The sequence below is a fragment of the Psychroflexus aestuariivivens genome (assembly GCF_004010055.1).
GTDB classification, from domain to species: domain Bacteria; phylum Bacteroidota; class Bacteroidia; order Flavobacteriales; family Flavobacteriaceae; genus Psychroflexus; species Psychroflexus aestuariivivens.
This window is the reverse complement of record NZ_RQVT01000023.1, coordinates 1-55,263: the sequence shown is the minus strand read 5'-3', so window position 1 is coordinate 55,263 and position 55,263 is coordinate 1. Positions and strand designations below refer to the sequence as shown.

The window sequence follows — 55,263 nt, the reverse complement described above, 5'->3', positions numbered from 1 at the left end:
CCAAAACCTCCACTATATCCATAAATGAATATCCCTTCGATCTCAATAAAATTAAATAATGAAATAGTAAATCCGCACTTTCGTTTAGGAATAATTTGTCATTATCATCTTTTGCTTCAATTATTAATTCAACAGCCTCCTCGCCTACCTTTTGGGCAATTTTATTAATTCCGTCCTGAAATAAGCTGGCAATATAACTTTGCTCAATATTTCCTGATTTTTGGCGGTCCAGAATTATATCTTCTAATTTGGAAATAAAACCATAATTAGTCAGGTTTTCATTCCCAAAGCAGGTATCAGTTCCTTTATGACAAGTTGGACCTTTTGGTTTAACCAAAATTAATAAAGTATCTTGATCACAATCTAATTTTAAATCTATCAATTCAAGATTATTTCCACTTTCCTCCCCTTTCGTCCAAAGTCGCTGTTTACTTCTACTAAAAAAAGTAACTTTTTTCTCTTTAATCGTTTTTTGGTAGGCTTCTTCATTCATATAACCTAACATTAAAACCTGTTTTGTTTTCACATCTTGAATAACTGCAGGTACTAATCCATCTTTATTTTTATTGAAATTAATTTCCATTTTTTGTATAATTTAAATTCTTACTGAAATGCCTTTATTTTTTAATACTCTCTTTAAATGTTTAATATCTATTTCTTTAAAATGAAAAACACTCGCTGCCAATGCTGCATCAGCTTTTCCTTCAACAAAAACATCTTTGAAATCTTTTATAGATCCAGCGCCTCCAGAAGCGATAACTGGAATCTCTAAAATGCCTGACAATTTTGCCAAAGCTGAATTTGCAAATCCAGTTTTTGTTCCATCGTGATTCATCGAAGTGAACAAAATCTCACCAGCTCCGTATCGTTCAACCGTTTTTGCCCACTCAAATAAATCTAAGTTTGTTGGTTCTTTTCCACCAACAAGATGCACTTTCCAGTTATTATCAATCAATTTTGCATCTATTGCCACAACTACACACTGGTTGCCATATTGTTTTGAGATTTCAGAAATCAATTCTGGGTTTTTGACTGCTGCTGAATTTATTGACACCTTATCAGCACCGGATTTCAAAATTAAATCTACATCTTTCAAATTGGAAATTCCTCCACCAACAGTAAAAGGAATATTGATAGTTTTAGCTATTTTTTCAACCAGTTTCACCATCGTTTTTCTAGCTTCTTCTGTTGCGGAGATATCAAGAAAAACCAATTCATCAGCCATATTTTCAGCATAGAATTTTGCTAATTCTACAGGGTCGCCAGCATCTTTCAAATCTAAAAAATTGACACCTTTGACGGTTCGACCGTTTTTGATATCTAAACAAGGAATTATTCTTTTTGCTAACACTTTAATCTATTTTAATGATTAATAATGAACATTTGTAAATCTTGTAACGAAATTCGATTTTCATAAATCGCTTTGCCTATAATCACGCCTTCACAACCAATATGTTTGACTTTTTCTAAATCTGCAAGTTCTGAAACTCCACCAGAAGCTATTAAATTCAAGCTTGGTTTCGATTTCAAAATGGATTTGTAAAGTTCTAAAGACAAACCACCTAGCATCCCGTCTTTAGAAATATCGGTCGAAATCACGTATTTAACGCCTTTTTCTACAAAATCTGAAATGAAGTCTAAGATGTCTAAATCAGTTGAATTTTGCCATCCTGAAGTTGCAATCTTACCATCTTTGGCATCGGCGCCCAGAATAATTTGTTTTGAACCGAACTTCCTTAACCAAGATAAAAACAAATCTGGATTTGTAACAGCTAGACTTCCTGCTGTAACTTGTTTTGCGCCAGATTCAAATGCAATATTTAAATCTTTATCTGATTTAATTCCGCCTCCAAAATCAATTTTTAGTTGGGTTTTGCTTGCTAAATTTTCCAAAATCCTATAATTGACGATTTGTTTGGATTTTGCACCATCCAAATCTACCAGGTGCAAATATTCAACGCCATTATCTTCAAAAGCTTTAGCGACTTCAAGTGGATTTTCATTGTAAATTTTCTTTGTACTGTAATCGCCTTTCGACAATCTAACACACTTTCCGTCTATAATATCTATGGCTGGTATTATTCTCATTCCTTCAATTTTAATTAGTGTTTTCAATAAAATTTTTCAGTAATTGTTCTCCCAAAACTCCACTTTTTTCTGGGTGAAATTGAACACCAAAAAAATTATTTTTCTGAACAGCTACTGAATATTCTATTCCGTAATCTGAAGTTGCAATACAAAAAGAATTAGAAGGTACAAAATAACTGTGAACCAAATACATATAAGTATTTTCGGGTATATTTTCAAAAAGTATAGATTTCAAATTGAAAATTGTATTCCATCCGATTTGTGGCACTTTAAGTGTATTTTGAAATCGTTTGACCTTCAAATCGAAAATTCCTAAGGCGTCCGTTTCACCTTCTTCCGAAGTTTGACACATGAGTTGCATTCCGAGACAAATACCCAAAACAGGTTGCTTTAAAGTAGGAATAAGATGATTCAACTTTGACTTTTTAAGCATATTCATAGCGTAAGAAGCCTCACCAACACCTGGGAAAATAACACGATCTGCATTTTTGATGGTATTTGCATCTTTGGTTAAAACAGAAGAATACCCAATTCTTTCCAAAGCAAATTCTATACTTTTCACATTTCCAGCACCATAATCTATGATTGTAATTTTCATAATATATAGGTTATAATTGTCCTTTTGTGCTTGGTAAAATCATTTTTTCAGGATTGCGCTGAATTGCCATTTTCAGAGCTTTCGCAAATGCTTTAAAAATAGCTTCGATTTTATGGTGTTCATTTTCACCTTCAGCTTTAATGTTCAAATTACATTTGGCGCCATCTGAAAATGATTTGAAAAAATGCTTAAACATTTCTGTAGGCATTTCTCCTATTTTTTCTCTTTTGAATTCAGCATCCCAAACCAGCCAATTTCTTCCGCCAAAGTCAAGTGCAACTTGTGCCAAACTATCATCCATCGGCAAGCAAAATCCGTAGCGTTCGATGCCGATTTTATCACCTAAAGTTTGGGCAAAAACTTCACCCAAAACAATTGCAACGTCTTCAATCGTGTGGTGCTCGTCAACTTCCAAATCACCTTTGGCATCAAGGTGAATATCTAGTTGTCCATGTCTTGCAATTTGATCTAGCATGTGGTCGAAAAACGAAATCCCTGTGGAAATGTTACTTTCACCACTCCCATCCAGATTTATTTCAACTGAAATTTTAGTTTCCTTGGTGTTTCTTTGAAGTTTTGCAGTACGTGTCTTAAGTTTTAAAAACTCATAAATAAATTGCCAATTATCAGTTTTCAAAGCTACAAATGACGTTAATTCCTCATCTGAAGCTTCGGTTTCCCCTTGACCTAGATTAGTTTTATTATCGATAAAAATTGCTTTGGATTTCAAGTTCTTTGCTAATTCAACATCGGTGAGTCGGTCCCCAATAACATAAGAGTTTTTTAAATCATAAGATTTACTGAAGTAATTTTTTAAAAGTCCAGTTTTGGGTTTCCGTGTTGATGCATTTTCCTCTGGAAATGTTTTATCAATCACAATTTCATTAAAAACAACACCCTCATTTTTGAATGCGTTGATAATGAAATCTTGCACAGGCCAAAATGTGTCTTCGGGATATTGAGGTGTTCCCAAACCATCCTGATTTGTAATCATAACAATTTCAAAATCAAATTCTCTTACTATTTTTCTTAAATAATAAAACACTTCTGGATAAAATTCTAATTTGCTAAAACTATCGATTTGTTCATCTTTGGGTTCTTTGATTAAAGTACCGTCACGATCTATAAAAAGTAATTTTTTCATTGTTATATGTCGTTTAAAACTTGTATTAATTTTTGATTTTCAGCTGGCGTTCCTACACTTATTCTTAAACAATTGTGGCACAACACAACGTTCGATCGATTTCTTACCACAATTTTCTCTTCTAATAGTTGTTGGTATCTTCGGTTGGCATCATCAACTCGGCAAAGCAAAAAATTGGCTTCCGATGGAAAAACATTTTCAATCCAATTGATAGTTTTAAGTTTTTCAGTTAGAATTTCTCTTTCAGATTTTAAAATTTGAATCTGAAGCTGATAATTTTCGAAATTATTCAACACTTCAATGGCCTTATTTTGTGTAAGTTGGTTTACGTTATAAGGCGGTTTTATTTTATTTAAAACCTCAATAATACGCTCTGAAGCAAAACACATCCCTAGCCTAATACCAGCATGAGCCAGTGCTTTGGAAAAAGTTTGAGTAACAATTAAATTAGGGAAATTATTCAATTCTGAAATGAATGAACTCCTGTCTGAAAAATCGATATAAGCCTCGTCCAATACAACCAAACCAGAAAACGTTTTGAGAATAGTTTTGATGTCGTTAATTTGAAACAAATTGCCCGAAGGATTATTTGGAGAACAAATGAAAATCAATTTAGTGTTTGGTGAAATTGATTTTAAAATTAAATCAACATTAATTTGAAACTCAGGAGTTAGATTAATTCTTTTTATAGCAATATTATTCAGGTTTGCCAAGACTTCATACATTCCGTAAGTTGGTGTTAAAGTAATAATTTCATCTACTTGTGGCTCACAAAAAGTTCTGAAAATCAAATCCAAAATTTCATCACTTCCATTCCCTAATAACATGTTATTTTCAGGAACTTGTTTGACTTCTTTGATTTTCGATTTCAATTGTTTTTGATATGGATCCGGATAACGATTGAAACCACTATCGAAAGGATTTTCATTTGCATCTAAAAATAAAAAGTCTGAATCTTTGGCGTCAAATTCATCTCTAGCTGAACTATACGCTGACATTTGCTTGACATTCTCTCGAATTAAACTGTTTAAATCCATTTTATTATTTATTAAATTTCAAAGCATTTTTTCGCAAAGTCATTGCTCGTTTGTGTGCTTGCAAACCTTCTGCTTCTGCCATTAATTCTACAGTTTCGCCAATAGAAGCAATTCCGTTTTCGTCTATTTTTTGAAAAGTTATCGACTTCTGAAAACTATCTAGATTCACGCCGCTATACTGTTTGGCAAAGCCATTAGTTGGTAAAGTATGATTGGTTCCTGAAGCATAATCTCCCGCACTCTCTGGAGTATATTTTCCTATAAAAACGGAACCCGCATTATTGATATTTTCGACAAAAAAATCATCGTTTTTGGTTGAAATAATAAAATGTTCTGGCGCATAAAAATCTATCAATTCCAAAGCAGTTTCAAAATCCTTCATCAATATAAATTTTGAATTTTGAATCGCTTTTTCTGCGATATTTTTTCTCGGTAATTCTTTAATTTGCTTTGAGATTTCAGCTTGAACTGATTCAATAAACTTCTCGTCCGTAGATACCAAAATCACCTGAGAATCTTCTCCATGTTCGGCTTGACTTAATAAGTCAGAAGCCACAAATTCAGAATTGGCTGTTTGGTCTGCCATGACTAGTAATTCAGAAGGTCCAGCAGGCATGTCAATAGCTATATTATATCTTGTCGCAACTTGTTTTGCTACGGTAACATATTGGTTTCCTGGACCAAATATTTTATAAACTTTCGGTACTGATTTCGTGCCAAAAGTCATGGCAGCAATCGCCTGAATTCCGCCAAGTTTGAAAATTTTAGTCACGCCGCAAAGTTCTGCCGTGTACAAAATTGCTGGATCAATTTCTCCATTTTTGTCTGGTGGCGTACACAATACGATATCTTTGCAACCAGCAATTTTTGCTGGCTCAGCAAGCATCAAAACCGTTGAAAATAAGGGCGCAGTGCCACCGGGGATATATAATCCAACTTTTTGAATTGCTTTTTTGGTTTGCCAACAATTTACACCAGGTTGTGTTTCTACTTTTACTACCGCCGTTTTTTGAGCTTTGTGAAAATTATGAATATTTTGTTGCGCTTGCTGAATTGCCTTTTTAAGATTTTCATAAACCAATTTTGAAGCATTTTGAATTTCAGCTTCTGAAACTTCAAATTTAGAAAGCTGAACGCCGTCAAACATTTTGGTATATTTTATTAAAGCATCATCACCATTTTTATAGATGTCTTTGAATACAGAATTAACAGTATTTTCAATATCTTCGAATGTCCTAGTTGGACGTTTCAAAAGTGCTTCCCAACTTCCTTCACTTGGGTATTTAATTGTTTTCATAAAATCATTTTTTCTATTGGACTGACTAAAATACTTTCTGCACCTACGCTTTTCAATTCATCTATAATTTCCCAAAATTTTTCTTGATAAATTACCGTATGAACAGAACTCCAACCAGATTCAGCTAAAGGCATCACCGTTGGACTTTTCATTCCAGGTAGAATTTTTATAATTTCATTCAATTTTTCATTTGGTGCATTTAGTAAAACATATTTAGCATTTTCAGCTCTCAAAACCGAATCTATCCTAAACAAAAGTTTATCTAAAATTTGTTTTTTTTCAGTATTCAAATTTGGTGAACTTGCCAAAACTGCTTCACTTTTTAAAATAACATCCATTTCTTTCAGGTTGTTTTTGAAAAGTGTGCTTCCACTGGAAACAATGTCACAAATGGCATCTGCCAAACCAATATTTGGAGCGATTTCAACTGAACCAGTGATCAAATGAATTTCAGCTGAGACATTATTTTGATCCAAATATTTTTGTAATGTATTTGGGTAAGATGTGGCGATTTGTTTTCCACTTAGCTCCGCTACACTTTTGAAATCACACTGCTTAGGAATAGCTAAAGATACTTTACATTTTGAAAATCCTAGTCGCTTTTGAATTTGCAAATCTTCTCCTTTTTCGTAAAGTAAATTTTCTCCTACAATAGCCAAATCTGCCACGCCATCTCTCAAATATTGTGGAATATCACCATTTCTAAGATAAAATATTTCCAAAGGGAAATTTGCCGCTTCAACTTTCAATTGGTCGCGACCATTATTGATAGAAATTCCACAATCTCTGAGTATTTTTAAAGATTCATCGTGAAGCCTGCCAGATTTTTGAATAGCAATTTTTAGTGTTTCCATAGTTCATTTTTAAGCATGAAAAAACCCGTTTGAAAGTTGGCTCAAACGGGTTTTTAATATGATTCAAGTTATTTACATATCAAATACAAACCGCATTGAGCGAGTTAAATAAATGATGATGTAAAGTTATATTTTTCATTATGATGCAAATGTAAAATAAATCGGTTAATATTTATCTTGCATAAAAAACATTAAGATAAAATTAGTTATTGCCTAATATAATTGGTAAACCTTCGTCTCCAGAACCAATAACAATAACTTTAGAATTTTCAGATTTTGACAATTCTATAGTAGCTTGAATTCCTTTTTCTTTTAGAATATTTTTGGTTAAAGACGCATTCAAAATTTCGTTGGCACGAGCTTTACCTTCAGCTTCAATTTCTTGACGACGTTTTTCTTTAGTCGCTTTTTCTAAACGGAATTCATACTCTAAAGATTCCTGTTCTTGCTTCAATTTTCTCTCAATCGCTTGCTTAATCGTAGGAGGTAAAGACACATCTCTCACCAAAATTCTGTTGACTTGGACGTATTGATTTTTCAACAATTGCTGAGTTTCGTCATACATTTCATTTTGAATAGATTCACGCTTTTGTGCATAAAGCTCTTCTGGTTTGTAACGTCCCACAACTGTTCTTGTAGCCGATCTTACTGCTGGTTGAATCAATCTAGAAATATATTTTTCACCACGTTCTTTGTGCAAAAGCCCAAGTTGATCGTAAGTAGGCTCAAACCAAATAGTTGCATCTAATTTGATATCCAAACCGTTAGAAGATAAAACCTGCATTGATTCGTCTATAGTTTGTTGTCTGACTTCATAAATAAAAACCGTATTCCATGGCGCTACAATGTGAAAACCTTCTTTCAAAGGTGCTTCATCTGTGACAACACCTCCATCGAATCTTTTAAACAAAACTCCGGCTTCACCAGAATTGATATTGACTGTGGAATTAGCGATAAAAATGATTCCAATTACGACCACAATGATTATTGGGACGATTGATTTAGGTAATTTTTCCATATGTATTTTAGTTTATATTAGTCCTTTATATTTTCTATAAAACCACTCAATTCCCAAAGTTAAGGCTAATAAAATGATAAGCCATTCAAAATCGATTAAACTCTCGGTTTTTTTGATAGATTTTTGTTTTTGTTTCAGTGAATTAGAGTTTAAAGTCTGAATCAAATTTTTATAATTTGATAAAAGAAAATTTTGCCCTGAATTAGTGATTTTTGACAACTTTTCGTAGTAGGCATTTACAAATTGTAATTCTGGTGAAAACTCCAAAACTTCAAATTTACTAGATTTAGTGAGCGACTCTCCTTTTACACTTACTTTGTATTCGTATGAGCCTGGCGACAAATTGTTCAATTGTGAAATATATGATTGGTTATTAAAAACCAATTGATTTTCTATAATTTCTTCAGTGTCTATATTTTTTAATTCTAAATTTATTTCTGCTCTTGGATCGATTTTGAAGTTTTCATCAAAAAATTCAGCTTCAATAGTGTTTATTTCTCCAGTTTTGTAAAAAGATTTGGCTTCAACAACCAATCGTTCTTGTTTGAAATCTTGTGATAAGTATTGAATAGTTTTCAAAATAAAATCGTCAAACTCTTGAAAATCAGAATTCAACAGGTAGGATTTACTTCGCCACTTCCATAAATTCTCTCCAAATAAAAAGGCCGATTTTTGATCTGAATCCTGCATAAACAACCATAACGGCGACTCAACCTCAACACCATTTACATTTTTTTCTAATAAAACTTGATGAGATTTTGAGATATATGTTTCACCAAAAATGTCTACTAATGGTGGGAAATCTTCGAAATTCAGATTTTGAACTTGAAATGGTGAAAAATCTGGATTTAGTTCACCGAAATAATCTTCAGTAGAATTGGTGATTTGCTTTTTGAAACCGAGATTCATTCGGTTCAGAAAATCGTAATCTGTTTTGGTGCCACCGATTAGGAAATAATTGAGATTCTGCTTTTGAACCAACTCGAAAATTTCTTTCGAAACGGCTTGAGGCTGATAGAAAATCACCAAATTATAATTTGATAAATCAATATTATCTGAAGATTTTTTTAAGTCAACTTGAATCTGTTTGTTATTAGAAATTGATTTTTGGATAGTACCCAAGTCTGGATGCAAAATGTCAGCAAGCATCAAGACTTTTGATCTAGAATCAATAACTTCAATAGAAATATTTTGAGTATTGTTTTGAATATTTTTCTCACCCGATAAAGCTTCTAATTCAATTGAGTAGGTCTTTGGCCCTAAGGAATTGGCATTCAAAAGGAAGTTAATTTTAGAAGAAGATTCTGGTTTAAGTGTTATTGATTTTTCTGCTAAAACACGATTATTTGAAATTATTTTTACAGATTTTATAGTTTCAGTTTTCCCGGTATAACTTGTAAAAACTTCAACAGGAAATTTGTTATTCAAAAATGCATATGCATTGATGTTGACCAAATCAATTTTAAAATCTTTGTAAGTCGTGGTATCTCCAGCTACTAAATTGTAGAAATTATTTTTATTCTGAATTTGTTTGTAACTGAAATCTTCACCAAAAGTTTGGTTGCCATCTGTTAGCAAAACAAAAGCGGCGTTATCCTCATTTTGATTGTTCCAAAAATCAATGCTCGTTGCAATATTTGAAGACTGTGCAGAAAATGATAAGCTATCCAAAATTGAAACATCTTGATCGAATTTCAAATAATTGATATCATATTTGGTGTTTAAATCCTTATCAGATTCAGATTCATCTAGAAACTGTCTGATTTGATCAGTATTAGCAAGTTCATTTATAGATTCAGAATTATCTACTGCAATAAAAAGTTTTGGTTTTTCGATTTCATATGTTGTACGATCAATTTCAGGATTGATCAGCAAAATACCTATCAAAAAAAAAGATAAAAACCGAAGCACAAAAAGTATGCTTTGATTTTTATCTTTTAAAACTTTTGGATATAGTAAATAAGACAGGCCAATGGATAGCGCAAAATTCAAAAATAGAATAAGCAATAAAAGACCTGACATATAGATTTATGTTAACATTCCGCCATCTACACTAAGTGTTTGACCTGTAATGTAATTGCTCATATCGCTTGCTAAAAACACACATGCATTGGCAACATCTTCAGGCGTTCCACCACGTTTCAGTGGAATAGCTTGACGCCAACCTTGGACTGTTTTCTCGTCTAATTTGTCGGTCATTTCAGTTTCAATAAAACCTGGCGCAATCACGTTGGAGCGGATATTTCTGGAACCCAACTCTAAGGCAACAGATTTTGAAAAGCCAATAACACCAGCTTTAGATGCAGAATAATTGGCTTGTCCAGCATTTCCTTTTAATCCTACAACTGAACTAATATTGATAATACTTCCGTGTTTTTGTTTCAACATTGGGCGTAAAACCGCTTTGGTTAAATTGAACACAGAATTTAAATTCACATTAATTACTTTATCGAAATCTTCTTCACTCATTCTCATCAACAAATTATCCTTGGTAATCCCAGCATTGTTAACTAACACATCTATATTTCCAAAATCTTGGATAACATCGTCTGCTAGTTTCTGAGCTTGTTCAAAATCAGAAGCATCGGACTGGTAGGCTTTGGCATTGACACCAAAAGATTTCAAATGATTTTCCAATTCTTCAGCAGCTGAAGACGAAGAATTATAAGTAAAAGCCACATTTGCACCATGTTTTGCGAAAATTTCGGCAATACCTTTGCCAATTCCACGACTTCCGCCCGTGATTATGACATTTTTATTTTCGAGTAACTTCATAAGTTATAGGATTTATATTCAAAAGAAAACCTTTGTCTTTTACATATAAAAAACAAAGGTTTTGTGAATCTTATTTTATTTAAGAAAGTACTTCTGCAACTTTTTTACCAATTTCAGCAGGTGAATCTACAACGTGGATTCCGCTATCTTTCAAAATTTTCTTTTTAGCCTGTGCTGTATCTTCACTTCCACCGACAATAGCTCCAGCGTGTCCCATCGTTCTTCCTGCAGGCGCAGTTTCACCAGCGATGAATCCAACTACAGGTTTTTTACTACCGCTTTCTTTGTACCATTTAGCAGCTTCAGCTTCCAATTGTCCACCAATTTCGCCAATCATAACAACGCATTCAGTTTCAGGATCGTTGACCAATAATTCTACAGCTTCTTTCGTCGTTGTTCCAATGATAGGATCTCCACCAATACCAATTGCTGTGGTGATTCCTAAACCTTCTTTCACAACTTGGTCTGCAGCTTCGTAAGTTAAAGTTCCTGATTTTGAAACGATACCAACTTTTCCTTTTTTGAAAACAAAGCCTGGCATAATTCCAACTTTTGCTTCTCCTGGTGTAATTACTCCTGGACAATTAGGTCCGATCAATCGGCAATCTTTATTTTTAATATAATTTGAAGCTTTAATCATATCCGCTACAGGAATACCTTCAGTGATTGCAATAATAACTTTTATACCTGCGTCCGCAGCTTCCATAATGGCATCGGCTGCAAATGCTGGTGGTACAAAAATGATGCTTGTATCTGCATCAGCTTTTTTTACAGCGTCTTCAACTGTGTTGAAAACTGGTTTTCCCAAATGCGTAGAACCACCTTTTCCTGGTGTCACTCCACCAACAATGTTTGTTCCATAATCTATCATTTGTTCAGCGTGAAAAGTACCTTCACTGCCTGTAAAGCCTTGAACAATTATTTTTGAATCTTTATTGACTAAAACGCTCATAATTTTATTTAATTTTTGTTCAACAAATGTAATTTTTTAAGATGAACCTAAAAAGTATTCTTTTGAATTTAATTCATTTTTAGCTTTCATTGATAAAAGACAGAATTCCATCTATGCCGTCATCGCAGGGTTGACTCATCATGTAGCCTTTATACAACTTATTGTCTTTAATTTCCCAAATACAGAAAAAATCTGCGAGATTGATTAAATCTTCGGATTCAAGAGTTTCTACATTATAAGTAAATCTGATACAAACTTTGTCGTTTTCTTCTAATAGATGTGAAATTTGTGGTGACATATTTTGAAAAGACTTTCCCATCTCTGAAGCCATATTGAAAAATTTTTCATAATCAAGACGATAAAATCCTGTACTACTACTCCAATCGATAACTAAATCTGGGTGGATAAATTTTTCAAATGTAGATTTATCATGGTAATAGTCTGAATAGAAAAAATCTTGTACCAAATCTTTATTATTGGTGGTCATAAATTATTGATTTTTTTTAGTATTTCTGGAATTTGATTTATATAAGCAAGTTCTCTGTATTTCTTTTTGATGTCCTCTGCTGGTGAACCAAAATAGGTTGTATGACCTTTTAAATTTTTACTGATACCGGACTGAGCCATTATTATTGCTTTGTTGCCTATAGTTACGCCGCTAGTGATTCCAACTTGTCCCCAAATCGTAACTTCGTTTTCTATAACAACACAACCAGCAATTCCAACTTGAGAAGCAATGAGACATTTTTCACCGATAACTGTATCGTGCCCCACTTGGATTTGATTGTCTAATTTTGAACCTTTTTTTATTGTTGTCACGCCTGTAACGCCTTTATCTATGGTCGTTAATGCGCCAATTTCAACATTACTTTCTATAAGAATACTACCTCCAGACAACAATTTATCGTGTTTCTCTGGACGATTTTTATAATAAAAAGCATCAGCACCAAGCACTGCACCAGCATGAATGATCACATTATCACCAATTTTGGTGTCGTCATAAATAGAAACGTTGCTATGAATCAAACAATTATCGCCAATTTCAACATTTGGACCAATAAAAACATTGGGTTGAATTATTGTATTTTCTCCTATTTTTACTGAATCTGAAATGGACTGATTTGCCTTTTGAAAAGGTTTAAAAAAAGCAGTTAATTTATTAAAATCTCTAAATGGATCGTCTGAAACCAAAAGTGCTTTTCCTTCTGGAACTTCAACCTCTTCTTTATTAATCAAAATAACTGTAGCTGGAGAATGTAAAGCTTTGTCGTAATATTTCGGATGATCTACAAAAACAATATCGCCAGGTTCCACTACATGAATTTCATTGAGACCGTAGACTGGAAAATTTTCATCCCCGACAAATTTCGCATCAATAATTGTTGCAATTTGTTGTAAAGTATGTTTTTGAGGAAACTTCATGAACAGTTAATTATTCTTTGACACGTTCTTTGTAAGTTCCTTTTTCGGTTTCAATTTTGACTTTATCACCTTCATTGATAAATAATGGCACATTAATTTCTGCACCAGTTTCAACAGTTGCTGGTTTGGTTGCATTAGTTGCCGTATTACCTTTTACGCCAGGTTCTGTATGTGTAACTTCTAGGGTTACATTAGGTGGCATCTCTACAGACAAAGGCAAATTATCTTCGGTGTTGATTAAAATAGTCACAACCTCACCTTCTTTAAGCAAATTAGGCATATCTAATGCTGCTTCTAAAAGTCTAATCTGCGTATAATCTTCAGTATGCATGAAGTGGTAAAATTCACCTTCTTGATACAAAAACTGATATTTATGAGTTTCAACGCGGACTTCATCTATTTTATGTCCAGCAGAAAAAGTATTATCAATAACTTTACCTGTGGTTACACTTTTAAGTTTAGTTCTTACGAATGCTGGTCCTTTTCCCGGCTTAACGTGTAAAAACTCTATAATTTTGAAAATATCATGATTATACCTGATGCATAATCCATTTCTAATATCACTTGTACTTGCCATAATAATTTTTAATTTGAAAAATATCCTTTCATAATTCCACGCTGGGAATCTTTTATAAACTGTAAAATCTCGTCCCGCTCTGGTGTTGCTTCCATTTCAGCTTCTATAATTGAAAGTGCTTGTGTGTTGTTGTAATTCCTCTGATAAAGGATACGATAGATATTTTGTATTTCTCTAATTTTTTCAGTATCAAAACCTCTTCTCCTTAAACCCACAGAATTTATCCCAACATAAGAAAGTGGTTCTCGTCCCGCTTTTACAAATGGAGGAACATCCTTTCTTACCAAAGATCCGCCTGTGATGAATGCATGTCTGCCAATGCTACAAAATTGTTGTACTGCTGCCATTCCTGCTAAAACTGCATGATCGCCAACCGTAATATGTCCAGCCAATGTGCTGTTATTGGAAAAAACGCAATTATTACCTACAATGCAATCATGAGCAATGTGGCAATACGCCATAATCCAACAATTCTTACCAACTTTAGTTTTCATACGATCAGACGTACCACGATTGATCGTAACACACTCTCTAATTGTTGTATTATCGCCAATTTCTGTAATCGTATCTTCGTCGTTAAATTTTTTATCTTGTGGAATTGCAGAAATTACAGCACCAGGAAAAATACTGACATTTTTCCCAATTCTTGCACCTTCCATAATTGTAACGTTAGAACCAATCCAAGTTCCTTCACCAATTTCTACATTATTATGAATTGTTGTAAATGGTTCTATAACCACATTTTTAGCGATTTTTGCGCCAGGGTGAACATATGCTAATGGTTGATTCATACTATCTATTTTGATTTGACAATTTGGGCCATCAATTCAGCTTCACAAGCTAACTTATCATTGGCATAAGCATAGCCTTGCATATGACATATTCCACGCCTGATTGGTGAAATCAACTCTAACTTGAAAATTAAAGTATCGCCTGGCAAAACTTGCTGTTTAAACTTTACATTGTCAATTTTTATAAAATACGTTAAATAATTTTCAGGATCTTCTACAGTACTCAATGCCAAAATACCACCAGTTTGAGCCATTGCTTCAATCTGAAGAACTCCTGGCATTACTGGTTTTCCTGGAAAATGCCCCACAAAAAATGGTTCATTCATTGTCACATTCTTTGTTCCTAAAACCGAACTATCGGTCAATTCAAAAATCTTGTCAACCAACAAAAATGGTGGACGGTGTGGCAAACGATCCATAATTTCCGTTACGCCATACAAAGGTGGCTGACTCATATCAAATTTTGGAACTTTATTGCGTTTTGCTGCTTTTATTATTTTCATCAGTTTTTTTGCAAACTGAGTATTAATTGTATGTCCTGGTTTGTTAGCAATCACTTTCCCTCGAATATGAGTACCAACCAATGCTAAATCCCCGATCACGTCAAGAAGCTTATGTCTTGCGGCTTCGTTTGGGTAATGTAAGGTCAAATTATCTAAAATACCGTTTGGCTTTACAGAAATATCATCTTTTCCAAAAGCTTCCTTCAGACGAGACATCGTTTCTGGAGATAATTCTTTGTCCACATAAACAATAGCATTATTCAAATCTCCACCTTTAATCAATCCATTGGCAAGCATTGCTTCCAACTCATGCAAAAAACTGAAAGTTCTACAATCTGCAATTTCCTTTTTGAAATTTGAAATTTTATTCAAATAAGCGTTTTGCGTACCTAAAACTTTAGTGCCAAAATCGACCATTGTCGTCACCTGATATTCATTGGCTGGCATAACTAAAATTTCGGAACCTGTTTCTTCATCTGTAAACGAAATTACATCTTCAACGATAAATTCGTCTCTAGGTGCATTCTGCTCTTCGATTCCAGCTTTTTCTAAAGCTTCAACAAAAAACTTTGAAGAACCGTCCATAATTGGCGGTTCTGAAGCATTGAGTTCTATAATGACATTATTCAAGCCCATGCCAACGCAAGCAGCCAAAACATGTTCTGAAGTTTGAATATTCACACCGTTTTTTTCCAAACTTGTACCTCGGTCTGTACTTGTTACCAAAGTTGCATCTGCTGGAATAATTGGAGAGCCCTCCAAATCAATTCTTTTGAAAGCAAATCCTTGATTGATTGGCGCTGGCTTGAAAGTTAATGTAACATTCTGACCAGTGTGAAGTCCAACCCCGTGAAGGGAAACTTCTTTTTTGATTGTCGTTTGATTAACGGTTTTCATTGTCTTGAAGTTTGTTTTCTAAAGAATCGAGTCTTTTTATAATTTTTGGTAAATTTCTAAAATGCACATAGGATTTATTGAAGTCTGAATAACCAAAAGCTGGTGAACCTTGGATTGCTTCATCGTCTTTTATATTTCTGCCAACACCAGTTTGAGCTTGAATTCTAACTCTATTTCCAATAGTAATATGTCCAGCAATGCCAACTTGTCCACCAATTAAACAGTTTTCACCAATTTTTGAAGATCCCGCAATTCCAGTTTGTGCTGCTATTGCTGTGTGTTTTCCGATTTCAACATTATGGGCTATTTGAATTTGGTTATCTAGCTTTACTCCTTCTCTAATAATAGTTGAACCCAAGGTTGCTCTATCTATAGTTGTTCCGGCTCCAACGTCCACGCCATTTTCAATAATTACGTTTCCTATTTGAGGAATTTTGCTATAAACACCTTCATTATTTGGAGAAAAACCAAAACCATCTGCACCAATTATAGCACCGCTATGCAAGACACAATTACTGCCGATAACAGATTCTGAATAAATCTTGCTTCCTGCAAAGATTGTAACGTTATCGCCAATCGTAACATTATCACCGATAAAAACATTGGGATAAATTTTTACATTATTTCCAATCTCAACATCACTGCCTATGTAAGCAAAAGCACCAACATAAATATTATCACCCAATTTTGCAGAGTCTGAAATTGAGGATGGTTCTTCGATGCCCTTTTTATCTAATTTAATTTGATTATAAACTTCCAATAATTTCGAGAAAGCTTCGTAGGAATCTTCAACCCTAATTAAAGTGGTTGAAATGTCTTGTGTTTTTTTGAAAGATTTATTAACAATACAAATACTTGCATTGGTCTGGTAAATGTAGGACGTATATTTAGGATTGGACAAAAAAGTTAATGAACCCTCCGAACCCTCTTCAATTTTAGATAATTTATAGACTTCAGCTTCAGGGTTGCCTTCAACCTGACCATCTAATATATCTGCGATTTGTTTTGCTGTAAATTTCATTCTGGCAAAAATAGAAAAAAACTGTTAATTAAAAGATTTTGGATAACATAAGTAATATTTTGTCACTGTTTTAGACAAAGCTTTCAGGTTTAATTGGTCTGAAGCACTTGAAACGTCCTTAATTTTCCCGTTTTTGTACCAAATATTTATATGTTCTTTTTGAGATTGATAAGCTAAATTTGACGTTTCACCTTCAAACACAAAATAATCTGCTTCGTCTTTGGTAAGGTTGAAAGCACTCATTGTTTTTTGCTGAAGTCTTTCAAACTTATCTTGTTTAACTCTTTTATCTTTCAACTTTATTTTAAGTAAATCTCTGTTCAAAATCATTTTACTTAGTTTACTCAAAACAAAATCATCATGGTATTGCCAGTTTTTTAGAGCTGAAATAATATCATAATCATCCAATTTTGAAAACAAATCTAAAGTCACTTCATCAAAAGTCTCTGAGTCAATTTTATGTTTCAAGAAATAATTCAATGTAGAATTTTCAACTTCTACAGAATTATTTTCAAAAAGATATTTAGCACGTCTTAAAATTCTGATTAAAATTTGTTCTGCACAAAGTCCCGTTTTATGTAAATAGACTTGCCAATACATCAATCTTCTGGCCACTAGAAATTTTTCTATGGAATATATTCCTTTTTCTTCCACCACCAAATTCTGATCCACTACATTCAACATATTGATCATGCGTTCGCTATTGATGTTTCCTTCTGCAACTCCTGTATAAAAACTATCTCGTTTTAAATAATCCAAGCGATCGATATCCAATTGACTTGCCAAAAGTTGACAAAGAAATTGTTTGTAATAATTTCCTCTGAAAATTTCTATAGCTAAATCTAACTGGCCTTCAAACTCTTGGTTGAGTTTTTGCATAAATTCAAGCGAAATATATTCATGACTCAAATTTTCAACAATAGAATGTTCTAAAGCGTGCGAAAAAGGTCCGTGACCAATATCGTGAAGCAATATAGCAATTAAGACAGCCTCTTCTTCCTCTTCTGTGATTTCTACACCTTTGAATTTAAGGATTTGCAATGCTTTCTGCATAAGGTGCAAACAACCCAAAGCGTGATGAAATCTAGTATGATTTGCGCCTGGATACACCAAATGTGACATGCCCATTTGTGTAATTCTTCTTAAACGCTGAAAGTAAGAATGCTCGATTAAATCAAAAATTAATGGGCTCGGAATCGTAATAAATCCGTAAATTGGATCGTTTATAATCTTAAGTTTGTTCCGCTGGTTCAAATTTTCTAATTTTAATAGCAAATATACAGTTATATATGACAAACATAAAAGTTCTTTGGGTAGACGACGAAATCGATTTATTGAAACCGCATATTATTTTTTTAGAAAAAAAATCTTATGATGTCACAACTTGCCAAAGTGGCATGGAAGCCATAGAAGTTGTTAAAAATGAAGCCTTTGACATCGTTTTTTTAGATGAAAACATGCCCGGACTTACAGGACTCGAAACTTTATCGGAAATCAAGGCCATTCGCAGCGATCTTCCTGTCATAATGATTACCAAAAGTGAGGAAGAATATATTATGGAGGAAGCTATAGGCTCCAAAATAGCAGATTATTTAATCAAACCTGTCAACCCCAATCAAATTTTACTCAGTCTGAAAAAAAACCTGGACCATTCGCGTTTGGTGTCTGAAAGAACCACGCAAAATTACCAACAAGAATTCAGGAAAATTTCTATGGAATTGACCAATTTGGAAACCTACCAAGATTGGGTAGAAATGTACCAAAAATTGATTTATTGGGAAATGGAACTTGAAAATATTGAAGATTCTGGAATGTTTGAGATTTTGGAATCTCAAAAAAATGAAGCTAATATTGAATTTTGTAAATTTATAGAACAAAATTACCCAAGTTGGTTCGATAAAAATGCAAACGCACCAATTCTATCTCACACCTTATTCAAAAAGAAAATTCTACCTGAAATTTCCAAAGATCAACCCACACTTTTAGTGGTTATCGATAATCTACGTTACGACCAATGGAAAGCTTTTGAATCTACTATTGCCAATAATTATAAGAAGGTTGAAGAATCTCCATATTTCAGTATTTTACCTACAGCTACGCAATATGCTAGAAATGCTATTTTCTCTGGTTTGATGCCTTCTGATATGGAGAAAATTTATCCTGAATACTGGCTCAACGACACAGATGAAGGCGGCAAAAACCAGTTTGAAGAAGAGTTTTTGAATGCTCAGCTTAATCGCCTTGGTAAAGATTTTAAAACACAATATCATAAAATAACAAACGTAAGTAAAGGCAAGAAATTAGCTGACAACTTTAGGAGCCAAAAAGACAATGATTTAACAGTTTTAGTTTATAATTTTGTGGATATGTTATCACATTCCAAAACTGAATTGGAGGTAATTAAAGAACTGGCTTCTAATGACAAATCCTATCGTTCGCTAACACAAAGTTGGTTTAAAAATTCACCGCTTTTAGACATTATACAACAAGCACAAGGCTTAGGTTTTAAATTAATTCTGACCACGGACCACGGCACAATCAACGTTAAACACCCTTCTAAAGTGATTGGAGATAAAAATACAAGTTTGAATTTAAGGTACAAAACTGGTAGAAGTTTGACCTACAACGAAAAAGATGTTGTTGTGGCTAAAGATCCTAAAAAAATTCATTTGCCAAGTATCAATATGTCGAGTTCGTTTATTTTTGCCAAAGAAAATTATTTCTTAGCTTATCCAAATAATTACAATTATTATGTGAATTATTACAAAAATTCCTACCAACATGGCGGAATTTCACTAGAAGAAATGATTATTCCTTTTGTGATATTGAATCCAAAATAAAGTCATGAAGATAACTTATAAACTTGATGAAGTTTCTGAAGTAGCTCAAAAAATAATAGAGGTTTCAAAATCAAAAAACCTCTTATTTTTCGGTGAAATGGGAACTGGAAAAACAACTTTAATCAAATCGATTGTCAAGGCTTTAGGAAGCGATGACATCGTTTCTAGCCCAACTTTTGCACTTGTAAACGAATATAATGCTGGAGAGAACTATATTTATCATTTTGATTTTTACCGCATTGAAAATGAAGAAGAAGCCTACGATATTGGCTTTGAGGAATATTTGAACAGCAATAAATGGATGATGATAGAATGGCCAGAAATGATCCCTAGTTTATGGCCAGAAAACTATACTAAAATTGAAATTGAAGCCCAAAATGAACACAACCGAAAACTCATTCTGACTAATATATAAATCAGCTGAATTTAGAAAACAAATTAATTTTAATTACTTTAGCTACACTTAAAAATAATAATGAGTCAGTCCACATCAAAATCTCCGTTTACCACTTCAGAATTATTACCGCAAGAAGAAATGCTGGAAATAAAACGTTCCAAAGGACAGCTTTTCATCGGCTTGCCTAAAGAAACTTCTTATCAGGAAAAACGGGTTTGTCTTACACCAGATGCTGTAAATGCACTTACCGCAAACGGGCATCGGGTTTTGATTGAGAGCGGTGCCGGACTTCAAGCAAAATTCAGCGACAAAGATTATAGTGAAGCTGGCGGAGAAATTACTAAAGACACAGATAAGGTTTTTTCTTGCCCAATTGTACTTAAAGTAGCACCACCTTCGGAAACTGAGCTAGAAATGATGAATCCACAATCGATTTTGATTTCTGCACTTCAGTTGAAGACCAGACAAAAAAGTTATTTCAAAAAATTAGCCGACAAACGCATTACTGCATTAGCTTTTGAATTCATCAAAGATCAGTTTGGAAGTTATCCTGCAGTAAAAACTTTAAGTGAAATTGCCGGAACTTCATCTGTACTAATCGCTTCTGAATTATTATCAAATATGTCTGGCGGCAATGGACTAATGTTTGGAAATATTAGTGGAGTTCCTCCTGTTGAAGTTGTAATTTTAGGCGCAGGAACTGTAGGTGAATTTGCGGCTAGAAGCGCTCTAGGTTTAGGTGCAAGTGTCAAAATTTTTGACAGTTCTATCACAAAATTGCGTGATATTCAAAGCAAAGTCGGCAAAGCAATGTTCACTTCAACATTACAACTCAAAAACCTTATGAAAGCTCTAAAACGCGCTGATGTTGTGATTGGTGCCGTGAGAGGAAAAAACCGTTCTCCTGTTATCGTAACAGAAGAAATGGTTAAGAAAATGAAAAAAGGAGCCGTTATTGTTGATGTTAGCATCGATATGGGCGGTTGTATAGAAAGTTCTGTAATCACAACACACGATCATCCAACAATAGAAAAACATGGTGTAATTCATTATTGTGTTCCAAACATTCCGTCTAGATATTCCAGAACTGCATCATTATCAATCAGTAATATTTTCACACCGTATTTACTACATATCGGTGAAGAAGGTGGATTAGAAAATACATTAAGAATTGATGCTGGTCTGCGCAATGGTTTGTATTTTTACCATGGAATTTTAACAAGTAAAGCGGTTGCAGATTGGTTTGATTTGACTTATAGAGATGCCAATTTACTCATTTTTTAATCAGTATTTTATATGAAATTTATTCATCGGCTTAGCTATTACCTCACAGGTTTTGGCGTTGGTATAATTCTTTTATTATTCTTTTTAGGTGGCAAAAAAACTTCTTGCGATTGGGGTCTTGATGCACGAGTCCTTAAAAATATAAGATTAAAAGAACGAGTTGTCAACCAGGAGGCTCTAAGCTATTTTGAAAACAAAAAAATTGATACTTCAGCGATTTCAAAAATCTTACAAACCGGTGATGTTGATTTCAAAAAAAGCGATATTGAAGCAAAACCTTGTAAAATCTATCATATAGAAGGTGAATACAAATCTAAAAAGTTAGGAATGATTTTCGAGAACTGCGATTCTATAGTACGTTTGAAAAAAGTTTTCGATTTAGAATAAATCTATTTTATTTTTACAACATTATTTCTATGTTTGTTAGTATCAAACTGAAATTGTTTTATGAAGCGAATTATTATTGATTACAAAAAGTTGACTCCGGAAATACTCGCCATGTTAGTTCAGAAATATCCTGATGGTTATGATGATCGAGATATTGTGGTTTTCAAAAATCTTAAAAATGAAACCGTAGAAGCCGTAGAAGTAAAAACTGAGGACACAATTTATCTTGTCAAAATCAGTACAAGATTAGAAGATACCATGACAAAATTTGACGTTGATGACTATGACGAAGACGAAATGGAAATGAATTTTGTAGACTTACCTCAAAAAGACGATTCTGAAGATGATGATGACGATTAGAAATTTCATTATCAATTAGTTAAAACATAAAGCCAAAATTATTTGGCTTTTTTTGTTTAGATTAATTTTAAGAAAAATAGCTCGGCTTAACAATAATCAGTATATTGGTGGTATAAACTTGGATTTATGAAAAAGATTTTTTTACTTTCCTTAGTACTTTTTATGGCTTGCCAGAGTGATAAAAACCAAAGTGAAGCAGACGACAATAAAAAGTATAAATTTTCCAGAGATTTAGAAGAAATAAAAGAAGAAGGAACACTTCGAGCGCTGACCATATATTCTGGAACGACTTACTTTCTCTATAAAGGTCGTCCGATGGGATTTGAATATGAACTTTTACAAAGATTAGCTAAAGATCTGGATGTTGATTTGGAAATGGTCATCGCCAAAGATGAAAATAATCTGATTGATTTGCTTCGTGATGGTAAAGGAGATTTGATAGCATACGGCTATACAATTACTGAAGAACGAAGTAAGAAAATTAATTTTACAATGCCATTGTATTTATCTCATCAGGTTTTGATTCAACGGAAACCAGAAAATTGGCGACGAATGAAACTTCACCAAATTAGGGAAAAACTTGTAACAAACCCAGTAGAGCTAATTAACGATACAATTTCTGTTAAAAAGAATTCATCCTACGCCTCCAGAGTCAAAAACTTGTCTGATGAATTAGGTGGTCCAATTCATATCGATACTTTACGTGGAACTTTATCTACTGATAAGGTGATTAAAAAAGTGGTAGATGGTGAGATAAAATACACTATTGCAGATGAAAATATTGCATTTATCAATTCTTCATATTATCCTATTTTAGATATTAGTACACCATTAAGCTTGTCTCAAAGAATCGGTTGGGCAGTCAGAAAAGCAGATACAAACTTACTAACAGCAGTAAACCACTGGCTTGAAAAGGCTAAAAAAACAACTGATTATCATGTGATTTACAATAAATATTTCAAAAATAAACGTTTGTATAAAACACGTGTTAAAAGCGAATTTTATAGTTTAAATAAAAATATAATCAGCCCTTATGATAAAGTTATTAAAAAATATGCTGGTGAAATTGATTGGGACTGGCGTTTAGTAGCTTCTGTGGCTTACCAAGAATCTCAATTCAAACCCAACAGAGAATCGTGGGCAGGTGCACAAGGTTTAATGCAGATTATGCCAGCTACAGCAAAAGAACTTGGTGTAGTAAATCCAAGTGATCCTAACCAAAGTTTGCGTGGTGGAACCAAATATCTCAAGCAAATGCTAGACAGTCATAAGAACGTAAAAGACTCTATTCAAAGAATTAAATTCGCCTTAGCTTCCTATAATTGTGGCCTGTATCATGTAAAAGACGCCCAAAAATTAGCCAAGAACCAAGGTTTAAATCCGTTGGTTTGGGATGATAATGTTGAATTATCTCTTCTTGACTTAAGCTATCCCGAACATTACAATAAACCAATGATTAAATACGGCTACGTCCGCGGGCAAGAACCTTTTAATTACGTTAGAGAAATATTCGAAAGATACGAACATTATCAAAAATTCATAGAATACTAATTTCTGTTTTGACTAATTAGTATAGATTTTAGTTTAGATTTTATGTCATCTGAAGCATCTGTTAGCATTTGTTCATTTGTAGGATAATCAACTGGTCTTTGTGTAAGTAAAAACTTTTCGTCCTTACCCAAAACCCGATCATCGCCATTAAAGCTTGCAAATCTATTTTCAAACACAAATTGACTTTCCAAAGGATATGAGTTTATTTTTTGGTTGGTTATAAGATCGAAATAATCAACTCTTGCCTGCACATCAACATACTTTGTTTGAAATGTTTCATATAAAATTCCACTTACATTAACATAAATATCTTCCTTAATTTTTTCACCATCAGAATCTAAGATGAAATTCCCGTTTCTATCTTTCTTATATTGCCAGCCGTCCTTTACTTCTCTTTCAAGTGGAATTTCACGTTCTACGAGTCGTTCTGGAGAAAATTCAATATTTATAAATTCAATATCTACCGCAAAATCGTAATTAATATTTGTGCGTTCGGAAACGTGATATTCAGTCCAAAAATCGTCTAAACCATAGGTGTCAAAGTTCAGCAAACGATCTTCCATCATCTCTGGAATGATCATGTTTGTGTTATTCTGAAGGGTAACGATAACAAAATCAGTTCCATTGAAAAAAGCTTCCTTTTTGAGTTCATTAATATTTTTATAACCTGGCATTAAATTTTCAATTTCTTCCAAATAATTGAAAGCAACTCTATTTTGTGTTTTATTACCATTTTCAATGAAATCGAGTGAATTCTTATAAAGGTAATCTACATAATTTTCTTTTTCCTGAATGATGACATCTGAATAATCTTCAAAATTAAAAGCAATTTCATCTCCATTTTTATCCTCTAGAGGAGTTAGGGGTTTTATTTTTTGTTGAATTCGATCCAAACGTTTATATAATTCAAAAATTTCTTTGGTGTTTGCTTGTAGATTTTCTTTTCTCAAAAAAGTGATTAACTCTAAATCTCTTTCTTTCATTTTTTGATAAGAGCGGTAAAGCAAATCTGCATATTCAGGACTTTTTTTTCGATCTTTCCCCTTTTGTAGTTGGCTTACTGACATATTGATCGCCTCCATGTAATTACCAGAATTCATTGCTTTAGTAGTTCTTTTTACCGATTGGCAAGCGAAAAGACCCAAGAATATTAATGCTAAATAAAAATACTTCATAAGTTAAATTTTAATGTAAAATAAGTATAAATTGATTAGATTCTCAACATTTGATTGAGAAATAATTAAATTCAATGTAAACCAAAAAATACAAAATTTAAACTAGCTGAGCTTTATTACACTACTTTGATTGATGATTCATTCATTTCGAAAATTATTAGTAAATTGAAATCAAAAAAATTATGAAACATTCTATTTACCTTATTACAATCCTTTTTTTTCAACTTAATTATGCACAAATTGACACTAAAATTTACAACATAATAGACGATATTTCTGCTGAAAAATTAGAAAACAGTGTTCAAGATTTAGTTGATTTCGGAACAAGAAATACCTTCAGTGAAACCGAAAGTGAAAAGCGTGGAATTGGAGCTGCAAGACGTTGGATTAAAAATGAGTTCGACAATATTTCTAAATCTTGCGATGATTGTTTAGAGGTTTTTTACCAAACAAAAACTGTCACGCCAAAAATGGGTTCTCGCGTACCAAAAACTGCAGATGTTGTAAACGTAGTTGCAATTCAAAAAGGAAAAAAATATCCAAATTCATACATTATTATGAGTGGTGATATTGACTCTCGTGCTTCAGACACACAAGATTTCAAAACCGATGCGCCAGGGGCGAATGATAATGCAACCGGAATTGCTGGTGCTATTGAAGCCGCTAGGGTTTTAAGTAAATATGAATTTGACCACAGCATTTTATATGTTGGTTTAAGCGGTGAAGAGCAAGGTCTTTTCGGCGGACAATTTCTAGCTGAATATGCCAAGGAAAACAAGTGGAATATCATTGGAATTTTGAATAATGATATGATTGGAAATATTGAAGGTTTGGACGGTGTAATTGACAACAGGAGTTTTAGAATTTTCAGTGAAGCTCACAACCCAACCGAAACTGATCAAGAACGCCAAATGAAACGTTATTACGGCGGTGAAGTCGATGGTGAATCAAGACAATTGGCTAGATATGTTCATAAAACCACAGAAACTTATATGCCAGAAATGAATCCAATAATGATTTACAGGCTAGATCGTTTTGGTCGCGGTGGACATCACAAACCTTTCAATGATTTGGGTTTCCCAGGAATTAGAATTATGGAAGCTCATGAAAATTACAATCGCCAACACCAAGACATCAGAACAGAAAATGGAATTGAATATGGTGATGTTATTGAATACGTAAATTTCGATTATACTAAAAAGTTGACTGCTGTCAATGCAATTTCATTAGCAAGTTTGGCTTGGGCTCCACCTGCTCCTACTCATGTGAAAATCGGAGGAATAGTAGAACCATCTGTGAAATTGGCATGGAAGCACCAAAATACCGATGATGTAAAAGGCTACAAAATTTATTGGAGAGACACAACCTCTCCAACTTGGGATCATTTCAAGTATGTTGAAAATGTAAATGAAATCACTCTAGAAGGTATAATTATAGACAATTTTTACTTTGGAATAGCTGCTGTTGGCAAAAATGGACACGAAAGCGTTGTTGTATTTCCTAGTCAAATAATGAGGTAAGCAATTGAAATCAAAACAAAATGAAAACAAAAAAGCCTTATCAGAAATGAAAAGGCTTTTTTTTGGGTGGAAGATGGGGCTCGAACCCACGACCCCTGGTACCACAAACCAGTGCTCTAACCAACTGAGCTACATCCACCGTTTGCATTTGGATAATGCGAGTGCAAATTTAATTAAAATTTACATTCTGCAAAATATTTTATCAAATTAAATCAAAAATTGAATCTACTGCCGGATGACGTTCTACAGTAAAACCCTCGGCATAATCAGTTCCTATCAAACGGCCTAAATTTCTAGCCCTATAAGTTATACTATCAAAAAAATTAGAACTGGAAATCGGTGTGTCAGGTTCTTTATTTTTTTCATCATAAAACTGAGTTTTATAGGCTTGTACAGATTCAATTTTCTTAGCCATAAAGCCACTAATATCCACTACAATATCTGGTTCAATATCATACCATTGAATATAATGATAAACATGTTTAGGGCGCCATTCTTTTTGAACATTGCCTTGGCAAATGGTTTCAATCTTTCGTAATCCACTCAGAAAACATGCATCACTCACCAGCTGACTGCCTTTTCCATGATCTATGTGGCGGTCGCGAATAGCATTGCAAAGCACAATCTCTGGTTTGTATTTTCTAATTACTTTAATAATTTCAAGTTGATGCGCAGTATTATTTGTAAAAAAACCATCACTGAATTCTAAATTTTTACGAACACTAACACCAAGAATTTCAGCTGCAGATTTTGCTTCAGCATCTCTGGTTTCAGCAGTGCCACGCGTTCCAAGTTCTCCTCTTGTTAAATCAAGAATACCCACTTTTTTACCGCGACTAATTTCTTTAGCCAAAGTCCCTGAACAACTGAGTTCTACATCATCTGGATGTGCACCAATTGCCAGAATATCTAATTTCATATAAATTACTTTTTAGTAAGTTGTCTAATTTTAATATTGAAAGCCGCAAAAAATAAAGTTACAAATGGGCTTAGGTAGTTGAATATTGCATAGAAAAAATAATCTACAACCGGCACACCTAATACGCCACTGTGATATGCACCACAGGTGTTCCAAGGAATTAGCACCGATGTTACTGTTCCTGAATCTTCCAAAGTTCGGCTCAAATTCTCAGGTGCTAGACCTTTCTTTTCATAAGCTTTTGCAAACATTTTGCCAGGAACTACAATTGCCAAATATTGATCTGAAGCAGTCAGATTCAATGCCAAGCAACTGGAAACAGTACTGAAAAATAGCCCAAACGTTGAATGAAATAAATTCAGTAAAGCTTGACTAATACGTTCTAATGCACCGATAGCATCCATAATTCCTCCGAAAACCATAGCACAAATAATTAGCCAAATTGTTCCTAACATGCCGTACATTCCACCAGCTGAAAACAAATCTGATAACGACTCATTATCTGTAGGCACTTGAATATCTATAGTAATAGCATCCATAATTCCGCGATATGCTACTTCTAGTGTCAAAGCATCTCCTCCACCTATCATTTGAACCAAATCTGGTTGAAAAAAAAGTGCAGATAATGCTGCTAATAAAATTCCTAATAGTAAAGCAATTAGTGGTGGTGTTTTTTTAACAATTAAAACTATGACTACAATTGGTACAACAAATAACCACGGAGATATATTAAATGAAGCATCTATTGCAGTTAAAATTTCTTCAGGGTTAGTTTGTCCAGTAGTATCCAAATTCAGTCCAATAATTATAAAAACAATAAGCGTAATAATAATTGTTGGAACTGTAGTAATTGTCATGTATCTAATGTGAGTAAATAAATCGGTACCCGCCATTGCTGGCGCTAAATTGGTTGTATCACTCATGGGCGATAATTTATCTCCAAAGTAGCCTCCCGAAAGTACTGCGCCTGCAGTCATAGCAACCGACACACCCAAAGCTCCTGCAATACCTATCAATGCAATACCTACTGTCGCAGATGTTGTCCAACTACTTCCAGTGGCTACAGAAATCACGGAACATATAATAACGCAAGCAGCTAAAAATATTGTTGGATTTAGAATTTGTAAGCCATAATAAATCATAGTTGGTATAATGCCACTTAACAACCAAGTTCCTGCCAAAGCGCCCACCATGAGTAAAATAAGAATCGGTTCTGCTGTTGCTTTAATATTCTTAGCAACATCTTCTATCATGACTTCAAATTTTGCGCCCTTTAGAGTTCCAACCACAGCAGCCACAGCAGCTCCCATCAATAAAATAAATTGATTAGAGCCTTCTAAAGAACTATCTCCATAAACAAATACATTATAGGCCAACATTCCTATCAATGCTAAAACTGGAATTAAAGCTTGCCAGATCGTTAATTCAATTTTTTCTTTGGCTTTTACTTCTGAAGAATCATTCGAAGAATTACTCATGTCAATATTTTAAAAATCGACGTAATGTTACAATTTTGCTACAAAATTCACAATGTTTAGTTCATTTTTTATTGATATTTTCATAATATAAAGTTCACATACAACAACTTGCAATTTTAGAATTTCAAAATTCTTTGACTTTCAAACTATAGAACTGCTATAACTTTCAATTTTTATTTTACTCCAAAATAAATTAACAAGGTTTTCATGCTTCAAAATTGTCCTTTGATTTTTAAGGTGTAAATTTGTGACTATTATAAAAAGTTCAAAACAAAACCTATGAATACTTATGATGTTGCCGTAATTGGCTCCGGACCTGGCGGCTATGTAGCTGCGATACGATGTGCCCAATTGGGAATGAAAACTGCAATTATTGAAAAATATGCCACCAAAGGCGGAACCTGTCTCAATGTTGGCTGTATTCCTTCTAAAGCTTTGTTAGATTCGTCTCACCATTACGAGGATGCAATCAAAAATTTTGAAGAACACGGCATCGATATTTCTGGAGATGTAAAAGTCAATCTGGAAAATATGATGAAACGAAAATCAGGTGTTGTTGAGCAAACCACAAAAGGGATTGATTTTTTAATGGATAAAAACAACATCGATTCCTATCAAGGTGTTGGTTCATTTAAAGATAAGACTCATATTAAGATCAAAGATGATGATGAAACAACAGAAATTGAAGCCAAACATATCATTATTGCAACTGGTAGCAAGCCTTCAAGTTTACCATTCATCGACATAGATAAAGAACGCATTATCACTTCTACTGAAGCACTTTCACTAAAAGAGATTCCAAAACATCTTATCATGATTGGCGGCGGCGTCATTGGCCTTGAGCTTGGTCAAGTTTACAAAAGATTAGGTGCAGATGTGACTGTCATAGAATTCATGGATCGCATTATTCCTGGAATGGATAAAGATCAGAGTAAGGAATTAATGAAGTCTATGAAAAAACAAAAAGTAAAATTCCATTTATCTCATAAAGTTAAATCTGTTGAAAGAAATGGCGATGAAATTATCGTAAAAGCAGATGATAAAAATGATAAGGAAGTAGAGTTTAAAGGTGATTATTGCTTAGTTTCAGTTGGAAGAAAACCTTTCACGAAAGGTCTAGAAGCTGAAAATGCTGGTATTGAAATTAACGACAAAGGTCAAATTATTGTCAATGATAAACTTCAGACCAAAGCAGAAAATATTTACGCTATTGGTGATGTCATTCAAGGTGCAATGTTAGCGCATAAAGCTGAAGAAGAAGGCTCCTTTGTAGCTGAAGTAATTGCAGGACAAAAACCACATATCGATTATAATTTGATTCCTGGTGTAGTCTATACTTGGCCAGAAGTTGCTTCTGTTGGTAAAACTGAAGAGCAGCTTAAAGAAAATAAAGTTGAATATAAATCTGGAAAATTCCCAATGCGAGCTTTAGGACGTTCTAGAGCTAGTGGAGATGTAGATGGTTTCGTGAAAATTCTTTCTGATAAAGAAACCGACGAAGTTCTTGGCGTCCACATGGTTGGTGCTAGAGTTGCAGATCTTATTGCTGAGGCCGTTACTGCTATGGAATTCCGTGCTAGCGCAGAAGATATTGCAAGAATGAGTCACGCTCACCCTACTTATGCAGAAGCTGTAAAAGAAGCTGCATTGGCTGCGACAGATGACCGAGCTATACATATTTAAGTCAATGAAAAATATATTTTTCAAAAGCCGATATGAATTCATGTCGGCTTTTTTAATTTTAAATTGAAATGAAATTAGTTTAAAAATGAATTCAATTCAAAAATCAACTAAAATGAAAATAGCTGGTATTGATTCTTGTCCTAGCGGTTGGATCGTGATTCTATTTGAAAAAAATAAATTCTCAGCTTTACTGGTCGAAAATATCACTGAATTAATCTCGTTTCATCCCGACCTAGATTGCATTTTAATTGATATTCCAATTGGTTTATCTTCAGAAAACTTCAAAAGAAATATTGAAGAGAAAATGCGAAAATTTTTACCAGAACGCGGATCTACAATTTTCACCCCTGCCTGTAGAAAAGCCGTTTATGCTGAAAATTACGAAGGTGCCAAATCAATAAATAAAAAAGTTTTGGGGAAGAGTTTATCAATTCAAAGTTTCAATATTTCTAAGAAAATCAAAGAAATTGACTTGTATTTTGATACTAAACCGCAATCATTAGAAATATATGAATCGCATCCAGAAATTTGCTTCAAACAACTCAACAACAACAAAGTTTTGATGAGCAAAAAAACTTCTCCAGAAGGGTTTCAAGAGCGATTTGAATTATTGATTTCAAAATATCCACAACTTCAAAATCTTTATAAAGACATTCAACTTCAATATCCAAAATCGAAAGTAAAACCAGATGATATATTGGATGCTATGGTCTTGTGTGTTACAAATCTGAAATCACAAAACAATGGTTTTCAATTTATTGAAAATGAAAATAAAACTGACCAAAAAGGAATTCAAATTAAAATTGCTTTTTAACCGTTGATAATGTCTTTGAATATTGGTTTGAAACCACTAAGAAAAAATTCTATAGCAATAACCATAATGATTAAACCCATTAAACGCATCAAAACATTATTTCCAGTTTGACCTAAAAGTTTAATGATTTTCCCAGCACTTAAAAGGATAATCAATGTTATAGCTAAAACTAGAAAAATTGCACCGATTAAAACTGCCTGTTTATCTACTGTTTGCGCATCTTCCATCATTACAATCGCACTTGTTATTGCGCCCGGACCACAGATCATAGGAATCGCTAGAGGTGTTATAGAAATATCATTGACGTAGGTTTTTATTTCAGAATCCTGAACTTTTACTTTTCCAAGTCTTGCTTGCAACATATCCATTCCCATCAAAAAGAAAATAATACCACCAACGACTCTAAAACTATTGACAGAGATTCCAAAAAAGTTGAATAAAATCTGTCCAGAAAAAGCAAAAATCAAAATAGTTACAAATGAAGCTATAATTGCTTTCTTAGCCGTAGCTATTCGACTTTGTTTGTCCAATTCTGCTGTCATGGTCATAAAAATAGGCATGACACCCAAAGGATTTATCAGCGTGAAAAATGTTGTAAAAGACAATATTCCAAAACCAATTAATTCATTCATTTTAAATCGAAATTTTTTGCAAAAGTATTTTTAATTTATTGAATAACAATCACAAAAAATCGAATTTTCAAATTAATAGTCAAATCTCTATTTCAATAAAATAAAGCGCTCAAAACCATTCATTAAACAGCTTAAGATTTATTTTGAAAAGGAGTTGAAAATACCTTTAAAAAGTCTTAAAAAAACTTCACGAAAACGTTTGAAATCTATATTTTTGCAAAAAAATATAAACAACACAACTTACAATGAATGCATCCCAAAATTACGAAAAGGAACTTGCTTTTCAAGCTGATCGCAGACGCGCATCTGTAAAATTCATCAGTATCGTCAATGATTTGTGGTACGAAAAATCTATTGAATTGGTCTTGTTCAGAAACTCGCTAATCAACAAGAATGTTGGCGAAATTTTAGGTTTACATGAGTACGCTGGCAAATTTGTAGAAAAGCCTATTTCAATTTTTGATTCTACAGAAATCGCTGAAGCCATTAAAAGTCTAAACTTACCACCTTCAAAATTAGATATTGGTAAACTGACTTACGAATACATCAAAAACAACAACACTACAAAAGATGCAAAAGGTTTCATTTCAGAAATTTTGAAAGATGCACAGAACTTCAATGGTATCAAACCAAAAGATGTTGTCTTATACGGTTTTGGAAGAATTGGTAGACTTTTGGCTAGAGAATTGATGGCAAAAACTGGCAAAGGCAGCCAAATGCGTTTAAGAGCTATTGTAACTCGCGGAGAAATAAATCAAGAAGTTCTAGAAAAACGTGCTTCTTTATTGAAAAACGATTCAGTTCACGCAGATTTCAACGGAACTGTTCAGGTAGATCTTGAAAACGAATCTTTGATAATCAACGATACAACCGTCAAGATGATTTCTGCAAATCAGCCAGAAGACATTGATTATACAAAATATGGAATCAAAGATGCATTGATTATAGATAATACTGGTGCTTTCAGAGATGAAGCTGCTTTGTCGAGACACCTTAAAGCCAAAGGCGCAGCAAAAGTTTTACTAACTGCACCGGGAAAAGGCGTTCCCAATATTGTCCATGGCGTCAATCAAACAAATTTTGATCCAAAATCCAACAATATTTATTCAGCCGCTTCTTGCACAACCAACGCAATCACACCGGTTTTAAAAGCTATAGATGATACTTATGGCGTGGATCACGGCCATTTAGAAACCATACATGCTTATACCAATGACCAAAATTTGGTAGACAACATGCATAAAAAATACCGACGCGGACGTGCCGCAGCACTTAATATGGTTATTACAGAAACTGGCGCAGGAAAAGCTGTTGCTAAAGCTTTACCAGTATTAGAAGGCAAATTGACTTCAAGTGCGATTCGTGTTCCGGTTCCAAATGGTTCATTGGCAATTTTAAATTTAAAATTGAAAACTGAAACCACTAAAGATCACATAAACGCTACAATGAAAAAATATGCTTTGGAAGGCGATTTGGTAGAACAAATAAAGTATTCTATCGATAATGAAATGGTTTCTAGCGATATAGTTGGCAATTCTGCACCTTCAATTTTCGATAGTCATGCCACAATTGTAGATGGCGAATCGGACAATGTTGTGCTGTACATCTGGTACGATAACGAATATGGCTATAGTCACCAAGTTATGAGGCTAGCCAAGTACATTTCTGAAGTAAGAAGATTTACTTATTACTAAATCAAAAAAATTCAATTTAAAATCCCTGTTTTTTAGCAGGGATTTTTTTGTTTTTAAAGTGAACAATTTGTCACTATTTTGAATACTTTTGTTTTTTAAAAACAAACGCCATGAAAGCATTATCACTTTTTCTGATTTCAATTTTGTTCACAACGAACTCAATTTTAGCTCAAGACAATCAAACCGAAACTGAAGTCAAACCTACTGTGGTTGAAAAATTTAAGTCCGTCGTAGAAGATGCGAATAATTATCAACAATATAAGGTAATTGAGAAAACTGAAATCAACGCTACAATTGATTTGGTTGAAAAAGCTATAAATGATTATGAAGCTAAAATAGCAGATTTAGAAAAAAATATCAACACACAAAATTCTGAAATTTCTAGTCTGAAAGATGAAGTTTCCGATTTGAAGGCACAATTAACCGAACTTCAAAATGAAAAAGATGAAATGCGCTTATTTGGATTAGCTTTTACTAAAGCAAAATACAATATCATCATGTGGTCTATTGTTGCTGTATTGATTTTATTACTATTAATTTTCATTTATAAATATAATAGAAGTATGGCATTAACTCGCCAAGCGAGAGAAAACCTGAAAAATCTAGATGAAGATTACGAAGAATATAAACGAGTTGCGCTTGAAAAGCAACAAAAACTTGGGAGACAGCTTCAAGACGAAAAAAATAAAGTTCAAAAAATGAATAAAGGCGGACAAAAAAAGCAATAAAAAAATAACGCTTTTGTCTATTACCCAAATTTAAGCTAAAAATCAAATCAGTGTTTTTATGAGAATTGATATTATCACAGTGGTGCCAGAAATACTGAAAAGTCCTTTTGAAGCCTCTATTCTAAAACGCGCAATAGATAAGGGTTTAGTAGAAATCCACATCCATAATCTAAGAGATTATACAAATACAAATTACAAACAAGTCGATGATTACCAATACGGTGGTGGCGCTGGAATGGTTATGATGCTAGAACCTATCGATAAATGCATAACAAAATTAAAATCTGAAAGAAAATATGACGAAATCATATACATGTCTCCCGACGGTGAAAGGTTGAATCAAAGTTTAGCAAACTCCATTTCACTTCAAGAGAATTTGATTATATTATGTGGTCATTATAAAGGCGTTGACCAACGTGTAAGAGATCACTTTATAACGAGGGAAATTTCAATAGGAGATTACGTCCTTTCAGGCGGTGAACTTGGTGCTGCCGTCCTTTGCGACAGCATTATCCGTTTAATTCCAGGAGTTTTAGGCAATGAGACTTCTGCATTAACCGATGCATTTCAAGATAATTTATTATCACCACCAATTTATACAAGACCTGCTGAATATAAAGGCTGGAAAGTTCCTGATATTTTATTGAGTGGGCATCAAAAGAAAATCGACGAATGGCGCGATGAAAAGGCCTTATTGCATACCAAAGCTAAACGACCAGATTTACTAGACGAAGAATATTGAAAATGACTTGTTTAAAAAGTATTTTTGTTTATTTTTGCAGTCGCTAAATCAACCTCTGACGATAATCGTGTACGTTGGCTTAGAATATATTTAAACATTATCAAAATGGATTTAGTAAAATTTGTTCAAGACGAGTTTGTAGAAAAAAAAGACTTTCCTGAGTTTTCTTCAGGAGACACTATTACAGTGTATTACGAAATTAAAGAAGGACAAAAAACACGTACACAGTTTTTTAAAGGTGTTGTTATTCAGGTTAAAGGTAGCGGAGCTACAAAAACTTTTACCATCAGAAAAATGAGCGGTACAGTTGGTGTAGAGAAAATATTTCCAATCAATATGCCTGCAATTCAAAAAATTGAAATTAATAAAAGAGGTAACGTTAGACGTGCTCGTATTTATTATTTCAGAGAACTTACCGGTAAAAAAGCAAGAATTAAAGAAAAAAGAGCAAATTAATCCCTCTTTATTCAAAACAAAAAAAACCTTTTATCATTCGATAAAAGGTTTTTTGATTAAAAGCAGTTTTATTAAAGTAAAAGCATTATTTTTTTAAAATCAAATCTTTATATTTGGCTAGTTTGTTGAAAGTATTCGATTTTTTATCCTTAATAAAAAAATAAATCTACTTTTAATTGTAAAGAAAATATTTCAATTCAATAAAAAAAATAAATCTTATGGTAGAGCAACCAACTCAAATTATTTACACGAAGACAGATGAAGCGCCAGCTTTGGCAACATATTCATTTTTACCAATCGTTAGACGTTTTACACATTCCGCAGGTATTCATATAACTTCTAAAGATATTTCGCTCGCGGCCAGAATTTTAGCAAACTTTTCAGATTACCTCAAAGAAGATCAGAAAATTGAAGACACATTGCAATATTTGGGAAAATTAGCTAAAAAACCAGAAGCCAATATTATAAAACTCCCAAACATTAGTGCTTCTCTTCCACAATTGACAGCCGCTATTAAAGAACTTCAAAATAAAGGATACGCAATTCCTAATTATCCAGCAGAACCTGAAAATGATGAAGAGCAAGAAATAAAAAGCAGATACGCTAAAGTCTTAGGTAGTGCAGTAAATCCAGTATTGAGAGAAGGAAATTCCGACAGACGTGTAGCTCAACCCGTTAAAGAATACGCACAAGACCACCCACATAAACTAAGAGAATGGTCTTCAGACTCAAAATCTCATGTAGCCTCAATGTCTGAGGGCGATTTTTATGGCAGCGAAAAATCTGTTGTATTAGAACAAGAAGATGATGTCAAAATCTCTCATTTTGATAAAGACGGAAATGAGACGGTACTGAAAGCTAGTACAAAATTAGAAAGCCAAGAAGTTATTGATGCCTCATTTTTAAGCAAAAATTCGCTTAGAAAATTTTTAAAAGCTGAAATTGAAGACGCTAAAAAGCAAGATATTTTATTTTCGATTCACTTGAAAGCTACAATGATGAAAGTGTCGGATCCAATTATTTTTGGTCATGCAGTCACAGTTTATTTCGAGGAATTATTTAAAAAATACAAGTCTGAATTTGAAGAAATTGGCGTGGACCCTTCTAATGGTTTAGGTGATATTTATGCTAAAATAGATCAATTACCAGAATCGAAAGCCAAAAAAATCATCAAAGATTTGGAATCCACTTATAATGAAAAAGCGGATTTAGCAATGGTAGATTCTGACAATGGAATTACCAACCTTCATGTACCTAGTAATGTAATTATAGATGCTTCCATGCCTGCTGCAATAAAATCTGGAGGTAAAATGTGGAACAAAAATGACCAAACTCAAGAAATGAAAGCGGTTATTCCAGATAGAAGTTATGCAGGTATCTATCAACAAGTTTTTGACTTTTGTAAAGAAAACGGTGCCTTTGATGTCAAAACTATGGGAAATGTTTCTAATGTTGGTTTGATGGCGAAAAAAGCTGAAGAATACGGATCTCACGATAAAACTTTTGAAATTCCTAAAGACGGTCGTGTAGATGTTATTAATAAGTCTGGTGAAGTTTTAATGTCTCACGAAGTTGAAAGTGGTGACATTTGGAGAATGTGCCAAACCAAAGATTTACCAATTAAAGATTGGGTTAAATTAGCAGTTGGCAGAGCTAAAGCAACAGGAAATCCAGCTATTTTCTGGCTAGATGAAAATAGAGCGCATGATTCTAATTTAATTAAAAAAGTCAATAAGTATCTTAAAGATCATGATTTATCTGGATTAAAGGTAGAGATTATGAATCCAAAAGATGCAATGCAATATACTTTGGAACGCGTAAAAGATGGTAAAGACACAATTTCTGTAACAGGAAACGTATTGAGAGATTATCTCACCGACCTCTTCCCTATTTTGGAACTTGGAACTAGCGCCAAGATGTTGTCTATTGTTCCATTACTTGCTGGTGGCGGACTTTACGAAACTGGAGCTGGCGGATCTGCTCCAAAACACGTTCAACAGTTTATAAATGAAGGTCATTTAAGATGGGATTCTCTTGGTGAATTTTTAGCTTTAGCAGTTTCTATAGAAGATATCGCTGAAAAAACGAACAATGCAAAAGCTAAAATTATTGCCAAAACATTGAATGCAGCAAATAGTAAATATCTTAAAAATGACAAATCTCCGTCAAGAAAAGTCAATGAAATAGACAATCGTGGAACTCATTTTTATTTAGCATTGTATTGGGCTAAAGCGATAGCCGCTCAAAATGAAAATTCTGATTTGCAATCTGAATTTGAAAGAGTAGCAAAATATCTAGAAGATAATGAGGAAAAAATCAATGAAGAATTACTAAAAGCACAAGGTCACGAAAATAATATCAACGGATATTACTTTCCAGATGAAGATTTAGTAACCAAAGAAATGCGACCTAGTGAAACCTTGAATAAAATAATAGACGAAATCAAATAAAATCTAGTTTCACCCGATTTAAAAAACCCTGATTCATTCATTGAATCGGGGTTTTTAATTTTGAAATTAAAAAATATTGGACATAAAAAAAGCTTTCAGATTCAACTGAAAGCTTTTAAATATTTGATAAACGCTAAGTTTATTTGTTTTTCTTAAACTTAGAGTATTTGTTTTTAAACTTATCAATACGACCAGCACTATCTACAAGCTTAGTTTTACCAGTGTAAAATGGATGAGAAGTTCTTGAAATCTCTAATTTTATCAATGGATATTCATTACCATCTACTTCGATGGTTTCTTTAGTTTTTGCTGTAGATTTAGTCAAGAATACATCATCGTTAGACATATCCTTAAAAGCAACTAATCTATAATTTTCTGGATGTATTCCTTTTCTCATTATATGCGTCTTTACTAATTTATTTCAGAATGCAAATTTAAGTAAAAGTATGAATTAAACAAATCTTTTTTAATTGTTTTATAAAATAATACTTACCGTTGATTTTCTAAAAATGCTTTGACTTGATTGGTCAATTTTAAATTATCGCCAATAATTTTTGTTTCAATAGGTAAATAATATAATTTACTAGAATCTACAAAATTTCTCAAACGAACATAATCTTTTTGGGTGGTCAAAATTAGACTTCTACTATTAATTGACTTCAAATCAGATTCAGAAAAATGATGATGATCAGGAAATTTCAAATGTTCAAAATTTTTATTTCTCTCTTTCAGAAAACTCAATAATGGCTGTGGATTCGCAATTCCAGTCACCAGTGTAAAATCGTCAAAATCATTCAACAATACAGTCTTTATAGTATTATCTTTATTATTCATCACAGAATCTGCGTAATCAATATAGGAAAACAAAATATTTTGATTTGAATTCGGATTGAGTTTTTTTATTATTTCTTGTTGATTTTCTTTACTTAAATTTTTCGGGCATTTTGTCACCACAATACATTGAGCACGCTTGGCTCCTGCCTTGGTTTCACGTAAATTTCCAACAGGCAAAATAAAATCGTCACAATACAAATCGCCATAAGCTGTGAGTAAAATATTGAAGTCTGCCTGAACTTTGCGATGCTGAAACGCGTCATCCAACAAAATTAAATTTGGGGAATATTTCGATTTTAATAAATTGGAAATTCCATGTTGACGATCTTCATCTACCGCAACCAAAATGTTATTAAAGTTCAGTTTAAACTGAAGCGGTTCATCACCCACATCTTTTGCAGAACTGTTTTCAGACACAACCTGATAACCTGAAGTTTCCCTTTTATATCCACGGCTAAGCGTTGCAATTCGAAATTCATTATTCAAGTTTCTTAATAAATATTCTATCATCGGGGATTTTCCAGTGCCACCAACATTCAGATTACCTACGCAAATCACAGGAACTTCAAAAGATTTTGATTTCAAAATATTTAAATCAAAAAGCCAATTACGAATATTAGTAATTATCGCATATAAAATACCAAAAGGAAACAATAAATATCTCAGAAATTTCATAGCTACGAAAGTATAATTTTTAATTTTATGGTCTAAAAATAATTCTGATGATTGTAAAAGATTTTACCCAAGCTTTAGAAGAAATAGCACCTTTAAATTACGCTGAAGATTTTGACAATGTAGGTTTGCTCGTGGGCGAATCAAATATGAAAGTAAGCGGTGTCTTAATAACATTAGATACACTAGAAAATGTTGTGAATGAAGCTATCGCAAAGGATTGCAACCTAATTGTTAGCTTTCACCCCATCATTTTTTCTGGTTTGAAAAAACTGAACAATCGCACTTATGTCGAAAAAGTTGTTCACAAAGCCATCAAGAACGATATTGCAATTTATGCCATTCATACTGCGTTAGACAACACTTTTGAAGGCGTAAATGCGATGATTTGCGATAAAATTGGACTTCAAAATCGAAAGATTTTAGTCCCACAAGCCAATACAATAAAAAAACTGACCACTTACGTACCAAAAAATAATGCAGAAGAAGTTAGAAATGCTTTATTTGAAGCCGGTGGTGGAAATATTGGAAATTACGACCAGTGTAGTTTCAATATAGACGGATTGGGAACTTTCAAAGGCAATAAAAATTCAAATCCTGTTATTGGAGAAGTTGGCAAAACACAATTTGAACCCGAAGTTCAAATTAATATGACGTTTTCAAAACACCTTCAATCCAAAATACTCCAAGCACTTTTCAAATCTCATCCTTATGAAGAAGTTGCTTACGAAGTTGAAACTTTAGAAAATTTTGATCAAAACCGTGGAATCGGTATGATCGGAGAATTAAAAGATGAGACTGATTCTAAAGTTTTTCTAGAAAACATTAAATCAATATTCAAAACAGGTTGTATCAGGCATTCAAAAATAACAAAACCGACAATCAAAAAAATAGCCGTACTTGGCGGAAGTGGAGCATTTGCTATTCCGAAGGCAATTGCAGCAGGAGCAGATTTGTATCTTACTGCAGATTTAAAATATCACGACTTCTATAAAGCTGAAAATCAGATTATTTTGGCGGATGTTGGACATTATGAAAGTGAACAGTACACAAAAGAATTAATACATGCTTTTCTTACGAAAAAATTCCCTAATTTTGCACTCGTTTTATCAAAAGAAAATACCAACCCAATTCAATATTTTTGACTATGGCAAAGAAAAAAGAGGTTACAGTTGAGCAGAAACTAAGAGCTTTATATGATTTACAGCTTATCGATTCGCGTATAGATGAAATTAGAAACATGCGAGGAGAACTACCTCTTGAAGTTGAAGATTTAGAAGATGAAGTCGCAGGTTTGACTAAAAGAATCGAGAAACTTTCTGCTGATTTGGAAGTGACTGAAGAAAAAATCAAAGACAAAAAGCAATTCATTACTCAGGCTGAGTCAATGATAAAAAAATACAAAGGTCAGCAGGATAATGTTAGAAACAACCGAGAATTTGATGCACTTACTAAAGAAGTTGAATTCCAAGAATTGGAAATAGAGTTAGCTGAAAAGCACATCAAAGAATTCAAGGCACAAATTGAGCACAAAACCAAGGTAATTGAAGATACCAAAGAAAAATTGGAAGCAAAACAATCTCATTTAGATCATAAGAAATCTGAATTAGACAGCATTCTTCAAGAAACAGAAAAAGAAGAAACTTCGCTTAAAGAAAAATCAGACAAGTTCAAAAGAGATATTGAAGAACGTTTGGTGAAAGCTTATAACCGTATTCGCACTAATGTGAAAAACGGAATGGCAGTTGTTACTATAGAAAGAGGCGCATCAGGCGGTTCATTTTTCACTATTCCTCCACAAGTTCAGGTTGAAATTGCAGCCAGAAGAAAAGTCATTATAGACGAACATAGTGGTAGAATTTTGGTTGATCAAGAACTGGCAAAAGAAGAAGAAGAAAAAATGGAAAAGATGTTTGCTAAATTAAGCTAACCTCTGATATTCTCATATTATTAAAAAGCTCGAGTTTGTCTCGGGCTTTTTTTATGAGTTAAATTTAACAAGTGCTTAAATACAAAACCACCGAATAAATTTTAATTTTAAACAAAAACTATGAAAACAATTGTTTATGCTTCACTCATTGCTTTACTCAGCTTTGGATGCTCCGAGGCGCAAAATCAAAAAAGTGAATCCAAAATCAAATCAGAAAGTTTTGATGATCAAAAATATGAACGTGCTTATTTTGCTAGTGGTTGTTTCTGGTGCGTAGAAACTATTTATGAAAGTTTAAAAGGTGTAGAAGAAGTTTTTTCGGGATATTCTGGCGGACATACCAAAAACCCGACTTATCAATCTAGCAATACTGGAAGAACTGGTCATGCTGAAGCTGTGGAGGTTATTTACAACCCAGATGTGATAGATTTTTCTACTTTAGTTGATGTTTATTTTGGATCTCAAAACGTAACACAGCAAAATGGACAAGGTCCAGACATCGGTTCTCAATATCGTTCAATTATTTTTTACACAAATTCTAAAGAAAAAGAAATCATTGACGAAAAAATAAAACGTTTATCCAAAGAATATGAAAAACCTATTGCTGCTGAAGTCAAAGCATTCGATAAATTTTGGATGGCTGAAGAAAACCACCAAGGCTATAAGGAAAATAATCCTAACAACCGGTATATTCAAAATGTTTCTATTCCGAGATTCAATAGGTTCAAAGCTAAATTCCCTGAATTACTCAAACCAAAATCTGAACGATAATACATGAATTTTCATTGAAATAAGAAACGCCGCAAAGTAAAACTTGCGGCGTTAATTTATTAAGAAATATGAGAACAATTGCTAATAGATGACTTAATAACAATTGCATTTACAAATTAAAGATAAAAGATAGAGTTTGAATTACGGTTCGACCGTAAAATTATTACGGTTCAACCGTAATTTTTAACTTCATATATCTATCTAAAAAATGAAAAATTTTCACTATTATATTTATAAATTAAAATAACCTCTTGTTTATCAGTTTTTTATATTTTAAATGAAAAAAATTTAATTTTTTAATCTATTAACTATTTAGAATCATTCACAATAATGATGATGAATAAGGAGTATTCTGAATACAGTTAGCTATAAATCAAAAAAACCTCTTTAAAAAAAGAGGTTTTAAGAAAATGTATTTTAGTGAGTTAGTTTTTAATAAAGCCCAGTAAAATATAATTGAAATCTTCTGGATGTGTAAATACAAGTCCATGTGGGGCATCTTGGATAATTTCTAATTTAGAATTCGGAATAATATCCGCTGCTTTTTCTCCGGAAACTTCTAAGGGCACAATCTGGTCGTTATCGCCATGAACAATTAATGTCGGAATATCAAATTTTTTGCAATCTGTTCTAAAATCTGTTTTTCCAAAACTATCTACGCAATCTAATGTGGCTTTGCGAGAAGCTTGCATTGCTATATTCCAATTCAGATCTACCATAGCCTGGCTTATTCTTGTGTCTTTGAAATTTTCAAAATTCACAAAATTCTTTCCAAAATCTTTGAAAAAATTAGCTCTGTCATCGGATATTCCTTTTTTCATATCTTCAAAAACAGATTCATCCACTGCATCGTTTTCATCAGTTTTAAGCATAAACGGTGTAACCGCACTTACTAAAACTGCTTTTGATAGTTTACTGGTTCCGTATTTTCCGACATATCTGGCAACTTCTCCTCCACCCATAGAAAATCCAACTAATATGACATCATCGAGTTTCAATTCTTCAATCAAGTCTTTAAGGTCTTTTGCTAAGGTGTCATAATCGTATCCACTCCAAGGTTTTGTACTTTCACCAAAACCACGTCGGTCGTAGCTAATGACTCGGAATCCTTCGTCAACCAAAGTTTCAACTTGGTATTCCCACATTTTATGACTCAAAGGCCAACCGTGTATTAAAATAACTGGTTGTCCTTCTCCGTAATCTTGATAAAATAGTTTTACAGCTTGTTGTTTTTCTAATGAAGATGTATTAATCTGACTCATAATTATAATGTTTTCATCTAAATTATTAAAATAGTTCTAATTCAGCATCAGATTAAAAAAAGTTTAACCTGATTCGCTAAAGTGAGGCAAAAAAAAAGCCCATTCAATTGAATGGGCTTTAATCATCATATTTCTAAAAAGGAAATTATTTGTTTTCCATTTTATCTTTAAGTGCTTGCAATTCTGCATTGGCATCACCAAAAGTTGTTTTCTTAGATTCGTCTTCCGACTTTTTAGCCGCTTTCTTAACGATCTGAGCCTCTTCTTCTTTATGAATAGAAGTGTGAGAAGCTACAACTCTTTTGAATTCTTTATTGAATTCGATGACAATAAATTCAGCTACTTCGCCTTTCACAAGCTTGCTACCATCTTCTTTTTCAAGATAACGTTGCGGAACAAAAGCAGTCACATCTTTATTGAATTCAACGGTTGCACCTTTGTCAACAATTTCTGTAACAGCTGCTGTGTGTTTTGTACCTACAGCGAACTCATCTGCGTATTTATCCCAAGGATTAGTTTCTGTTTGCTTGTGACCTAAACTCAATTTACGTCCATCAACATCTAGTTCAAGAACGACAACGTCTAGTTTGTCACCAACTTTACAGAATTCAGATGGGTGTTTGATTTTCTTAGTCCAAGATAAATCAGAGATGTAAATCAATCCATCAATACCTTCTTCGAGTTCAACAAATACACCAAAGTTTGTAAAGTTTCTAACTTCGCCAGTATGCTTAGATCCTACAGGATATTTATTTGTAATATCTGTCCATGGGTCTGGTGTCAATTGCTTGATACCAAGAGACATTTTTCTGTCATCACGATCTAAAGTTAAAATCTTAGCTTCCACTTTATCACCAACATTTACAAAATCCTGTGCTGATCTTAAATGTGTACTCCAAGACATTTCTGAAACGTGAATCAAGCCTTCTACACCTTCTTCAACTTCAATGAATGCACCGTAATCTGCGATAACTGTAACTGTTCCGTTAACAACATCACCAACTTTTAGTTTTTCATCTAAAGCATCCCAAGGATGTTTGCTCAATTGTTTTAAACCAAGCTGAATTCTTGTTTTATCTTCATCGAAATCAAGAATTACAACATTCAGTTTTTGATCTAATTCAACCACTTCGTTTGGATGGTTAATTCTTGACCAAGATAAATCTGTAATATGAACAAGTCCATCAACACCACCAAGATCAACAAATACACCATAAGAAGTAATGTTTTTAACAACACCTTCTAGGACTTGACCTTTTTCTAGTTGACCGATAATTTCTTTCTTCTGCTCTTCAATATCTGCTTCAATTAAAGCTTTATGAGAAACGACAACGTTTTTGAATTCATGGTTGATTTTCACAACTTTGAACTCCATATTTTTTCCAACGTAAGCATCGTAATCACGAATTGGCTTCACATCAATTTGAGAACCTGGTAAAAAAGCTTCAATTCCAAATACATCTACAATCATTCCTCCTTTGGTTCTACATTTCACCAAACCGTTAACGATTGTACCATCTTCTTGTGCTTTGTTAACACGCTCCCAAGCACGAATAACGCGCGCTTTTCTGTGAGAAAGAATCAATTGCCCTTCAGCATCTTCTTTCACATCGATAAGCACATCAACCGTGTCACCGACTTTCAGATCTGGATTGTAACGGAATTCGTTTAGAGAAATAACACCTTCACTTTTTGCATTGATGTCAATAATCGCATCCTGCTCGGTTAGGTGTACAACTTTACCTTCCACAACTTCATTGTGTAAAGTATCTACAAAATTTTCCTCAACCAATTTTTCGAATTGCTCTAACTGCTCATCGTCAACCTCATCAATACCTTCTTCGTACTTGTGCCAGTTGAAATCTTCTAAAAATTGTTTTGGATTTTGTTGTTGTTCAGAAGCAGTAATTGTTTGAGTTTGCTCTTCTGAGTTTGCAACAGATTGTTGCTCGTTTTTGTTTTCGTTTTCAGCCATATGCTGATTAAAAATTTGTATTCTGTTTGTCCAGGAAATTAAGCAAAACGCACAGAAGTGGTTAAATCATTTAAAGTCAATCCTTTGAAATTTCCTGTTTTGCTTTCAAAAGGAGTGCAAAAATACAGCTATTTTTTGAAAATCAAAAACTTACATGAATATTTTATTATTCGTCTGAAATTTTTTCTGAATAGAAGCCTTTTGAAAGTTCCGTAGAATCTTTCAATTGAGGTCTATACTTGATTTTATGACTAAAATATTTAAGTTGTTTTTCATTGACACACGGTAAATCTCCATCGCCAGTACTCCAAAAATAAACTGGTTCAACTGGTGAATAATAATTCATATTGCCAACTCTTTTGATTTCATATTCTGAATCTATGGCAGAATTTGGTGCAGGAACAACAAAGTTTTTCAGTTGAAAAATCTCAGATTCTAATTGATAATTCTTTGAAGATATTTCGCCATAACGAATTGGAAACAATAAAAACCAAATCACCACTATTTGCGAAAAACTTAATATTAGCAATCTATACTTTAAAGCGAATCGACTGAGACTCAAAAATAATAGCGCAAAAATAACTAAATAGTGTAACGCAAAACGGTATTGTGGTGAAGTCATTGCTAAAAAAACCAACTGAGCGATGAACGACAAATAAATCCACCAAATCGCTGATTTCAACTTCAAACGTAAAATTAGAATTGGTATTACAATCACAGACAATAGTAATGATAAATTGAAAATCAAACTAACTTTTGAATGCGTAAGCCATTTCCAAAACAAATCGAAAGTTGATAATAACTCGACTTCTTTTGTACTTGCAAAAAATTCCAACAATTTCTCTTTACGAAGTGAAAAATTATATAATGCTTCAGGAATTTGATGATTCAAAGTGAACAATTCACTAAATGAATCTGACGGAAATAATGGATAGCCGCTAATCACTAAATTTTTTCCAACCCAAAGTGAAGCAAAAACAAGAACAAGGCTAATCGTTTTAATATAAAATTTGAAAGATTTTGATTTCAATTTGAAAAACAAAACCAGGGGAAAAACAAGCAAACCAATAGCCGTGACCTTAATAAGCATTGCACTTAAGAAAACTAATAAAGCTAAATAAAAATCTTGAGGCTTAGGATTCGTAAACGATCTTAAAAAAAGGAAGCATAAAATAATTGAAGAAAAAATAACGCCAAAGTCTGGGGAAGGCACCACGCAAAATTCTAGTATAAACCAATTCAAAACTGGAATAAAAACTAAAAATTGAAATGACTTTTTTTGAAAATACAAAGTTTTCAAAGCATAAATATTCAGAACCTGTAATAAAAAAGCATCGAAATCATTGAATTTAACATTCAAGAAATGAAAACTGAACACAGATTGCAAAACATGCCATCCACTACTTTGCCCAAAAAACAAATGCAGATTTGCCAAACCCTCAACAAATCCATATTCATTCAGCCATTTGATGGTTTGCACATAATAATTCTCATTATCCAAAACACGTCCTAAAGACGCACTTTTTGCTAAAATCAAAAGAGAAATTATAAAAATCAAAATTTTATAACTTAGTGCAAATTGGCTTAGAATATGTAGAATTTCCTTATAAAACTGAAAAATCTGTTTTCTAAATAACCAACTGATCGATATATTTGAAAGTAAAAGAAACAAGTGAAATACAATTCCAAAACCTGAAAAAAACGCCCAAATATGACTTAAAACCAAAATTGAAATCAAACCCAGAACTAGATGTATGAGTTTATTTTTTAAAGGTTTTTTTAAAATACTAACTGCAACAAAACCAAAATTCACAAGTGTAAAAAAAATATAACACCAGGAAATAATAATTAGTAGCATCTATTTTTTTGGTTAAAAATGGAAACTCAAATATATGCTAATTTTTATTCAATTTCTTTCTCTTCTATTCTGATGGCTTCCTTTTTAGGTTTTACGCCGCCGCCGATATTTTTGGCTATATAATAGGTTATTTGTGCACCAAATAAGAAAATTACTACTGAATAATAAATCCAAATCAGAAGAATAACCAAAGAACCTGCCGCACCGTAAGTTGAACTCAAATCGTTGGTTCCCATATAGATTCCGATCAAAAACTTACCGACGACAAAAAGTAAAGCCGTAACCAAAGCACCAATCCAAGTATCTTTCCATCGCACTTTGGCGTCTGGTAAAATTTTATACATCAAAGCGAAAATAACAATCAGAACCAATTGTGAAATAATCAACTCTCCAATCGAAATCAAACGCAAGTTGACATCGACAATAATTTCATCGAGTTTACCAAATGCGTAAGAAACGATCGCATCCAAAATTAAAGACACAATAAGCACAAAACCAATAGACAATACGATGGAAAAGCTCAATAATCGGTTGATTGCAAACTTTAACCAACCTTTTTCAGGCTGTGGTTTGATATGCCATATGTGATTGATGGCATTTTGTAAACTTGCAAAAACCGTAGTTGCACTGAAAATCAAAATCAAAATAGCGATTCCTGCAGCGAAAGTAGAATCGGAATTTATTGCAAAATTTTCAATTATGTTTTCCAAAGTTTTTTGGGCATCCGCCCCCGCAATATTACTAACCTGAGCGAAAATTTCATTTCTAATTTCAGTTTTGCTGTAGAGACTCGCTCCAATGTTCAAAATAATAATCAGAAATGCGGGAAGACTAAAAATCGTATAAAACGCAGTTCCAGCTGCAAAACTCATGGACTGATTGGAAGTGAAATCTTCAACAGAATCCACAAGAATTTTAGTATATTTAAACTCTAAAAAGGCTTTAAATTTCCGTTTTATGGTTTTCAGCATTGAATTATAATTTTAATAATTCAAGTTTAACGAATAATCTCCAAAACTTACTTAACTAAATCTTAAACCTGAAACATAAAGACTCTAAGGCTTCATCATATAATGCTGAATTGCGGTTAAAACATCTCGATACGCCCAATGGCAAATTTCAGTCTCTTCAACTAAAGCCAATCCGCCTTTTTTAAATAAATGTTGAATTTCATCAAAAATAGAAATATTAGCTTCACCAAGTTCGCTTTGCAAATCATCTTGGATATTTTTTTTCAAAACTCCTTTTTCAGATTCATTTTGAATTATCTCAGCAAATTGATCTCGGCTTCGAATAGCCATTGAAATCTTTTGTTGAAGTGTTTCAGTCACAACTTCAAAATTTTCACCAAAAACTTGTTCTGATTCTAAAGTATTCAAAAAACATTGCGCAATACCAATAAAACAGGATGACATACAAACGCGCGCAAATTGTTCAAATGGAATGTGAAAAACTTTATAATTAGAATGATTTTCAATTGAATTGATCTGAAATCCAAAACTTTTAGGAATTTTAACATCTTTTAAATGTATTGTCAAAGAAGATGTGCTTTTTAGACCAAAAATTTCCCATTTTTCATCTGAAAATTTCACAGAAGATCTTGGTACAACAAAAGATGAAATTGCTCCAGAATCTTCGTTTTTAGCATTCAAGCTAAAATAATTGGCATGAGCCGCTCCTGAACATTTTGACCAGCTTCCGTTTAAAATTACCGTATTTTTTTTCTCTTTGAATGAGCCACTTTCCGAACCACTTCCGGCAATAACGGTCTTTGATGGCGAGAAAATAGTTTTAGCCGCTTCGGTTTCAAAAAAACCTGAAAACCAGTTGGCACCAGCACCAAGATTCAAAACCCAACCTAAACCACCAAAATGCGCGGCAGTTTCTGTAATATGTTGGCTAGCCGTTTTCAAATCTAATTCTAAACCGCCAAAGTCTTTCGGTACAAACATTTTGAACCAATTCCGCTCAAATAATTCTCTCAATAAATCTTCAGAAATTTCTGATTTCTTATAATCTTCAAGTGTAATTTTTCTCATAAAGCGTTTAGTGAAATTTTAATCACGACGATAGCTTGAAGTCGCTTCAAAAATATGTTCCAGAATCGTTCGATCTTCTTCAGTTAAATTCAAACTTCGGCGTTTCATCACAATATCAGCAACTTCAAAAACTTTGTTCAATTTGTAAGTGATGACACCTTGGCTTCCGCCCCAACTGAAACTCGGCACAAAATTTCTTGGAAATCCTGAACCAAAAATATTAGCGCTCACGCCAACTATTGTTCCAGTGTTGAACATCATATTGATGCTGCATTTAGAATGATCGCCCATAATAAGTCCGCAAAATTGAAGTCCCGTATCTTTAAATCGAGAGGATTCGTAATCCCAAAGTTTTACACTGGCATAATTATTTTTCAGGTTTGAGGTGTTGGTATCTGCGCCCAAATTGCACCATTCGCCGATGACGGAATTCCCCAAAAACCCATCGTGTCCCTTGTTAGAAAATCCCTGAATCAAACTATTACTAACTTCACCGCCAACTTTAGAATGTGGACCGATGGTGGTTCCAGTATAAATTTTCGCACCCATTTTGACAGTGGCGTGATCGCAAAGTGCAAAAGGACCACGAATAGCAGCATTTTCCATGACTTCAGCATCCTTGCCAATATAAATCGGTCCGTCTGTTGCGTTCAACGTGCCATTATAAAGTTTGGCTCCTTTTTCAACAAAAATTCTTTCTTTATTGAAACAAGTGACCGTTTCTGGAATACTTTCAGAAGTTCGGCCTGCTGTTAAAATTTCAAAATCCGCTTCAATCGCACGATGATTTTTGGAAAACAAATCGGTGATATGTTCAACATAAAGCAATTCAAAATGAATTGGAATGGTGTTCAGTTTTGAAATATCCAAAGTTGAATTCTTATCCAAAATATAAGCGACAATAGTTTCGCCATGCATCAAAACCTCATCTTTTTTCAAATTCTGAATCGCAGAAATCAGTGCTGAATTCGGGCAATATCTGGCGTTGATATACACATTTTCAGAAGAAATAGTTTTGGGAAATTTTGAAGTTAAATAATTTTCAGTTTGGTATGAAATTTCAGAATTAAAGGCTTTTTCCCATTTTTCTGAAATTTTTAGAATTCCGAATCTTAAATCTGCAATTGGACGGGTAAAAGTCAATGGCAGAAATTGACTCCTGAGGTGATCGTCAAATAATATTGGATTCATAAGAGAATGTTTAATGTGTTCTTAAGTGTTTTAGTTTGACGCTAAATTTAGTTAATTTAGCCATTCAAATAAAACGAAAATTATGTCAGTAGCCAAAAAACAATATAAAAGAATTACGGTAAAATCGCTTGGTGAAATGAAAGCGAATAACGAAAAGATTTCTATGTTGACGTCCTACGATTTCACAATGGCGCAAATCGTAGACCAAGCTGGCATTGATGTGATTTTGGTCGGCGATTCTGCCTCGAATGTGATGGCAGGTCACGAAACTACGCTTCCTATAACTTTAGACCAAATGATTTATCACGCCTCTGGCGTCATTCGTGGGGTAAAACGCGCTTTGGTAGTTGTAGATTTACCTTTCGGCAGTTACCAAAGTGATCCGAAAGAAGCTTTGCGTTCTTCCATTAGGATTATGAAAGAAAGCGGTGCGCATGCTGTAAAAATGGAAGGCGGTCGAGAAATTAAAGATTCTATCAAACGAATTTTGAAAGCTGGTATTCCGGTGATGGGACATTTGGGATTAACTCCACAATCAATTTACAAATTCGGTACTTACACTGTTCGCGCTAAAGAAGAATACGAAGCTGAAAAACTCAAAGAAGATGCTTTGATGCTAGAAAGAATTGGTTGTTTTGCCATTGTTTTGGAAAAAGTTCCAGCCAAACTTGCTGCTGAAGTTGCCCAGAGCGTTCAAGTCCCTGTGATTGGTATTGGCGCTGGCAATGGCGTAGATGGTCAAGTTTTGGTTGTACACGACATGTTGGGTATGAATAAAGAATTCAGCCCGCGTTTTTTACGTCGTTATACCGATTTGAACAGCATCATGACGGAAGCTTTTCAGAAATATAATGATGATGTTAAGTCTAAAGCATTCCCAAGCGATCAAGAACAGTATTAAAAATTAGTGGTAATATATTTTACAGCGACTTTTGAGTAACTTCATAAGTCGCTTTTTTTATATTTAAAAAGCAAAATAATCAGAATTGGATTTTTTTTAAACCGTTAATCAAAACTAATCGACAAATTGGCTTTAAAGACAAAATTATCGCTGGTTTTGTCAAAACTATACGCGCCATAACGGTAAAATCCGCCAACTCCCAGACCTAAATAATACAAGTCCAAATATTCAATTTTTAGAATTTTGGTCAATTCTAAACCGACTTCTGTAAAAACTTGGTCTTTGATATTAAATTCATAATTCTGCTGTTGTGGATTAGCCAAATCGCCCCAACCAAGATTATGATGCAAGATAATTCCAGGCTTAAAATTACCAGATTTAAAAATCAAACTTCCAAAGTCGTGGGTTAAAAACACATGCGCGTAACGGTCGGACAAAAATTCGTAAGGCAACATGGTTTGAAACGTGTTGGGCATCACAATAGCAATATCGTCGTCATTGCTGCCTTCTCCAGTAAACATCAAGCCGATTGGCAAAGCAGAATCTACATAGCCAGCTTGCAATCGGTAAGTGGTGCTACCAAAATTTTTAGTAAAAAACCGCTGGTGAATGCTAGCTTCAATTTTATTAAAATCGAATTGACTGTCCCAAATTCCTGAGAATCCATGCGCATAGCGCAGATTGAAAATTGGGTAATCGGTTCCTAAACTCATGCGCTGAAATTGATTATCTACAATTTTCTCACGATGCGCATATCGAAGTCCAAAGGTGGCTTCTGTATTATAATAATCGCCAAATGAACCTGCTGAATTGGTAAAAAGATAATCATATTGTGGAGAAACTCGAGTTCGGGACAATCCTACCAACCAAGTGGCATATTTAAAATCGCGTCGCACAAATTCAATCGCGTATCGCTGAATGCGATCCATATCTGAAGCAATTACATCTCGCAAATCATTAAGGACAGAGCTTTTGCGAGTCATTCCAGAAGTTCCAATCTCACGAACATCGTTTTGAAAATTCAAAGTCAGAAACATATCCTGATCACGATTCAATTTAAAATCTAGATGTCCACCGAATTTCCAAGTCTCATCTTCAAAACCATAAGCGATGTAGCCACCGATTTTGACGTTTTTCATCAACTTCTCATTGGTTTGAATCCCTGCGCCCAAACGGAAACCTTCATAACGATTATAACTGAACAGCCTACCGATTGGAATATCAAATTTGCCCCACGGAATGAGTCCTTGGGAGAGTTTGTTGGATAATGTGATGATCTTGTCAAACTTGAATTCTTTTCCCACGCTGTCAATCACTTTATAGGTGTTCAGGTCTCGTTGAGAAAGCTTTTCTTCACGATTTTCCTGCCAAAAAATTGAATCTTTTTGCGGGGCGTCTTCATTGTATTTCAAATAAACTTCAGAAAAATCACTTTTTTGTAAATCTGGCTGAAGTTCAATATCTCTGATATAAGATTTGCCATTCACAAAAATACCTGCACCACCAGAACTGTTCAGTTTCAAATCATAATTGAGTTGTTCTGGAAACCAATATTGCTCATTTACAAACTGGTATTTCTGTTGAATTTTCAAAGTCATCAACAAATCTTCATCGGGTTCTGCTACCACATTTTGAATGCCGTAATTCCTAGAATTGATGTGAAGAAAACCTTTTAAACCTTCAATATTTTTATCAGGTTTTGGACAAAATGAAATGATATGAATCGTATCTGTTCCGACAGGAATGCTTTCTTCCAAAACGTAATCGTATTTTTTCATACTTCCGTCTGCAATTGGATTCAGGAAATGCATATCCAATAAATCTATGGTCGGTTCGTAAAACGTAAACGGCTGTAATTCTGTAGCTAAAGCCACGAAATACGGGTTTTTGAAACCAGAAACGCGTGTCCCAATCACTTCTTCTTCACTTAAATCTGGTGGCAAAAATTTACGCTTAGTTACCGATTCCATAAGCATGATGTTGAAGTCTAAACTTTTGGTCAATTTTTCGGTTTTGGTCAGCGTGTCGTAAGCTTTTCTGAATTCAGGTTTTTTAAGTGAATCCTGAAGTCTTATTCTTAGCGAATCTTCTTGGGTTTGCTTGTCTTCACTATCGAAAACGGTGCGATTGTAAGATTTGTAGGTGAAACCACCCAAGTTTTCTGGATTATTTTTGGCTTTATTGGCTATAACTTTTCTGATGATGGCAAGTGCTGGATTTTCAGCATTCGTAATGACAACTTCGTCTAAACTTTCTTCAGATTTGGTCAGCTCTATTCTGATATTTTTCAGCTGTTTGGGACTAAAACTTTCAGTGACATATCCCAAATAACTCACAGTAATTTTAGAGATGTCTTCATTGGTGCGAAATTTGAATTTCCCATCAATATCGGAAATCGTTCCTTTAGATTTTTGATTATTGAATATGATGTTGGCAAATGCCAAAGGCGATTGATTTGTAGCGTCAACTACGACACCAGACACCTCAGTTTGACTATAAATCTGATTCACAAATAGACAACACAGCACTAAAATTTTGAATTTCATAAGACATTATTATAGTTTTTAAAAACACAAACTTTTAATTGAACTTCAAATCAAAGTATCTATTCAACTTTGAATTCAACAATTTTAAGATTTTATTTTCAAAAAAAAACGTCAACACACGGGATTTAAGAGTAATATTTATCTTATTGATAAAATGCTAAATACCAACAATTTAAATCTCAGCTTAACATTAGCTTTATAAAACTGTCGTTTTCTTAACTCATTTCTAAGGTAGACCTAAAGCTTACATAGTATTATCATCACATTCAACTAAAATCAAAAACAAAAACATCTGCTACTTTCAAAAAAAATTTAAACTCTATAAATTATGAAGAAAGTTACAAGTGTTTTACTGCTACTTTGCAGTATCCAATTTGGTTTTGGCCAAATCATTAGTCAGTATGTAGAAACTGACTCAGGCACAAGTCCTAAAGGTATTGAAATTTGGAACAACACCGACGCCACCTTAGATTTTGCAGCTAACAATTTAGTGGTTGAAAAAGGAACAAATGGCGGGGCACCTTCGGAAGATATCACAGTTGATGCAGGAACATTGTCACCAAATGCTGTGATGATTATCGGCACCATTGATATGGAAACGCAAGCCACAAACAACAACGTTACTTTTGTTGAAAAATCATTTACATTTAATGGTGATGATGCTTTGGTCGTCAAATATGCAGATGTGATTACAGATGTTTTCGGAGAACCTGAAACAGATCCAGGTTCAAACTGGGCTAATAATGGTGTTTCTACAGCTAATCAAAATATTCAATTGATCAGTGGCATCACATCTGGTGATCTTGATGGATTTACCGATCCTAGCGAGCGTTTTGAAACAGTAAGTTCTACGCCTAGTGCAGCTGATGGAATTGATGGATTTGGTCTTGCACCTCAACAAACTACTGTTCAAGTAGAGCTGAGCATTACAGAAATTTTCTCAGGACAATCTGGTTCAGATTTAACTGCCGATTGGTTTGAAGTTAAAAACACTGGCTCTGTTGCTTATGACGCTTCTGTTCAAGGTGATTTATATTATGATGATGAATCTGCAGATGCAACTACAGCTGATTTAGTTCAAGATATTTCAACTTTGGCAACAGGCGAGATTGCCATAGTTTTAGTGACTGATAATCCTGCTGATGTGACTGATTTTGAAAACATTTGGGGTCAAGTTATTGACTTAACGGGTGTTCAAAT

The 55,263-nt window shown here is 33.6% G+C and carries 51 protein-coding genes and 1 tRNA gene; 19 read left to right on the top strand and 33 right to left on the bottom strand.

Translation table 11 applies throughout. From position 1 onward, the window contains the following. The 19 genes from hisIE to EIG86_RS04845 form a co-directional block, all read right to left on the bottom strand. On the bottom strand, positions 1-583 hold a 583-nt coding region (hisIE, locus tag EIG86_RS04935; RefSeq protein WP_127845050.1), incomplete at its 3' end, for a bifunctional phosphoribosyl-AMP cyclohydrolase/phosphoribosyl-ATP diphosphatase HisIE. 12 nt (positions 584-595) lie between these two features. Further along, positions 596-1,351, bottom strand: a complete 756-nt coding sequence (hisF, locus tag EIG86_RS04930; protein ID WP_127845049.1) for an imidazole glycerol phosphate synthase subunit HisF — start codon at positions 1,349-1,351, stop codon at positions 596-598. 11 nt (positions 1,352-1,362) lie between these two features. Further along, positions 1,363-2,088: a 1-(5-phosphoribosyl)-5-[(5-phosphoribosylamino)methylideneamino]imidazole-4-carboxamide isomerase gene (hisA, locus tag EIG86_RS04925; protein WP_127845048.1), complete on the bottom strand. Its 726-nt coding sequence runs from the start codon at positions 2,086-2,088 to the stop codon at positions 1,363-1,365. Positions 2,089-2,098: 10 nt separating this feature from the next. Continuing rightward, positions 2,099-2,686, bottom strand: coding sequence for an imidazole glycerol phosphate synthase subunit HisH (gene hisH / locus EIG86_RS04920; protein ID WP_127845047.1), 588 nt, complete (start codon positions 2,684-2,686; stop codon positions 2,099-2,101). A 10-nt stretch (positions 2,687-2,696) separates the two neighbouring features. Continuing rightward, positions 2,697-3,830, bottom strand: a complete 1,134-nt coding sequence (gene hisB, locus EIG86_RS04915) for a bifunctional histidinol-phosphatase/imidazoleglycerol-phosphate dehydratase HisB (RefSeq protein WP_127845046.1) — start codon at positions 3,828-3,830, stop codon at positions 2,697-2,699. Between the two features lie 2 nt (positions 3,831-3,832). Then, the gene (gene hisC, locus EIG86_RS04910; RefSeq protein ID WP_127845045.1) at positions 3,833-4,867 is read right to left on the bottom strand and encodes a histidinol-phosphate transaminase; all 1,035 of its coding nucleotides are present in this window, start codon (positions 4,865-4,867) and stop codon (positions 3,833-3,835) included. A 4-nt stretch (positions 4,868-4,871) separates the two neighbouring features. After that, on the bottom strand, positions 4,872-6,164 hold the full coding sequence (gene hisD / locus EIG86_RS04905; protein ID WP_127845044.1) for a histidinol dehydrogenase: 1,293 nt from the start codon (positions 6,162-6,164) through the stop codon (positions 4,872-4,874). Continuing rightward, positions 6,161-7,018 carry an ATP phosphoribosyltransferase gene (gene hisG, locus EIG86_RS04900; protein WP_127845043.1) on the bottom strand — a complete coding sequence of 286 codons (858 nt, stop codon included), beginning with the start codon at positions 7,016-7,018 and terminating at the stop codon, positions 6,161-6,163. The genes hisD and hisG overlap by 4 nt, the downstream gene beginning before the upstream one ends. Positions 7,019-7,220: 202 nt before the next feature. Then, positions 7,221-8,036, bottom strand: coding sequence for a prohibitin family protein (locus EIG86_RS04895; protein ID WP_127845042.1), 816 nt, complete (start codon positions 8,034-8,036; stop codon positions 7,221-7,223). A gap of 12 nt (positions 8,037-8,048) precedes the next feature. Beyond that, positions 8,049-10,058 carry a hypothetical protein gene (locus tag EIG86_RS04890; RefSeq protein ID WP_127845041.1) on the bottom strand — a complete coding sequence of 670 codons (2,010 nt, stop codon included), beginning with the start codon at positions 10,056-10,058 and terminating at the stop codon, positions 8,049-8,051. Between the two features lie 6 nt (positions 10,059-10,064). Beyond that, positions 10,065-10,811, bottom strand: coding sequence for a 3-oxoacyl-[acyl-carrier-protein] reductase (gene fabG / locus EIG86_RS04885; protein ID WP_127845040.1), 747 nt, complete (start codon positions 10,809-10,811; stop codon positions 10,065-10,067). Between the two features lie 79 nt (positions 10,812-10,890). Next, positions 10,891-11,763 carry a succinate--CoA ligase subunit alpha gene (sucD, locus tag EIG86_RS04880; protein WP_127845039.1) on the bottom strand — a complete coding sequence of 291 codons (873 nt, stop codon included), beginning with the start codon at positions 11,761-11,763 and terminating at the stop codon, positions 10,891-10,893. 79 nt (positions 11,764-11,842) lie between these two features. Beyond that, positions 11,843-12,250, bottom strand: a complete 408-nt coding sequence (locus EIG86_RS04875; RefSeq protein ID WP_127845038.1) for a nuclear transport factor 2 family protein — start codon at positions 12,248-12,250, stop codon at positions 11,843-11,845. Next, the gene (locus tag EIG86_RS04870) at positions 12,247-13,185 is read right to left on the bottom strand and encodes a UDP-3-O-(3-hydroxymyristoyl)glucosamine N-acyltransferase (protein ID WP_127845037.1); all 939 of its coding nucleotides are present in this window, start codon (positions 13,183-13,185) and stop codon (positions 12,247-12,249) included. Before EIG86_RS04870 ends, EIG86_RS04875 begins: the two co-directional genes overlap by 4 nt. A 10-nt stretch (positions 13,186-13,195) precedes the next feature. Further along, complete coding sequence (gene efp, locus EIG86_RS04865) at positions 13,196-13,762, bottom strand: elongation factor P (RefSeq protein WP_127845036.1); 567 nt, start codon at positions 13,760-13,762, stop codon at positions 13,196-13,198. Positions 13,763-13,770: 8 nt separating this feature from the next. Continuing rightward, positions 13,771-14,553 carry an acyl-ACP--UDP-N-acetylglucosamine O-acyltransferase gene (gene lpxA / locus EIG86_RS04860; RefSeq protein WP_127845035.1) on the bottom strand — a complete coding sequence of 261 codons (783 nt, stop codon included), beginning with the start codon at positions 14,551-14,553 and terminating at the stop codon, positions 13,771-13,773. Positions 14,554-14,558: 5 nt separating this feature from the next. Next, positions 14,559-15,953 carry a bifunctional UDP-3-O-[3-hydroxymyristoyl] N-acetylglucosamine deacetylase/3-hydroxyacyl-ACP dehydratase gene (locus EIG86_RS04855; RefSeq protein WP_127845034.1) on the bottom strand — a complete coding sequence of 465 codons (1,395 nt, stop codon included), beginning with the start codon at positions 15,951-15,953 and terminating at the stop codon, positions 14,559-14,561. Then, positions 15,940-16,974, bottom strand: coding sequence for a UDP-3-O-(3-hydroxymyristoyl)glucosamine N-acyltransferase (gene lpxD, locus EIG86_RS04850; protein ID WP_127845033.1), 1,035 nt, complete (start codon positions 16,972-16,974; stop codon positions 15,940-15,942). The genes EIG86_RS04855 and lpxD overlap by 14 nt, the downstream gene beginning before the upstream one ends. A gap of 24 nt (positions 16,975-16,998) precedes the next feature. Continuing rightward, positions 16,999-18,228, bottom strand: coding sequence for an HD domain-containing protein (locus EIG86_RS04845; protein ID WP_127845032.1), 1,230 nt, complete (start codon positions 18,226-18,228; stop codon positions 16,999-17,001). Positions 18,229-18,263: 35 nt separating this feature from the next. Between EIG86_RS04845 and porX the strand changes: the two genes are divergently transcribed. The 6 genes from porX to EIG86_RS04815 all read left to right on the top strand — a co-directional run bounded on the left by porX (position 18,264) and on the right by EIG86_RS04815 (position 23,793). After that, entirely contained in the window at positions 18,264-19,814 is a 1,551-nt protein-coding gene (gene porX, locus EIG86_RS04840; RefSeq protein ID WP_127845031.1) for a T9SS response regulator signal transducer PorX, read from the top strand. A 4-nt stretch (positions 19,815-19,818) separates the two neighbouring features. Next, entirely contained in the window at positions 19,819-20,229 is a 411-nt protein-coding gene (tsaE, locus tag EIG86_RS04835; RefSeq protein ID WP_127845030.1) for a tRNA (adenosine(37)-N6)-threonylcarbamoyltransferase complex ATPase subunit type 1 TsaE, read from the top strand. Between the two features lie 60 nt (positions 20,230-20,289). Further along, complete coding sequence (locus tag EIG86_RS04830; RefSeq protein WP_127845029.1) at positions 20,290-21,495, top strand: alanine dehydrogenase; 1,206 nt, start codon at positions 20,290-20,292, stop codon at positions 21,493-21,495. A gap of 12 nt (positions 21,496-21,507) precedes the next feature. After that, positions 21,508-21,882, top strand: coding sequence for a DUF4258 domain-containing protein (locus EIG86_RS04825; protein ID WP_127845028.1), 375 nt, complete (start codon positions 21,508-21,510; stop codon positions 21,880-21,882). 60 nt (positions 21,883-21,942) lie between these two features. Further along, on the top strand, positions 21,943-22,242 hold the full coding sequence (locus EIG86_RS04820; RefSeq protein ID WP_127845027.1) for a hypothetical protein: 300 nt from the start codon (positions 21,943-21,945) through the stop codon (positions 22,240-22,242). A gap of 126 nt (positions 22,243-22,368) precedes the next feature. After that, positions 22,369-23,793 carry an MltF family protein gene (locus EIG86_RS04815; protein ID WP_127845026.1) on the top strand — a complete coding sequence of 475 codons (1,425 nt, stop codon included), beginning with the start codon at positions 22,369-22,371 and terminating at the stop codon, positions 23,791-23,793. Here EIG86_RS04815 and EIG86_RS04810 read toward each other — a convergent pair. Beyond that, positions 23,790-24,968 carry a hypothetical protein gene (locus EIG86_RS04810; protein ID WP_127845025.1) on the bottom strand — a complete coding sequence of 393 codons (1,179 nt, stop codon included), beginning with the start codon at positions 24,966-24,968 and terminating at the stop codon, positions 23,790-23,792. The genes EIG86_RS04815 and EIG86_RS04810 overlap by 4 nt on opposite strands. A 182-nt stretch (positions 24,969-25,150) precedes the next feature. Here EIG86_RS04810 and EIG86_RS04805 point away from each other — a divergent pair, with 182 nt between their 5' ends. Continuing rightward, positions 25,151-26,488 (top strand): M28 family peptidase, encoded by a 1,338-nt coding sequence (locus EIG86_RS04805; RefSeq protein WP_127845024.1) that lies wholly within the window; start codon positions 25,151-25,153, stop codon positions 26,486-26,488. A gap of 64 nt (positions 26,489-26,552) precedes the next feature. Here the strand turns inward: EIG86_RS04805 and EIG86_RS04800 are convergent. The 3 genes from EIG86_RS04800 to nhaC all read right to left on the bottom strand — a co-directional run bounded on the left by EIG86_RS04800 (position 26,553) and on the right by nhaC (position 28,885). Beyond that, positions 26,553-26,628 (bottom strand) — tRNA-His (locus EIG86_RS04800). Positions 26,629-26,690: 62 nt separating this feature from the next. Next, positions 26,691-27,407 (bottom strand): bacillithiol biosynthesis deacetylase BshB1, encoded by a 717-nt coding sequence (gene bshB1, locus EIG86_RS04795; protein WP_127845023.1) that lies wholly within the window; start codon positions 27,405-27,407, stop codon positions 26,691-26,693. A gap of 5 nt (positions 27,408-27,412) precedes the next feature. Further along, positions 27,413-28,885 (bottom strand): Na+/H+ antiporter NhaC, encoded by a 1,473-nt coding sequence (gene nhaC / locus EIG86_RS04790; RefSeq protein WP_127845022.1) that lies wholly within the window; start codon positions 28,883-28,885, stop codon positions 27,413-27,415. A gap of 279 nt (positions 28,886-29,164) precedes the next feature. Between nhaC and lpdA the strand changes: the two genes are divergently transcribed. Both lpdA and EIG86_RS04780 read left to right on the top strand, forming a co-directional pair. Beyond that, positions 29,165-30,568 carry a dihydrolipoyl dehydrogenase gene (gene lpdA, locus EIG86_RS04785; RefSeq protein ID WP_127845021.1) on the top strand — a complete coding sequence of 468 codons (1,404 nt, stop codon included), beginning with the start codon at positions 29,165-29,167 and terminating at the stop codon, positions 30,566-30,568. A 112-nt stretch (positions 30,569-30,680) separates the two neighbouring features. Beyond that, positions 30,681-31,382 (top strand): DUF429 domain-containing protein, encoded by a 702-nt coding sequence (locus tag EIG86_RS04780; protein WP_127845020.1) that lies wholly within the window; start codon positions 30,681-30,683, stop codon positions 31,380-31,382. On the opposite strand, the gene EIG86_RS04775 is transcribed toward EIG86_RS04780, so the two are convergent. After that, positions 31,379-32,014, bottom strand: a complete 636-nt coding sequence (locus EIG86_RS04775) for a MarC family protein (RefSeq protein WP_127845019.1) — start codon at positions 32,012-32,014, stop codon at positions 31,379-31,381. The genes EIG86_RS04780 and EIG86_RS04775 overlap by 4 nt on opposite strands. A gap of 245 nt (positions 32,015-32,259) precedes the next feature. On the opposite strand from EIG86_RS04775, the gene EIG86_RS04770 reads away from it, so the two are divergent. The 5 genes from EIG86_RS04770 (at position 32,260) to EIG86_RS04750 (ending at position 38,084) form a co-directional block, all read left to right on the top strand. Further along, the gene (locus EIG86_RS04770) at positions 32,260-33,708 is read left to right on the top strand and encodes a glyceraldehyde-3-phosphate dehydrogenase (protein ID WP_127845018.1); all 1,449 of its coding nucleotides are present in this window, start codon (positions 32,260-32,262) and stop codon (positions 33,706-33,708) included. A gap of 110 nt (positions 33,709-33,818) precedes the next feature. Next, positions 33,819-34,436 (top strand): V-type ATP synthase subunit I domain-containing protein, encoded by a 618-nt coding sequence (locus tag EIG86_RS04765; protein ID WP_127845017.1) that lies wholly within the window; start codon positions 33,819-33,821, stop codon positions 34,434-34,436. A 58-nt stretch (positions 34,437-34,494) separates the two neighbouring features. Further along, positions 34,495-35,178: a tRNA (guanosine(37)-N1)-methyltransferase TrmD gene (gene trmD / locus EIG86_RS04760; RefSeq protein ID WP_127845016.1), complete on the top strand. Its 684-nt coding sequence runs from the start codon at positions 34,495-34,497 to the stop codon at positions 35,176-35,178. A 105-nt stretch (positions 35,179-35,283) separates the two neighbouring features. Next, complete coding sequence (gene rplS, locus EIG86_RS04755) at positions 35,284-35,634, top strand: 50S ribosomal protein L19 (RefSeq protein ID WP_127845015.1); 351 nt, start codon at positions 35,284-35,286, stop codon at positions 35,632-35,634. A 218-nt stretch (positions 35,635-35,852) separates the two neighbouring features. Continuing rightward, entirely contained in the window at positions 35,853-38,084 is a 2,232-nt protein-coding gene (locus tag EIG86_RS04750) for an NADP-dependent isocitrate dehydrogenase (protein ID WP_127845014.1), read from the top strand. A gap of 139 nt (positions 38,085-38,223) precedes the next feature. On the opposite strand, the gene EIG86_RS04745 is transcribed toward EIG86_RS04750, so the two are convergent. Next, positions 38,224-38,481 (bottom strand): type B 50S ribosomal protein L31, encoded by a 258-nt coding sequence (locus EIG86_RS04745; protein WP_127845013.1) that lies wholly within the window; start codon positions 38,479-38,481, stop codon positions 38,224-38,226. 92 nt (positions 38,482-38,573) lie between these two features. Next, complete coding sequence (lpxK, locus tag EIG86_RS04740; RefSeq protein WP_127845012.1) at positions 38,574-39,593, bottom strand: tetraacyldisaccharide 4'-kinase; 1,020 nt, start codon at positions 39,591-39,593, stop codon at positions 38,574-38,576. 47 nt (positions 39,594-39,640) lie between these two features. Between lpxK and EIG86_RS04735 the strand changes: the two genes are divergently transcribed. The 3 genes from EIG86_RS04735 (at position 39,641) to msrA (ending at position 42,291) form a co-directional block, all read left to right on the top strand. Next, complete coding sequence (locus EIG86_RS04735; protein WP_127845011.1) at positions 39,641-40,735, top strand: Nif3-like dinuclear metal center hexameric protein; 1,095 nt, start codon at positions 39,641-39,643, stop codon at positions 40,733-40,735. A 2-nt stretch (positions 40,736-40,737) separates the two neighbouring features. Next, complete coding sequence (locus tag EIG86_RS04730) at positions 40,738-41,520, top strand: zinc ribbon domain-containing protein (protein ID WP_127845010.1); 783 nt, start codon at positions 40,738-40,740, stop codon at positions 41,518-41,520. A 120-nt stretch (positions 41,521-41,640) separates the two neighbouring features. Next, positions 41,641-42,291 carry a peptide-methionine (S)-S-oxide reductase MsrA gene (msrA, locus tag EIG86_RS04725; protein ID WP_127845009.1) on the top strand — a complete coding sequence of 217 codons (651 nt, stop codon included), beginning with the start codon at positions 41,641-41,643 and terminating at the stop codon, positions 42,289-42,291. Positions 42,292-42,716: 425 nt separating this feature from the next. On the opposite strand, the gene EIG86_RS04720 is transcribed toward msrA, so the two are convergent. From EIG86_RS04720 to EIG86_RS04695, 6 genes are all read right to left on the bottom strand, one after another. Continuing rightward, positions 42,717-43,553: an alpha/beta fold hydrolase gene (locus EIG86_RS04720; RefSeq protein WP_127845008.1), complete on the bottom strand. Its 837-nt coding sequence runs from the start codon at positions 43,551-43,553 to the stop codon at positions 42,717-42,719. Between the two features lie 145 nt (positions 43,554-43,698). Then, positions 43,699-45,528, bottom strand: coding sequence for a 30S ribosomal protein S1 (gene rpsA / locus EIG86_RS04715; protein ID WP_127845007.1), 1,830 nt, complete (start codon positions 45,526-45,528; stop codon positions 43,699-43,701). Positions 45,529-45,694: 166 nt separating this feature from the next. Then, complete coding sequence (locus EIG86_RS04710; RefSeq protein ID WP_394342212.1) at positions 45,695-47,386, bottom strand: LIC_10190 family membrane protein; 1,692 nt, start codon at positions 47,384-47,386, stop codon at positions 45,695-45,697. Positions 47,387-47,430: 44 nt separating this feature from the next. Continuing rightward, positions 47,431-48,357, bottom strand: coding sequence for a YihY/virulence factor BrkB family protein (locus EIG86_RS04705; RefSeq protein ID WP_127845005.1), 927 nt, complete (start codon positions 48,355-48,357; stop codon positions 47,431-47,433). An 84-nt stretch (positions 48,358-48,441) separates the two neighbouring features. After that, entirely contained in the window at positions 48,442-49,425 is a 984-nt protein-coding gene (locus EIG86_RS04700) for an acyl-CoA dehydrogenase family protein (RefSeq protein ID WP_127845004.1), read from the bottom strand. Positions 49,426-49,443: 18 nt separating this feature from the next. Further along, entirely contained in the window at positions 49,444-50,616 is a 1,173-nt protein-coding gene (locus EIG86_RS04695) for a GlmU family protein (protein WP_127845003.1), read from the bottom strand. An 82-nt stretch (positions 50,617-50,698) separates the two neighbouring features. Here EIG86_RS04695 and panB point away from each other — a divergent pair, with 82 nt between their 5' ends. Then, the gene (panB, locus tag EIG86_RS04690) at positions 50,699-51,517 is read left to right on the top strand and encodes a 3-methyl-2-oxobutanoate hydroxymethyltransferase (protein ID WP_127845002.1); all 819 of its coding nucleotides are present in this window, start codon (positions 50,699-50,701) and stop codon (positions 51,515-51,517) included. A 104-nt stretch (positions 51,518-51,621) separates the two neighbouring features. Here the strand turns inward: panB and EIG86_RS04685 are convergent, their stop codons facing one another. Further along, entirely contained in the window at positions 51,622-54,063 is a 2,442-nt protein-coding gene (locus EIG86_RS04685; RefSeq protein WP_127845001.1) for a DUF5686 and carboxypeptidase-like regulatory domain-containing protein, read from the bottom strand. A 328-nt stretch (positions 54,064-54,391) separates the two neighbouring features. On the opposite strand from EIG86_RS04685, the gene EIG86_RS04680 reads away from it, so the two are divergent. After that, positions 54,392-55,263: hypothetical protein (locus EIG86_RS04680; RefSeq protein ID WP_205030460.1), on the top strand; the 872-nt coding region annotated here is incomplete at its 3' end.

Excerpts from the sequence above, each read along its gene's own strand:
- hisA (WP_127845048.1), bottom strand. The coding sequence starts at position 2,088 with ATGAGAATAATACCAGCCATAGATATTATAGACGGAAAGTGTGTTAGA.
- hisH (WP_127845047.1), bottom strand. The coding sequence starts at position 2,686 with ATGAAAATTACAATCATAGATTATGGTGCTGGAAATGTGAAAAGTATA.
- hisB (WP_127845046.1), bottom strand. The coding sequence starts at position 3,830 with ATGAAAAAATTACTTTTTATAGATCGTGACGGTACTTTAATCAAAGAA.
- hisC (WP_127845045.1), bottom strand. The coding sequence starts at position 4,867 with ATGGATTTAAACAGTTTAATTCGAGAGAATGTCAAGCAAATGTCAGCG.
- hisD (WP_127845044.1), bottom strand. The coding sequence starts at position 6,164 with ATGAAAACAATTAAATACCCAAGTGAAGGAAGTTGGGAAGCACTTTTG.
- hisG (WP_127845043.1), bottom strand. The coding sequence starts at position 7,018 with ATGGAAACACTAAAAATTGCTATTCAAAAATCTGGCAGGCTTCACGAT.
- EIG86_RS04895 (WP_127845042.1), bottom strand. The coding sequence starts at position 8,036 with ATGGAAAAATTACCTAAATCAATCGTCCCAATAATCATTGTGGTCGTA.
- EIG86_RS04890 (WP_127845041.1), bottom strand. The coding sequence starts at position 10,058 with ATGTCAGGTCTTTTATTGCTTATTCTATTTTTGAATTTTGCGCTATCC.
- fabG (WP_127845040.1), bottom strand. The coding sequence starts at position 10,811 with ATGAAGTTACTCGAAAATAAAAATGTCATAATCACGGGCGGAAGTCGT.
- sucD (WP_127845039.1), bottom strand. The coding sequence starts at position 11,763 with ATGAGCGTTTTAGTCAATAAAGATTCAAAAATAATTGTTCAAGGCTTT.
- EIG86_RS04875 (WP_127845038.1), bottom strand. The coding sequence starts at position 12,250 with ATGACCACCAATAATAAAGATTTGGTACAAGATTTTTTCTATTCAGAC.
- EIG86_RS04870 (WP_127845037.1), bottom strand. The coding sequence starts at position 13,185 with ATGAAGTTTCCTCAAAAACATACTTTACAACAAATTGCAACAATTATT.
- efp (WP_127845036.1), bottom strand. The coding sequence starts at position 13,762 with ATGGCAAGTACAAGTGATATTAGAAATGGATTATGCATCAGGTATAAT.
- lpxA (WP_127845035.1), bottom strand. The coding sequence starts at position 14,553 with ATGAATCAACCATTAGCATATGTTCACCCTGGCGCAAAAATCGCTAAA.
- EIG86_RS04855 (WP_127845034.1), bottom strand. The coding sequence starts at position 15,953 with ATGAAAACCGTTAATCAAACGACAATCAAAAAAGAAGTTTCCCTTCAC.
- lpxD (WP_127845033.1), bottom strand. The coding sequence starts at position 16,974 with ATGAAATTTACAGCAAAACAAATCGCAGATATATTAGATGGTCAGGTT.
- porX (WP_127845031.1), top strand. The coding sequence starts at position 18,264 with ATGACAAACATAAAAGTTCTTTGGGTAGACGACGAAATCGATTTATTG.
- tsaE (WP_127845030.1), top strand. The coding sequence starts at position 19,819 with ATGAAGATAACTTATAAACTTGATGAAGTTTCTGAAGTAGCTCAAAAA.
- EIG86_RS04830 (WP_127845029.1), top strand. The coding sequence starts at position 20,290 with ATGAGTCAGTCCACATCAAAATCTCCGTTTACCACTTCAGAATTATTA.
- EIG86_RS04825 (WP_127845028.1), top strand. The coding sequence starts at position 21,508 with ATGAAATTTATTCATCGGCTTAGCTATTACCTCACAGGTTTTGGCGTT.
- EIG86_RS04820 (WP_127845027.1), top strand. The coding sequence starts at position 21,943 with ATGAAGCGAATTATTATTGATTACAAAAAGTTGACTCCGGAAATACTC.
- EIG86_RS04815 (WP_127845026.1), top strand. The coding sequence starts at position 22,369 with ATGAAAAAGATTTTTTTACTTTCCTTAGTACTTTTTATGGCTTGCCAG.
- EIG86_RS04810 (WP_127845025.1), bottom strand. The coding sequence starts at position 24,968 with ATGAAGTATTTTTATTTAGCATTAATATTCTTGGGTCTTTTCGCTTGC.
- EIG86_RS04805 (WP_127845024.1), top strand. The coding sequence starts at position 25,151 with ATGAAACATTCTATTTACCTTATTACAATCCTTTTTTTTCAACTTAAT.
- bshB1 (WP_127845023.1), bottom strand. The coding sequence starts at position 27,407 with ATGAAATTAGATATTCTGGCAATTGGTGCACATCCAGATGATGTAGAA.
- nhaC (WP_127845022.1), bottom strand. The coding sequence starts at position 28,885 with ATGAGTAATTCTTCGAATGATTCTTCAGAAGTAAAAGCCAAAGAAAAA.
- lpdA (WP_127845021.1), top strand. The coding sequence starts at position 29,165 with ATGAATACTTATGATGTTGCCGTAATTGGCTCCGGACCTGGCGGCTAT.
- EIG86_RS04780 (WP_127845020.1), top strand. The coding sequence starts at position 30,681 with ATGAAAATAGCTGGTATTGATTCTTGTCCTAGCGGTTGGATCGTGATT.
- EIG86_RS04775 (WP_127845019.1), bottom strand. The coding sequence starts at position 32,014 with ATGAATGAATTAATTGGTTTTGGAATATTGTCTTTTACAACATTTTTC.
- EIG86_RS04770 (WP_127845018.1), top strand. The coding sequence starts at position 32,260 with ATGAATGCATCCCAAAATTACGAAAAGGAACTTGCTTTTCAAGCTGAT.
- EIG86_RS04765 (WP_127845017.1), top strand. The coding sequence starts at position 33,819 with ATGAAAGCATTATCACTTTTTCTGATTTCAATTTTGTTCACAACGAAC.
- trmD (WP_127845016.1), top strand. The coding sequence starts at position 34,495 with ATGAGAATTGATATTATCACAGTGGTGCCAGAAATACTGAAAAGTCCT.
- rplS (WP_127845015.1), top strand. The coding sequence starts at position 35,284 with ATGGATTTAGTAAAATTTGTTCAAGACGAGTTTGTAGAAAAAAAAGAC.
- EIG86_RS04750 (WP_127845014.1), top strand. The coding sequence starts at position 35,853 with ATGGTAGAGCAACCAACTCAAATTATTTACACGAAGACAGATGAAGCG.
- EIG86_RS04745 (WP_127845013.1), bottom strand. The coding sequence starts at position 38,481 with ATGAGAAAAGGAATACATCCAGAAAATTATAGATTAGTTGCTTTTAAG.
- lpxK (WP_127845012.1), bottom strand. The coding sequence starts at position 39,593 with ATGAAATTTCTGAGATATTTATTGTTTCCTTTTGGTATTTTATATGCG.
- EIG86_RS04735 (WP_127845011.1), top strand. The coding sequence starts at position 39,641 with ATGATTGTAAAAGATTTTACCCAAGCTTTAGAAGAAATAGCACCTTTA.
- EIG86_RS04730 (WP_127845010.1), top strand. The coding sequence starts at position 40,738 with ATGGCAAAGAAAAAAGAGGTTACAGTTGAGCAGAAACTAAGAGCTTTA.
- msrA (WP_127845009.1), top strand. The coding sequence starts at position 41,641 with ATGAAAACAATTGTTTATGCTTCACTCATTGCTTTACTCAGCTTTGGA.
- EIG86_RS04720 (WP_127845008.1), bottom strand. The coding sequence starts at position 43,553 with ATGAGTCAGATTAATACATCTTCATTAGAAAAACAACAAGCTGTAAAA.
- rpsA (WP_127845007.1), bottom strand. The coding sequence starts at position 45,528 with ATGGCTGAAAACGAAAACAAAAACGAGCAACAATCTGTTGCAAACTCA.
- EIG86_RS04710 (WP_394342212.1), bottom strand. The coding sequence starts at position 47,386 with ATGCTACTAATTATTATTTCCTGGTGTTATATTTTTTTTACACTTGTG.
- EIG86_RS04705 (WP_127845005.1), bottom strand. The coding sequence starts at position 48,357 with ATGCTGAAAACCATAAAACGGAAATTTAAAGCCTTTTTAGAGTTTAAA.
- EIG86_RS04700 (WP_127845004.1), bottom strand. The coding sequence starts at position 49,425 with ATGAGAAAAATTACACTTGAAGATTATAAGAAATCAGAAATTTCTGAA.
- EIG86_RS04695 (WP_127845003.1), bottom strand. The coding sequence starts at position 50,616 with ATGAATCCAATATTATTTGACGATCACCTCAGGAGTCAATTTCTGCCA.
- panB (WP_127845002.1), top strand. The coding sequence starts at position 50,699 with ATGTCAGTAGCCAAAAAACAATATAAAAGAATTACGGTAAAATCGCTT.
- EIG86_RS04685 (WP_127845001.1), bottom strand. The coding sequence starts at position 54,063 with ATGAAATTCAAAATTTTAGTGCTGTGTTGTCTATTTGTGAATCAGATT.